The sequence below is a fragment of the Lysinibacillus sp. RC79 genome, from assembly GCF_041262405.1.
Classification (GTDB): Bacteria; Bacillota; Bacilli; order Bacillales_A; family Planococcaceae; genus Lysinibacillus.
The window spans coordinates 57,672-115,342 of sequence record NZ_JBGCCD010000007.1; the positions used below are offsets into that span (position 1 = coordinate 57,672).

Annotated in this window: 54 protein-coding genes, 1 riboswitch and 2 other annotated features (2 of these 57 cut by a window edge); of the genes, 47 read left to right on the forward strand and 7 right to left on the reverse strand. The window is 37.6% G+C overall.

Annotated features, from left to right (window positions below):
* Both ABH968_RS09070 and metG read left to right on the forward strand, forming a co-directional pair.
* Positions 1 to 496: the 3' portion of an HAD hydrolase-like protein gene (locus ABH968_RS09070; protein ID WP_370043736.1), read on the forward strand. 152 nt of this gene lie to the left of the window's left edge; the window shows 496 of its 648 coding nt (coding positions 153-648); its start codon lies beyond the left edge, outside the window; it ends in the stop codon at positions 494 to 496.
* A 165-nt stretch (positions 497 to 661) separates the two neighbouring features.
* Positions 662 to 922: a binding site (T-box leader), on the forward strand.
* Between the two features lie 178 nt (positions 923 to 1,100).
* On the forward strand, positions 1,101 to 2,735 hold the full coding sequence (gene metG / locus ABH968_RS09075) for a methionine--tRNA ligase (protein WP_370043737.1): 1,635 nt from the start codon (positions 1,101 to 1,103) through the stop codon (positions 2,733 to 2,735).
* 50 nt (positions 2,736 to 2,785) lie between these two features.
* Here the strand turns inward: metG and ABH968_RS09080 are convergent, their stop codons facing one another.
* Entirely contained in the window at positions 2,786 to 4,357 is a 1,572-nt protein-coding gene (locus ABH968_RS09080; protein ID WP_370043738.1) for a 2-isopropylmalate synthase, read from the reverse strand.
* Positions 4,358 to 4,501: 144 nt separating this feature from the next.
* Positions 4,502 to 4,739: a binding site (T-box leader), on the reverse strand.
* A 269-nt stretch (positions 4,740 to 5,008) separates the two neighbouring features.
* Between ABH968_RS09080 and ABH968_RS09085 the strand changes: the two genes are divergently transcribed.
* Positions 5,009 to 5,758, forward strand: coding sequence for an HAD-IIB family hydrolase (locus ABH968_RS09085; protein ID WP_370043739.1), 750 nt, complete (start codon positions 5,009 to 5,011; stop codon positions 5,756 to 5,758).
* Positions 5,759 to 6,009: 251 nt separating this feature from the next.
* Here the strand turns inward: ABH968_RS09085 and ABH968_RS09090 are convergent, their stop codons facing one another.
* On the reverse strand, positions 6,010 to 7,704 hold the full coding sequence (locus tag ABH968_RS09090) for a methyl-accepting chemotaxis protein (protein WP_370043740.1): 1,695 nt from the start codon (positions 7,702 to 7,704) through the stop codon (positions 6,010 to 6,012).
* A 325-nt stretch (positions 7,705 to 8,029) separates the two neighbouring features.
* Between ABH968_RS09090 and ABH968_RS09095 the strand changes: the two genes are divergently transcribed.
* The 5 genes from ABH968_RS09095 to ABH968_RS09115 all read left to right on the forward strand — a co-directional run bounded on the left by ABH968_RS09095 (position 8,030) and on the right by ABH968_RS09115 (position 11,776).
* Positions 8,030 to 8,524, forward strand: coding sequence for a DUF1648 domain-containing protein (locus ABH968_RS09095; protein ID WP_370043741.1), 495 nt, complete (start codon positions 8,030 to 8,032; stop codon positions 8,522 to 8,524).
* 124 nt (positions 8,525 to 8,648) lie between these two features.
* Complete coding sequence (locus ABH968_RS09100; protein ID WP_370043742.1) at positions 8,649 to 9,305, forward strand: YdeI/OmpD-associated family protein; 657 nt, start codon at positions 8,649 to 8,651, stop codon at positions 9,303 to 9,305.
* Between the two features lie 424 nt (positions 9,306 to 9,729).
* Positions 9,730 to 10,167: a DUF1801 domain-containing protein gene (locus tag ABH968_RS09105; protein ID WP_370043743.1), complete on the forward strand. Its 438-nt coding sequence runs from the start codon at positions 9,730 to 9,732 to the stop codon at positions 10,165 to 10,167.
* Positions 10,164 to 10,541 carry a VOC family protein gene (locus tag ABH968_RS09110; RefSeq protein ID WP_370043744.1) on the forward strand — a complete coding sequence of 126 codons (378 nt, stop codon included), beginning with the start codon at positions 10,164 to 10,166 and terminating at the stop codon, positions 10,539 to 10,541. Before ABH968_RS09105 ends, ABH968_RS09110 begins: the two co-directional genes overlap by 4 nt.
* 254 nt (positions 10,542 to 10,795) lie before the next feature.
* Positions 10,796 to 11,776, forward strand: a complete 981-nt coding sequence (locus ABH968_RS09115) for a GNAT family N-acetyltransferase (RefSeq protein WP_370043745.1) — start codon at positions 10,796 to 10,798, stop codon at positions 11,774 to 11,776.
* A gap of 51 nt (positions 11,777 to 11,827) precedes the next feature.
* Here ABH968_RS09115 and ABH968_RS09120 read toward each other — a convergent pair whose 3' ends face one another.
* On the reverse strand, positions 11,828 to 12,265 hold the full coding sequence (locus tag ABH968_RS09120; protein WP_249074816.1) for an Rrf2 family transcriptional regulator: 438 nt from the start codon (positions 12,263 to 12,265) through the stop codon (positions 11,828 to 11,830).
* 190 nt (positions 12,266 to 12,455) lie between these two features.
* Here ABH968_RS09120 and hmpA point away from each other — a divergent pair, with 190 nt between their 5' ends.
* Positions 12,456 to 13,622 carry an NO-inducible flavohemoprotein gene (gene hmpA, locus ABH968_RS09125; protein ID WP_370043746.1) on the forward strand — a complete coding sequence of 389 codons (1,167 nt, stop codon included), beginning with the start codon at positions 12,456 to 12,458 and terminating at the stop codon, positions 13,620 to 13,622.
* Positions 13,623 to 13,687: 65 nt separating this feature from the next.
* Here the strand turns inward: hmpA and ABH968_RS09130 are convergent, their stop codons facing one another.
* The gene (locus tag ABH968_RS09130) at positions 13,688 to 14,521 is read right to left on the reverse strand and encodes a MetQ/NlpA family ABC transporter substrate-binding protein (protein WP_370043747.1); all 834 of its coding nucleotides are present in this window, start codon (positions 14,519 to 14,521) and stop codon (positions 13,688 to 13,690) included.
* A gap of 707 nt (positions 14,522 to 15,228) precedes the next feature.
* Here ABH968_RS09130 and ABH968_RS09135 point away from each other — a divergent pair.
* From ABH968_RS09135 to ABH968_RS09310, 36 genes are all read left to right on the forward strand, one after another.
* Positions 15,229 to 16,698: a 4-hydroxyphenylacetate 3-hydroxylase family protein gene (locus tag ABH968_RS09135; RefSeq protein WP_370043748.1), complete on the forward strand. Its 1,470-nt coding sequence runs from the start codon at positions 15,229 to 15,231 to the stop codon at positions 16,696 to 16,698.
* Positions 16,661 to 18,076, forward strand: coding sequence for a 4-hydroxyphenylacetate 3-hydroxylase N-terminal domain-containing protein (locus tag ABH968_RS09140; protein WP_370043749.1), 1,416 nt, complete (start codon positions 16,661 to 16,663; stop codon positions 18,074 to 18,076). The genes ABH968_RS09135 and ABH968_RS09140 overlap by 38 nt, the downstream gene beginning before the upstream one ends.
* Before the next feature lie 16 nt (positions 18,077 to 18,092).
* A complete protein-coding gene (locus ABH968_RS09145) occupies positions 18,093 to 19,136 on the forward strand; it encodes an LLM class flavin-dependent oxidoreductase (protein WP_370043750.1) in 1,044 nt (347 codons plus the stop codon).
* A 16-nt stretch (positions 19,137 to 19,152) separates the two neighbouring features.
* Complete coding sequence (locus ABH968_RS09150) at positions 19,153 to 20,205, forward strand: LLM class flavin-dependent oxidoreductase (protein WP_370043751.1); 1,053 nt, start codon at positions 19,153 to 19,155, stop codon at positions 20,203 to 20,205.
* A gap of 447 nt (positions 20,206 to 20,652) precedes the next feature.
* On the forward strand, positions 20,653 to 21,714 hold the full coding sequence (locus ABH968_RS09155; RefSeq protein ID WP_370043752.1) for a YeeE/YedE thiosulfate transporter family protein: 1,062 nt from the start codon (positions 20,653 to 20,655) through the stop codon (positions 21,712 to 21,714).
* A 17-nt stretch (positions 21,715 to 21,731) separates the two neighbouring features.
* On the forward strand, positions 21,732 to 21,956 hold the full coding sequence (locus ABH968_RS09160; protein ID WP_370043753.1) for a sulfurtransferase TusA family protein: 225 nt from the start codon (positions 21,732 to 21,734) through the stop codon (positions 21,954 to 21,956).
* Between the two features lie 270 nt (positions 21,957 to 22,226).
* Positions 22,227 to 22,487 (forward strand): metal-sensitive transcriptional regulator, encoded by a 261-nt coding sequence (locus tag ABH968_RS09165; RefSeq protein ID WP_249074807.1) that lies wholly within the window; start codon positions 22,227 to 22,229, stop codon positions 22,485 to 22,487.
* Positions 22,488 to 22,531: 44 nt separating this feature from the next.
* The gene (locus ABH968_RS09170; protein WP_370043754.1) at positions 22,532 to 22,873 is read left to right on the forward strand and encodes a rhodanese-like domain-containing protein; all 342 of its coding nucleotides are present in this window, start codon (positions 22,532 to 22,534) and stop codon (positions 22,871 to 22,873) included.
* A gap of 12 nt (positions 22,874 to 22,885) precedes the next feature.
* Positions 22,886 to 23,182 carry a rhodanese-like domain-containing protein gene (locus tag ABH968_RS09175; RefSeq protein WP_370043755.1) on the forward strand — a complete coding sequence of 99 codons (297 nt, stop codon included), beginning with the start codon at positions 22,886 to 22,888 and terminating at the stop codon, positions 23,180 to 23,182.
* Positions 23,183 to 23,260: 78 nt separating this feature from the next.
* Entirely contained in the window at positions 23,261 to 23,815 is a 555-nt protein-coding gene (locus ABH968_RS09180; RefSeq protein WP_370043756.1) for a sulfurtransferase TusA family protein, read from the forward strand.
* A 13-nt stretch (positions 23,816 to 23,828) separates the two neighbouring features.
* Positions 23,829 to 24,224 (forward strand): DsrE/DsrF/DrsH-like family protein, encoded by a 396-nt coding sequence (locus ABH968_RS09185; protein WP_370043757.1) that lies wholly within the window; start codon positions 23,829 to 23,831, stop codon positions 24,222 to 24,224.
* Between the two features lie 87 nt (positions 24,225 to 24,311).
* Positions 24,312 to 25,445, forward strand: coding sequence for an MBL fold metallo-hydrolase (locus ABH968_RS09190; RefSeq protein ID WP_370043758.1), 1,134 nt, complete (start codon positions 24,312 to 24,314; stop codon positions 25,443 to 25,445).
* A 260-nt stretch (positions 25,446 to 25,705) separates the two neighbouring features.
* Positions 25,706 to 25,933, forward strand: coding sequence for a sulfurtransferase TusA family protein (locus ABH968_RS09195; protein WP_370043759.1), 228 nt, complete (start codon positions 25,706 to 25,708; stop codon positions 25,931 to 25,933).
* A gap of 113 nt (positions 25,934 to 26,046) precedes the next feature.
* Positions 26,047 to 26,823, forward strand: a complete 777-nt coding sequence (locus ABH968_RS09200) for a sulfite exporter TauE/SafE family protein (RefSeq protein WP_370043760.1) — start codon at positions 26,047 to 26,049, stop codon at positions 26,821 to 26,823.
* Positions 26,824 to 26,836: 13 nt separating this feature from the next.
* Entirely contained in the window at positions 26,837 to 27,541 is a 705-nt protein-coding gene (locus ABH968_RS09205; protein ID WP_370043761.1) for a DsbA family oxidoreductase, read from the forward strand.
* A gap of 225 nt (positions 27,542 to 27,766) precedes the next feature.
* Complete coding sequence (locus tag ABH968_RS09210; RefSeq protein WP_370043762.1) at positions 27,767 to 28,717, forward strand: c-type cytochrome; 951 nt, start codon at positions 27,767 to 27,769, stop codon at positions 28,715 to 28,717.
* Between the two features lie 379 nt (positions 28,718 to 29,096).
* Positions 29,097 to 31,085 carry an ABC1 kinase family protein gene (locus tag ABH968_RS09215; RefSeq protein WP_370043763.1) on the forward strand — a complete coding sequence of 663 codons (1,989 nt, stop codon included), beginning with the start codon at positions 29,097 to 29,099 and terminating at the stop codon, positions 31,083 to 31,085.
* A gap of 488 nt (positions 31,086 to 31,573) precedes the next feature.
* On the forward strand, positions 31,574 to 32,794 hold the full coding sequence (locus tag ABH968_RS09220) for a C40 family peptidase (RefSeq protein WP_370043764.1): 1,221 nt from the start codon (positions 31,574 to 31,576) through the stop codon (positions 32,792 to 32,794).
* A 592-nt stretch (positions 32,795 to 33,386) separates the two neighbouring features.
* Positions 33,387 to 33,935, forward strand: a complete 549-nt coding sequence (locus ABH968_RS09225) for a hypothetical protein (protein WP_370043765.1) — start codon at positions 33,387 to 33,389, stop codon at positions 33,933 to 33,935.
* A gap of 226 nt (positions 33,936 to 34,161) precedes the next feature.
* A riboswitch (cobalamin riboswitch) is annotated at positions 34,162 to 34,363 on the forward strand.
* Positions 34,364 to 34,557: 194 nt separating this feature from the next.
* Positions 34,558 to 35,100 carry a hypothetical protein gene (locus ABH968_RS09230; RefSeq protein ID WP_370043766.1) on the forward strand — a complete coding sequence of 181 codons (543 nt, stop codon included), beginning with the start codon at positions 34,558 to 34,560 and terminating at the stop codon, positions 35,098 to 35,100.
* A 1-nt stretch (position 35,101) separates the two neighbouring features.
* Positions 35,102 to 36,064, forward strand: a complete 963-nt coding sequence (locus ABH968_RS09235; RefSeq protein ID WP_370043767.1) for an ABC transporter substrate-binding protein — start codon at positions 35,102 to 35,104, stop codon at positions 36,062 to 36,064.
* 378 nt (positions 36,065 to 36,442) lie between these two features.
* Positions 36,443 to 37,210 (forward strand): tyrosine-protein phosphatase, encoded by a 768-nt coding sequence (locus tag ABH968_RS09240; protein WP_370043768.1) that lies wholly within the window; start codon positions 36,443 to 36,445, stop codon positions 37,208 to 37,210.
* A 272-nt stretch (positions 37,211 to 37,482) separates the two neighbouring features.
* Positions 37,483 to 38,868, forward strand: coding sequence for an MATE family efflux transporter (locus ABH968_RS09245; protein WP_370043769.1), 1,386 nt, complete (start codon positions 37,483 to 37,485; stop codon positions 38,866 to 38,868).
* The gene (locus tag ABH968_RS09250; RefSeq protein WP_370043770.1) at positions 38,868 to 39,704 is read left to right on the forward strand and encodes a putative RNA methyltransferase; all 837 of its coding nucleotides are present in this window, start codon (positions 38,868 to 38,870) and stop codon (positions 39,702 to 39,704) included. Before ABH968_RS09245 ends, ABH968_RS09250 begins: the two co-directional genes overlap by 1 nt.
* A gap of 79 nt (positions 39,705 to 39,783) precedes the next feature.
* Positions 39,784 to 40,392, forward strand: a complete 609-nt coding sequence (locus tag ABH968_RS09255; protein ID WP_370043771.1) for a lysophospholipid acyltransferase family protein — start codon at positions 39,784 to 39,786, stop codon at positions 40,390 to 40,392.
* Positions 40,393 to 40,450: 58 nt separating this feature from the next.
* On the forward strand, positions 40,451 to 40,915 hold the full coding sequence (locus tag ABH968_RS09260) for a low molecular weight protein-tyrosine-phosphatase (RefSeq protein WP_370043772.1): 465 nt from the start codon (positions 40,451 to 40,453) through the stop codon (positions 40,913 to 40,915).
* Between the two features lie 501 nt (positions 40,916 to 41,416).
* Positions 41,417 to 42,136: a YebC/PmpR family DNA-binding transcriptional regulator gene (locus ABH968_RS09265; protein ID WP_370043773.1), complete on the forward strand. Its 720-nt coding sequence runs from the start codon at positions 41,417 to 41,419 to the stop codon at positions 42,134 to 42,136.
* 752 nt (positions 42,137 to 42,888) lie between these two features.
* Positions 42,889 to 44,184 (forward strand): arsenic transporter, encoded by a 1,296-nt coding sequence (locus ABH968_RS09270; RefSeq protein WP_370043774.1) that lies wholly within the window; start codon positions 42,889 to 42,891, stop codon positions 44,182 to 44,184.
* Positions 44,185 to 44,446: 262 nt separating this feature from the next.
* A complete protein-coding gene (locus ABH968_RS09275) occupies positions 44,447 to 46,189 on the forward strand; it encodes a methyl-accepting chemotaxis protein (RefSeq protein WP_370043775.1) in 1,743 nt (580 codons plus the stop codon).
* A gap of 86 nt (positions 46,190 to 46,275) precedes the next feature.
* A complete protein-coding gene (locus ABH968_RS09280) occupies positions 46,276 to 46,851 on the forward strand; it encodes a YdcF family protein (protein ID WP_370043776.1) in 576 nt (191 codons plus the stop codon).
* Positions 46,852 to 46,925: 74 nt separating this feature from the next.
* Entirely contained in the window at positions 46,926 to 48,623 is a 1,698-nt protein-coding gene (locus tag ABH968_RS09285) for a M3 family oligoendopeptidase (protein WP_370043777.1), read from the forward strand.
* A 237-nt stretch (positions 48,624 to 48,860) separates the two neighbouring features.
* A complete protein-coding gene (locus ABH968_RS09290; protein ID WP_370043778.1) occupies positions 48,861 to 49,940 on the forward strand; it encodes an AI-2E family transporter in 1,080 nt (359 codons plus the stop codon).
* 11 nt (positions 49,941 to 49,951) lie between these two features.
* Positions 49,952 to 50,578 carry an NUDIX hydrolase gene (locus ABH968_RS09295; RefSeq protein WP_370043779.1) on the forward strand — a complete coding sequence of 209 codons (627 nt, stop codon included), beginning with the start codon at positions 49,952 to 49,954 and terminating at the stop codon, positions 50,576 to 50,578.
* A gap of 112 nt (positions 50,579 to 50,690) precedes the next feature.
* Entirely contained in the window at positions 50,691 to 51,155 is a 465-nt protein-coding gene (locus tag ABH968_RS09300; RefSeq protein ID WP_370043780.1) for a hypothetical protein, read from the forward strand.
* 22 nt (positions 51,156 to 51,177) lie between these two features.
* On the forward strand, positions 51,178 to 51,369 hold the full coding sequence (locus tag ABH968_RS09305; protein ID WP_370043781.1) for a hypothetical protein: 192 nt from the start codon (positions 51,178 to 51,180) through the stop codon (positions 51,367 to 51,369).
* A gap of 18 nt (positions 51,370 to 51,387) precedes the next feature.
* Positions 51,388 to 51,999, forward strand: coding sequence for an alpha/beta hydrolase (locus tag ABH968_RS09310; RefSeq protein ID WP_370043782.1), 612 nt, complete (start codon positions 51,388 to 51,390; stop codon positions 51,997 to 51,999).
* A 53-nt stretch (positions 52,000 to 52,052) separates the two neighbouring features.
* On the opposite strand, the gene ABH968_RS09315 is transcribed toward ABH968_RS09310, so the two are convergent.
* From ABH968_RS09315 to ABH968_RS09325, 3 genes are all read right to left on the reverse strand, one after another.
* Complete coding sequence (locus tag ABH968_RS09315) at positions 52,053 to 54,164, reverse strand: MMPL family transporter (protein ID WP_370043783.1); 2,112 nt, start codon at positions 54,162 to 54,164, stop codon at positions 52,053 to 52,055.
* Between the two features lie 226 nt (positions 54,165 to 54,390).
* Positions 54,391 to 55,407 (reverse strand): inorganic phosphate transporter, encoded by a 1,017-nt coding sequence (locus ABH968_RS09320; protein WP_370043784.1) that lies wholly within the window; start codon positions 55,405 to 55,407, stop codon positions 54,391 to 54,393.
* Between the two features lie 20 nt (positions 55,408 to 55,427).
* On the reverse strand, positions 55,428 to 56,048 hold the full coding sequence (locus ABH968_RS09325) for a DUF47 domain-containing protein (RefSeq protein ID WP_053593946.1): 621 nt from the start codon (positions 56,046 to 56,048) through the stop codon (positions 55,428 to 55,430).
* A 452-nt stretch (positions 56,049 to 56,500) separates the two neighbouring features.
* Between ABH968_RS09325 and ABH968_RS09330 the strand changes: the two genes are divergently transcribed.
* Together ABH968_RS09330 and ABH968_RS09335 are read left to right on the forward strand one after the other, a co-directional pair.
* Complete coding sequence (locus ABH968_RS09330; RefSeq protein ID WP_370043852.1) at positions 56,501 to 57,187, forward strand: ABC transporter ATP-binding protein; 687 nt, start codon at positions 56,501 to 56,503, stop codon at positions 57,185 to 57,187.
* Position 57,188: 1 nt separating this feature from the next.
* Positions 57,189 to 57,671: the 5' end (the start) of an ABC transporter permease gene (locus ABH968_RS09335; protein WP_370043785.1), read on the forward strand. Its footprint extends 837 nt past the window's final position; only the first 483 of its 1,320 coding nucleotides appear in the window; it begins with the start codon at positions 57,189 to 57,191; its stop codon lies off the right edge, out of view.

A 57,671-nucleotide genomic window follows, 5' to 3' on the forward strand; every position in this document is an offset into this window, starting at 1 on the left:
GGTTCCATTACCTGTTGTCTGGGCAACGTTATGTCCTATGCACGCGCTAGAGACACGTGAAGAAAGCAATGCATTATTCCATGTTAAGCTTATTGAACAAATACGTAATCGCCAGGGCGCAATGTATCCAAATGCAGAGCAAACACTTGCTACTTTGGCAGAAAACTATGATTTATTCATTGCCAGTAATGGACAAACCGAGTATTTACAAGCAATAGTAGAAACCTATCAATTACAGCGTTTTATCAAAGGTACATATAGTATTCAGTCCATTTCGAGCGGTCATAAATCTGATTTAGTGAAAAAGGTAATCGAGGAAAATGCCATTGAACGCGGAGCGGTTGTAGGTGACCGTTCTTCTGATATTCAGGCGGCTCATGACAATCAGTTACTCTCTGTTGGTGTACGTTTTGACTTTGCGCAGGAAACAGAATTACAGAAAGCAGACATAGTCATCGATGATTTAAAAGAGTTACTTTATATAAAGATAGGATAAAATTTTATCGACTACATTTTCTGATTTATCGAGAAGATAGAATGATTTATCACCCAACTTTTTTGATTTATCGCCTAACTTTTTCATTTTATCGAGAACTTTCAGTCATTTATCGACATGCATTGCAATTCAACGGTAGAAAGAGTAAAATGGTGGAAATCTATAGTAAAAGCATTGATAAGGAAAAGTAAATTGGGTAAGCATTATGTAGAGAGCCTCTGTTGGTGGAAATGAGGTAAATGCCCCCTTTTGAAAATGACCTTTGAGCTTCGTACCGAAAGCAAGTTTGCGAGTAGATTACGACGAGATGGGCACTCGTTACAACAGCGGCAGTATCTCTCATTTAAGATGAGACGTACTGATGGAGGCAAATAGTGTGAGCTATTTGTAAATATAGGTGGTAACACGGGTATACTCGTCCTAATCAATTTTGATTAGGGCGTTTTTTTTATCTTCATTCAGGGCTTACCTGAATAAAGATAAAGCCTCCGGCGGATGTCATGGATTTTAAAAGGAAGAATTGTGCTAGCACAATTCAAAATCCAGACGCAATTACGCCGAGGCGTAATTGATCTACACTTTTTTTCGAGGGGAGCAACTAAAGATGACAATTGTTATTGGAGGAGCGTGGCCATATGCAAATGGTTCTTTGCATTTAGGGCATGTTGCCGCATTATTACCAGGTGATATTTTGGCTAGATATTACCGACAAAAGGGCGAGAAGGTTTTATATGTTTCGGGAAGTGATTGTAATGGCACACCGATTTCTATTCGGGCTGCACAGGAAAACACGACAACGAAAGCAATTGCTAATCATTATCACGAGGAGTTTACAAGATGCTTCAAAGATTTAGGGTTTACCTATGATTTGTATACGAGAACAGACGCTCAGCACCATCATGAATCTGTGAAGACAATTTTTTTACAGCTACTAGCGAACAATTTTTTATACAAAAAGAAAATTGAACAAGCCTATTGTGAAACGGACAAGCAGTTTTTGCCGGACCGATTTGTAGAGGGGATTTGTCCAAACTGTGGTGCGAAGGCGCGTGGTGATCAATGTGATAATTGCTCAACAATTTTAGATCCGCTCGATTTAATCGATAAACGCTGTAAAATTTGTGGGAATGAGCCAATTATCAGGGAGACAGAGCATTTTTATTTTGCTTTTAGTCAGTTTCAAGGGAGGTTGGAGACTTATTTAGCGGAGGCAAAGGCGGAAAAACGCTGGCGAGACAATGCTTTAGGTTTAACAGAACGTTACTTGGCAGAAGGGGTTCCGGACCGCGCTGTAACAAGAGATTTACCAAATGGTATAGATGTGCCCGTACCAGGTTTTGAAGGCAAAAAAATATATGTGTGGATTGAAGCAGTAGCAGGTTACTTAACAGCGAGTATTGAATGGGCAAAACAGCATCAAATAGCGATTGAAGATTTGTGGAATGAAGAAACGATTTCGTATTATGTACATGGTAAGGATAATATCCCGTTCCATACAGTTATATGGCCAGCCATTCTTATGGGGATAGGAGCAAAGGCCTTACCTACACATATTGTATCAAACGAGTATTTAACATTAGAAAAACGAAAATTATCGACGAGCCAAAACTGGGCGGTATGGGTACCTTATATTTTAAGCCGATACGATGCAGATTCTATTCGTTATTTTTTAACAATGAATGCGCCAGAAAATCGTGATACTGATTTCTCTTGGCGAGAATTTATTTATAGTCATAATGGTGAATTACTAGGCGCTTACGGTAATTTTGTCAATCGAACATTGAAGTTTTTAGAGAAATCGTTTGGTAGCCGAGTGCCTCAAGCTAAGGTAGATGACACTATCCGAAAACAAACGATTCAGCTGTTTAATGATGTTGGGGTTCATATAGAAGCAGGTCATTTTAAGCAAGCTTTAGAGGCTATTTTTGAATATATTCGTGCGGCTAATCGTTATTTTGACGAGCAGCAGCCGTGGCTACAGGTGAAAGAGAATGTAGAAGCTGGAAATCGAACACTAGCAACGTGTGTTTATATTATTGCTAATCTTGGACAGCTGTTGCATCCATTTTTACCGTTTTCAGCTGAGAAGGTAAGGGAAATGTTAGGAATCAATGAAGTGATGTGGCATGAGCAAGTGGACTTACCAGCAAGCATTAACGAAGTGACACCACTCTTTGAACGTCTTGATGTTGAATTAATTGAAGCGGAATATCAAAAGTTAGTGGAGGGTAGCCGATAAAAATGAAAGCAGTATGACTCAATATTGTCATACTGCTTTTAACTATTTAATTAGTTCATAACAGGCGTTAATTTAGCAACAACAATACTATTGATAGCATTAATATAAGCTAGCGCACTCGCTTTTAAAATATCTGTATCCGCAGCTTTTGCGATATATTTTTCACCTTCATGCTCGATTGTAATTTTTACTTTACCAAGCGCTTCTTTTCCACGAGAAACGCTATTGATATTATATTCTACAAGTTTCACATCAATGTTTGTAATTTCTGCGATCGCTGAATATAGGGCATCAATCGGACCTGAGCCAACTGCACTTGCTTTAAATATCTCCCCGCCTTTACGTACTTTCACACTTGCTGAAGGGAAGCTAGCGTTGCTGACGACTTGTAAATCATCGAAGTCAAAGAACTGATCACTATAATGAGTGGCATTAGCATTGTTTGCGTCATGTTTTTCATAATAGCTTTCCACAATAACATATAAATCGTGATCGTAAACTTCTTTCTTAGCATCAGCAAGTTTCAAAAAGCCTTCGAAAATCCCTTCAAATTCATCTGTAGAAAGATTTGAGAAGCCAAGTTTTTCAAGGGCATTTTTCACCGCGTGACGCCCGGAGCGAGCTGTCAGAACAAGCTCCATATCATCAAGACCTACATCTTCTGGATGCACAATCTCATAGGCATCACGAGATTTAAGAAGGCCGTCTTGATGAATACCAGATGAGTGGGCAAAAGCATTATCCCCAGTAATTGCTTTGTTTACTTGTACGTCTAAGCCCATAAAGCTTGAAACAAGACGAGACGTATTCATAATTTCTCTTGTATTGATACGTGTCTCAGCATTGTATACAGAGCTACGTGTTTTCAACGCCATGACGACTTCTTCTAATGCTGCATTTCCTGCGCGTTCGCCAATGCCGTTAATTGTACATTCTACTTTATCTGCGCCGTTTTTAATCGCAGCAAGCGTGTTAGCGGTTGCCATACCAAGATCGTTATGGCAATGAACACTTAGTAAAACGCTATCGTCTAAGTTTTTCATACGTTCATTTAGTTTATAAATCATTGCTCCGAATTCTTCCGGTTCTGCAAAGCCGACTGTGTCAGGTACATTAATCATTGTGGCACCAGCCTTCATGACGGCTTCGATGGTTTTCCAAAGATACTCGAAATCAGAACGAGATGCGTCTTCTGTTGAATATTGGACTTGTGGTAGAAGTGTTTTTGCATATTTTACTGCATCAACGCCAATTTGTAGAATTTGATCCTTGGATTTGCTAAATTTCTTCTCAACATGAATGTCAGAAGTACCAAGCACCATATGAATCATCGGATTTTCAGCGTATTTTACAGCGTTATAAACAGCATCAATATCTGCCTGTACAGCACGTGCTAAAGCAGTAATCATAATGTCACTTGTGTTACCAACTTTCTGTGCGACAGCTTTAACTGCATCAAAATCACCTTGTGATGAAGCAGGGAAACCAGCTTCGATAATATCGACGCCTAATTTTTTGAGTTGCTGTGCAATCTCTACTTTTTCGTATAAATTCAGTTTTGCACCTGGCACTTGCTCGCCATCACGTAAAGTTGTATCAAACACCCAAATTTTTCTTCCCATTTTCAAACACTCCTTTTGTAGTAGTTGTCATTATATTGATATTGTCTCTGCTTTGAACCGTTAGCTCTGCGGCTAGAGACGAAATACACACTTAGGCCAATAAACTTTTTGGAATCAATAAAAAAACCCGCCTCTATATAAAAATATAGAGACGAGTTTATGCTCGCGGTACCACTCTAATTGACTTTCTCATGACAGAAAAAGTCCCCTTATCGACAGCTATCACTGTCTATCCTGTTAACGGAGGAAACCGACGTCCCTTACTCAAAGTTCAGGGAGTGGCTCATGGACGAGTTCAAAATGTGTGTCTATCGGTTTGCACCAACCACCGACTCTCTACAAGTACACTTGCATTTCTACTATTTCCAATCTTGGCCTACAATAATGTGTTGTTGAAAGCAATAATACTTCGATATCTCTGAAATGTCAATAATATTCTAAAAATTATTTTTTTTCTGTCTTATAAGAAGCTCAATAATTTATTATGAAATCGATCATTTGATAATGAAAAAAACACTCTTAATTTTGGCTCATCGGACACCCCTAGGAAATCAACCCCACGATATGTTGATGATCATTATTTTCACAATCAATGTAAATATTTATGAGATAATAAATGGGCAATTAACAGTTTAGAAAGAGGGCGTGACAATGAAATTTGTATTTGATTTAGACGGTACGATTTGTTTTAAGGGTCAACCATTAAGTGAAGGAATTAAAAATGCTCTAGAAGCTTGTATAGAGAATGGGCATGAAATCATATTTGCATCAGCTCGTCCGATTCGTGATTTATTGCCTGTATTACCTGAAACAATGAGAAAATTTCCAATGGTAGGGGGAAATGGTGCATTTGTTGCACGGAACGGAGAAACTGTTGAGGTAACAGCATTTGCAGCAGAGATTGTAGAAGAGATTCAAAATATAATTTCTACCTTTCAACTACCTTATTTAGTAGACGGTGATTGGGATTATGCGTATACAGGTAGTGAGACACATCCAATTTATCAAAATTTAGATCCACTAAAGCTTGCGAAAAACGTTTCATTACATGAACTAAAGGATATCGTAAAAATTGTTTTATTTCCTGGAGAGCAACATAAAGAAATATTTGCTGAATTACAGAAGTTGCCTATCTCATTATACGAGCATAGTGCAGAAAATATTGTAGATATGAGTCCTACTGGCATTGATAAGTGGAATGGCTTAATGAAATTAGGTGTCGCTGAAGGTGAATTTATCGCGTTTGGAAATGATGCGAACGATGCCTCCATGTTTGTAAAGGCGAAGACAAGCGTTTGTGTAGGAGAGCATAAAGTACGTGAGCTTGCATCGTTACAAGTACCAAGTGACGAAACTGCAGTAATTGACATGCTAAATTCATTAAATGAAAAGTACAAATAAGAGGTAGTACCTGCTCGGATTTCTTGGTAACCCGAGCATTTGTAGGCAGTACCTGATCAGATTTTTCGGTTACCCGAGCAGTTGTAGGCTCCCAAGGCTTTAATAAATGAAATCATGGAATGACGTATACTAGATTCAAAAGACATAAAAAAGTTAATCTCCCGAATTGTATTTAATTAACAAATGTAATTCGGGAGATTTATTATGGATAAACGATAACTTTAATAAAACAAGCTTCTTGAAAAGACTTTTTACTCCACCTTAAAACGCGAAACCTGTGTTTGTAATTCCTCGGCCATGTTTGATAATGTAGCAGCGGAAGCGGCAACTTCTTCAATAGTCGCTAGTTGTTCCTCAGAAGCAGAAGCTACATTTTGCAAATTAGATGAAGACATCTTTGCAATTGTTGCAATTTCATCGAAGGATGCGTAGATTTGCTCAGCACTCGATGACATTTCCTCAGAAACTGTTGTTGCTTCTTGAATTTGGTGGGATACTTGTTCGATCAGTTCAACGATTTTTGAGAAGCCTTCCTCAGCTACTTTTACAACTTGCATACCCACCTGTACCTCTTGTGTACCAGTATCCATAACAGTTACGGCACGGTTTGTATTCTGTTGGATTTCTGAAATCAAAGTTGCAATTTGTTCAGCAGATTGTTTGGATTGCTCCGCTAACTTCTTCACTTCATCGGCAACTACTGCAAAGCCACGACCATGATCCCCTGCACGTGCTGCCTCAATTGCAGCATTCAGTGCTAGTAAATTTGTTTGCTCTGCGATATCCGTAATGAGACCAATAATATTTCCGATTTCAACAGAATGGTTTTCTAAATTTTTCACAACGCTAGCAGATTCTAAAACTGCTGAATTTATGGTGTCCATCTGTGTAATAACGCGGTGTAGCGAATCATTTCCTTTATTAGCTTCAGTATTTGTCTCTATAGCAAGTTCTGAAACGGCAGCTGTAGTCGCAGCTAATTGTTGAATGCCTTTTGTCATATTTTTCATAGCTGTTGAGCTTTCAGTAGCATTTTTTCCTTGAGCTTCGGAGCCACTTGCTACTTCTTGTATAGAGGAAGTAATTTGTTCTGTCGCTTGGATTGTTTGTTCAGCACTTGCGGTTAATTCAGCAGCAGAACCACTTACTTGCACGGTGTTATGACGTACATTTGTAATAAGGTCCTTTAAGTTTATCGCCATTTGATTAAAGGCAAGTGCTAAATCACCTACCTCATCACGATTCTTAATGTGAATTTGTTCGGCTGTTAAATCGCCCTCAGCAATCTTTTTCGCAGTCTTTGCCATACCTTTGATAGGGCGGGAAATAAGGCTTCCCATGACAACAGCAATTATCAGACTAATAACAACGGCAAACACGCCAAGGATAATCATTTGGAATTTAATAGCTTGAATTTCTTTTGATGTAGCAGCGATTTTACCTTTTATATGCTCATCTTGGTAGTTCGCAAGGTTAGCTACACGTTCATCGAATTGTTTAATAATTAGTCGGCCTTGTGTGCTATCAAGCTTTTCGTATTGCTCTGTTTCTCCAGCAGCCTTTAATGAAAACATTCGATCTGCGAACTCTTGGGCATCTTGCTCGCTTTTATTGATGGCCTCTAATAATTCAGTAGATTTTTGAGAATCGAACGATGCCATTAATTCATCATATTTCTTTTTAAATTCTTCACGGGACGTCGTATTACTTTGGAAATTTTGCTTGTCCCCAAGTAATAGATAACCTCTCATACTTACAATTTCTTGTTTAGCAATTACGCGTAGCTCTTGAATACTAATAGATTTAGTTGTTTGTTCTTCAAGTAACACACGATATGTCTTGTTTACGGAATTAAGCTGTTTAAAATTTAATCCGATTGTGCCAACTAATACTAAAATAACAATAAAAAAACCAAGTATTAACTTCTTGTAGATAGTAAATCGCATAGTTGTTGTTTCCTTTCTCAGTATCTTAGTAGAAATGTTACAAAAAAATGAAATATGTATATACCATTTATATCAGATTATATGAATTTTACAAAGTATTATGAGTATTTTTACTATATTCAATAGGAATAATAAGGAAATTAGTTGTGGGTAGAATGATAAAAAAAGCGGAGTAATTTGCTGTTTTACTGTTAGTAAAAGCGGATAGTTACCTATATATCACAAACAATTGTGACAATTTGCATAAATTTGAAACTAATTGAACTGTAGTAACGTAAAATAGAAAAAGGAATACGCAATAAGCAATAAGCAAGGATGTGGGAAGATGTATAGGCCAATTTTGAAATTGTCGAAAACGAAATATGAAAAGATTTGGAATTTTATCGGTGGCGGGTTATTTGTACTGTCCATCCTATATATTTTTGCAATGTGGGGCCAACTCCCCGAGAAGACTCCAGGTCATTTTAATGGTGTGGGAGAAGTTGATCGTTGGGGTTCGAAAATAGAATTATTCATACTGCCGTTAATTGGAATATTTCTATGGATTTTTCTAGGGCTCATTGAAAGAGCTCCCCATATTCATAATTACCCAGCACGCTTAAATGAAAGTAATGTAGAGGCATTTTATTTGAATAGCCGTAAAGTATTGAATGAAACAAAAAACCTCTGTCTAATTTTATTTGCAGCTATATCATTCCAAATGGTACGTATTGCACTTGGGGAGGCAAATAGTCTTGGCTGGTGGTTCTTACCAATCGTGCTAATTGGAACAGCCATTCCGATTATTAAAGGAATAGTGGCGACTACAAAAATAAAGTAGTTGTAAACTTTTAACGCTCGAGAAAATGTTCGAGCGTTTTTTTTATACGAAAATTTCACTAAATCAGCTATACTATCAAAACTAAGAGAAAATTGTATTGATAATTAGAAGAGGTGTCAAAGCTATGCAAAAGAAATTTAAAATTAATGATGGACTGTCCATTGCCATTCATAATCAACCACAGGATTTGGTACTAGAGGGAATATCCCAAACAGGAAATGCACCTCATGATCGAATCATTACCTTTGTGTTTAATATAGATGAAATGATAATGTATTTACAAAATGCACTAAAGTTAAACACTCTCGCGGAACAGGGCTATTTATTTTTTGTTTATCCGAAAAAGGGTAATAAGAAGTATGAACAATTTATCCATCGCGATGAAATCTTCCCAGCAATTCAAGTGGACGAGGAAAAATACATTGTTGACAGTGATTATAAATTTGCAAGTCTTATGTCGTTAGATGAGACATTTTCTATATTAAGTATAAAGAGAGATGGCAAGGGACGTGGCAAGAAGAAGACAGCGAGTAGTCAGTGCGTTAGTGACTATGAAGGTATGATTCCTCAATTGCGTGATTCACTTGCGGAAAATCCGGATGACTTAACATTTTACGATGGATTAACACCGGGTTATCAAAAGGACTGGGCTCGTTATATCTATAGTGCGAAAAAGGAAGAGACGCAAGTAGCACGCTTAGAGGAGATGCGTGAAATTATTAGATTGGGCTACAAAACAAAGGAATTATACCGAAAAGCAAAGGCAGAGGGTAAAGCATAAATAACATAGAGGCTTTATTGATTCCTTTAAATGATGCTATAATTGGCAATCCTATCATTAGCCTAGCTTGTGAAAGAAGGCAGAGGGTTAGCAACTAGGATTGATTATCTAGCGGAGCGATTAAATATTTAAGTTGATTGGAGTGTAGACTAGACGACTCCTTGGGGATCAGCGATAGAGGAACGAAGGCTAAAACCATCACTTCCTGTGATAACGCCTTCGTGACCAACATCGGTGCCGCTGCCGCTTCGCTTTCGCGCAAAAAACATCTGTTGGCCCGAGACCCTGGAGCGAAGCGGCTCATCGGACGCCCCCAGGAAAGTGCCTAGTCGGAACGGAAATCAATTCTTCGTTATGGAATGAGTCTTCTAATTAATAAAAATACACACCTAGCAATAATACTATGTTGAAAAGAGGGTAGAGTATGAAAAACACATATATTGAGCAAGTGGATGAAAAATGGCGGGAGAGTTTTGCCAAACTTGTAGAAGTGGTAGAAAGCAATTTACCAGAGGGTTTTGAAGAAAATATGTATTATGACATGATAAGCTACGCTGTCCCGTTATCTACTTATCCGAAGGGCTATCATGTTACACCAAATACTCCATTGCCCTTTATAAGTCTTGCTGCACAAAAACGTCATATTGCAGTTTATCATATGGGCATTTATGCAGATCAAGCGTTACTCTCTTGGTTCCAGGAGGAATATGCGAAACGAGTATCGACGAAGCTCAATATGGGGAAAAGCTGTATTCGTTTTACAAGCACTAAAAATATTCCGTATGAATTAATTGGAGAGCTTGTTTCGAAAATGACACCAGAACAATGGATTATAAAATATGAAGGGGAGTTAAATAAATGAAAAGTGCCACTACATTTTTAATGTTTCAGGGACAAGCCAATGAAGCTATTCAGCAATATCAACAGTGGTTTTCAGAGTTACAGGTGGAAAGCTTAACTTATATGGAAAACTCACAACAAGTTGCGATGGCTGTTCTTCATTTAAAGGGTTTGAAAATGATGGTGAATGATAGTGTAATACAGCATAACTTTACGTTTACACCGTCAACTTCTATTTTTATGGAATGTGAGTCTGAAGAAGAAATCGACAGTCTAGTTGCTCAAATTTTAGAGGGTGGTCAGGCGTTAATGCCACTTGATAATTATGGATTTTCTAAGAAATTTGCCTGGATTCAGGATCGCTTCGGTGTATCCTGGCAACTAACGTATAATTAAATTTAGGGATAAATGAATATACCTTGTCGTCAAAAGTTAGGGATGATTTTTTTAAAACGTATACTATGTGTATAAGTTGATTGGAGTGGAGACTGGGCGACTCCAAGAAAGCGCCCAGTCGGAACGGAAATCAACCTCACGTTATGGTGATGAGCCATAGACATGAAAAATAGACGGAATAAGCTCTTATGCAACTAGAGGACGATAAAAATCCGTTGCAATGAGGCTTAATCATGTTAAAAGGAGAATAGCATATGGTAGTAACTTTAGTGAGACACGATTTAAAATATGCTGAAGCGATGCATGCACTGTCTTCTATGCCACAGGTTCGAGATGCACTAGGGTTACCTGCTGGCAAAGTGGAAGATACGATAAATTTTATTAAACGTGAATGTGTAGACGAAGAAGCTGGAAAGACAGTCCCTCGTGTTGTTCTGGATGAGGAAGGACAACTTATTGGTGTGACGGCATTAATGTTTATTGATCACACTAAAAAGAGCTGTCATATTGGCTCATGGCTGGGCTATGAATTTTGGGGAAAAGGCTATAATCTTCAAGCAAAAATTGCGATTTTAGATATTGCATTCTTTGAGTTGGGGCTAAAGCGTGTTTTTGCAGGCGCTAGAAAGGTTAATATACGCTCACAAAAAGCACAGGAAAAGTTGTCTTTTATTCGATTAGGAGTTGAGAATGATTTTCCGCAAGAGCATTCATGGCTAGAAATCAAAGAAAAGCAGCCGTGTGTTTTAAATGTTTTTGAGCGCGGAGATTTTGTTCGATATCGTACATCCTTAAAGAAAGTGGAAGGTGTGCGGGAAGACTATATACCACAATTATTATTAGCTGATGAAAGTGAAGTCGCTGTTCGAGAATATTTAAATGACGGTGAATTATACGAAATTAAATGTGGTGAAGAATTAGCGGGTGTAGCGTTACTTCTTCCACAGTCTGATTCGACAGTCGAGTTAAAAAATATTGCGATTGTACCGAAGTATCAAGGTAAAGGGCTTGGGAAAGAAGCACTGCGACAAATAACAACGGTTTGTCACTCACAAGGATATCATACGATAATTGTTGGAACTGCCAATTCTAGTATTGATAATATTGCATTCTATCAAAAAGCAGGTTTTCGTATGGAAGCAATTGAAAAAGATTTTTTCAGTAATTACCCAGAGCCAATCTATGAAAATGGAATTCGTGCACTAGATATGATTTTCTTTTCAAAGGCATTGTAAAATAATATAGACATAAAAAATACCCGTCCAACTTGAGTTGTGCGGGTATTTTTATTCGCCAAGCAACAGTGCCATCAACTTTTCTTTCGAATGTAAAAAGTCATCAAGCGTATAGCGGTCTAAGACTGTTAAATAAGCTTGTAATGCTTCGTATAATACGCCTTTTAGCTGACATTCTGGTGCGATTTTGCATAGATTATTTTCTTTGTCAAAGCATTCGACAAGATGAAAATCCTCTTCTGTATGACGCACGATTTCACCAATTGTAATGGTCTTTGGATCAATTGCTAGGCGAATTCCTCCACCACGCCCTCGAATCGTTTCAATATAGCCCAATAATCCAAGTTGGTGTGTCACCTTCATTAAATGGTTTTTCGATATATTATAAGCATTTGAAATTTCTTGGATAGTTGATAATTGGCCATCTTCCTTCGCACCCAAATATATGAGTGTTCGGAGAGAGTAATCTGTGTATAAAGTTAAGCGCATAAGAACACCCTACTTTCTATAGTTCAAAATAATTATAGCATTTTTACCTTGAAGTATTATAAATTCAATACTTTTTTAAAGATGTATTTAAAATACATTAATTATGTCCATTTTGTTAAAGATGTATTTTATATATTGCTTTTAAAAGGTGAGAGCGTTATATTGTAATCACGAAAGGGTGGTAAGCGATATGTTAAAACAAGAAACAGTACAAATTATTAAAACAACAGTTCCTGTATTAGAAGTTCATGGAGTGGAAATTACTAAAACGTTTTATAAAAATATGTTTCAAGCTCATCCAGAATTATTAAATATTTTTAACCATACAAATCAAGAAAAAGGTCGTCAGCAAACGGCATTAGCAAACACAGTTTATGCTGCGGCAGTTCATATTGAAAATTTAGAAGCTATTTTACCAGCGGTGATGTTAATTGCTCATAAACACCGTAGTCTAGGTATTTTACCTGAGCACTATCCAATAGTAGGAGAATACTTATTAAAAGCGATTAAAGAAGTGCTTGGTGATGCAGCAACAGATGATATTATTAATGCTTGGGCTGAAGCATATGGCCTAATTGCAGATATTTTCATTCAAGTAGAAGAAGAGCTATATCAAAAAGCAGAAGGTAATGGCGGATGGCGCTTATTTAAACCATTGAAAGTGGCGAAAAAAGTAGTAGAAAGTGAACTTGTTACATCTATCTACTTTGAAAATGAAGATGGTTCTCCTCTACCGGCTTTTGAACCAGGTCAATATATCAGCATCCGTGTGAAAGTGCCAGGCGAAGAATATTTAATGAACCGTCAATATACACTTTCGCAAGCAAGTACAGAAGATGGCTATCGTATTTCTGTAAAACGTGAAAGCGATCATACGCCAAATGGTAAAGTATCTAACTTTATTCACGACGTATTAGAAGTCGGAGATTTAGTAGATGTAAGTGTTCCAGCAGGACTATTTGTCTTAGAAGAAACTTCTGCTCCAATTACATTTGTAAGTGGTGGTATCGGTGTAACACCATTAAACAGTATGCTGCAATCGTTAAAAGATGATGCGGCAAATGAAGTGAGCTTTATCCAATGTGCACGCAATGAAAAAGTTGTAGCATTTAGCGATGATATTAAAGAGAAAGTAAATGTGCTTCCAAATGCAACATACACAGCGTTATATTCAGATGAAGATAAGAAAATCACAAAAGAATTTTTAGCTGAAAAAGTAGCCAACAATGCAGATGTTTACGTATGTGGACCAGTTGGCTTTATGGAAGCGGTCATTAAAAATTTACATGAGATTGGCGTGAAAGACGAAAAAATTCATTATGAATTTTTTGGTCCAGCTATGCAATTAGTAAAATAAAATTCAAAATTGTGGATGACGTGCTCTTATTTAAAAGCACGTCATCTTTTAAATTTCATAAAGAATTAGTCTTTAAAATAATCTGGTCGGTGAAATCCTTCGTAGTCTTTATTGGATTCAATAAATTTTTGAAAATCTGCAGAATGATATGCTTCAATTAAATCCTTTACAAATTTTTTATCTTTATCCTCAGTGCGAACTGCTAATAGGTTTTGGTATTCGAAGGTTGGGTTCTCTAATGCTAAGTTCGATGATAGTTTTCTTCCAGATGACAAAATAAAGTTACCGTTTACAAGTGCAAAATCTACGTCAGACAGTGAACGTGGCAATTGTGCTTGCTCCATTTCAACGAATTCAATGGTGTATACGTATTTAGTGATATCTTGTTTACTCACTGTAGTGGGTGAATAACCTTCTTTTAGTTCAATCCATCCAAGATCGTCTAAGATTCGTAGAGCACGTGCAATATTAGCTGGATCATTAGGAATTGCTATTGTATATTCTTTATTTTTTTCTAAACTGTCGATAGAATCAAAACGGTCCGAATAGACCCCCATTGGTGCAGTAGGAACTTTAAGTATTTCTGTCAAATCTAAATGCTTCTCTTTTTTAAAGTTTTCCAAATAGGCCGTGTGCTGAAAAATATTAGCATTAATCGAGCCATCTCCCAAAGCGATATTAGGCTGGATAATATTACTGAATTCAATTGTTTCAATTGTATATCCTTTTTCTTTTAGTATCGGTGCAATGCCATACTGAAATTGGTCGCTGTATGGACCGGGTGTAAAACCTATTTTAATTGTTTTATTTGATGTATCTTGTGCAGTTCCGTTTGAATTACAAGCTGCTAACACTAATATCAATAGCATGGTACTTAAAAGGAAAAGAAATTGTTTCATTATTTTGCCCTCCATTATCTAAAAAAGTAATATTGACACTGACTACTAAATATAAGCAATAAAAAAACGCGTAAACGACAATTGTTTACACGCCTCCGGTGATTCCGGTCAGTAATTATTTTAATACCAATTGGATTAGTAGGATTATAACAAACGCTTTTTTATAAATCAATAAGTTTTTAACTTCTTTCAGCAAGTGTTTTATGTAACGAAAGTGAAACGGCAGTTACAAGTGTTTTGGTAGCGAAAGCAAAGCGTCAGCTACAGAAGTCTCCTGCCTCTATAGGTGGTGAGATGAATGTGGTTTTAAGTCACTTTTCAGGGGGTGTCCAAACAGCCACTGAAATAGAGGAACTCAGGCTAAGAACTTCACATCCTGTGAAAACGCCTGAGTGACCAACATCGTGTTGACCTAAAGCCTCCGGGCGTAATTATGCCGGGGCATAATTGATTAAATGATTTTTAAAATATACTTGACTTATCGGTTTTGTTTGGTTTAATATGTAAATTAATTTATATAATGTGGCGACTGAATAAATCGGAGCTTTGGTTTTAGGACTAAAAGCTCCGATTTTGTTTTTTAGGCCATAAAAAATATTCATAGTGACCATGAAAATGGAGCTCTCATTGATATCTTAAGCGAAGATTTGCGAAGGAGATTTGGTGGGAGTTTTTTGTGTTCATGAAAAAGGAGTTGGAGATAACAAATGTCTTTTAGTGGAAGTTTGAAAGATGGGAGAAGTGTGTGGCTGGACGGAGTAAAAGTGGACGTAACAACTCATCCTGCCTTTACGGGAACATTAGAAACTATCACGTGTTTATTAGCACTTCTAGATGATGAGAACAATCAAAGCATTGCAGGTTTTAAAAGTCCGAAAAGTAATCGATTTGTTCATAGTGCATTTTATATTCCACATAGCTATGAGGATTTAATAAAGCGAAAAAAAGCATTTGCTTTATGGTCGAATAAAACCTATGGGGTGATGAGCCGTTTATCAGATTATGCTAATTCTCTAATCACCGGATACTATTTGGATCGTCATCAGTTTGCGCAATATGATGCTGGATTCGTTGAAAAAATAACGAAATATTATGAGGTAGCTAGAGATGAACGGCGAATTGTTACTACTGCAATTTTGGATCCTCAAATTGATCGTTCGAAACCAGCAGAAGAGCAAGATGAAGATGCATTATTGCGTATTATACGGGAGACCGAGGAGGGGGTAGTTGTACGTGGAGCTAAAATGATTGCAACTGGTGCTCCTTATGCACATGATGTCATTGTCACTTCTCCGCAAAAATTATCATCAAATCAAATAGCACAAGCAAATATGTTTATTGTGCCATTAAACTTACCTGGACTACAAATTGTTTGTCGAGAATCATTTGCTTCAAATAAAGAGCATCATAAATTAAGTTCAAGATTTGATGAAATGGACGCTGTTTTATTATTTGACGATGTTTTAATTCCTTGGGATAGGGTGCTTATTAAGGGTTCACCTGAGGGCGTGTTGAAAGCTCATCGTCATCAGCAACTCGATGCACTAGCGCAGCATCAAACGGTGGTTCGTTTACTATCAAAATTAGAATTTATTGCTGGAGTTACAACGGCAATAGCTCAATCAATTGGTGCAGATTACTTTCTACATGTTCAGGAAAAAATAGGGGAGCTTTATACACAAATTGATAGTATTGAAGCTTTATTAATTTCATCAGAAAAAGAAGGGCATTTAAATGAGCAGAATGTTTATTTACCTAATATTACTCCTCTACAAACAGCAAGAAATTTAGGTACCCATTTCTATGGCCATGCTCTAGATATTTTAAAGCAGATTGGTGCAGGAGGATTTATTCAATTATCGTCATCTCCGATTCTAGAAAATCACGAATTATACCCATTATTTTCTAAATACTATAAAGGAGCAAAGGTGGATGCACGAACAAAAGAAAAGTTATTTAGAATCGGATGGGAACTTATTGGCAGTCAACTTGGCTCACGTCATGATTTATACGAGCGGTTCTACACAGGAGATCCAACGCGCGTTTATGCATTGCAGTATGAAACTTATGATAAGTCCTATTTGAAAAATAAGTTAAATCATTTCTTGAATAATTTAATTGAAAGGGAGGTAAACGAAGATGAATACGCCGATTCCGTATTTGCAGAGGTTGAATAATGGGCGAACAGTCTGGTTAGATGGGGAGATTGTTGATAATTTTGAAAAACATAAGGCCTTTAAAGGGACTGTTCAAACAATACAGCATTTATTAAATTTACAAACAGTGGAGCCGACAAAATCGATTTTAACGTATGAAACGGAAAAAGGTACAAATGCCCATTTATCTTTTTTAGTTCCAACATCAATCAATGATTTGAAAAGGAAAAGTTTAGCTTATAAATGCTGGGTAGATGAAACATTTGGAGTAATGAGCCGTTTATCCGAATATTCTCGTTCGCAGTTAGTAGGTTGGTATGCAAGTAGACAACAATTAGATGTTTTGTCACCGGGCATTGCAACAAAGCTTGAAAAACTATACGAAGTGGCACGTGATTTAGATTTATTATCAACGGTAGCTGCACATGATCCACAAAAAAACCGTTCAAAATCTGTTGAAGAGATAGAGCACGGAAAATTACGTGTAGTTACTAAAAATGAAGAAGGAGTTTTTGTGAGCGGTGCCAAAACAATTGCTACAGCAGCACCATATGTAGATGAACTTCTCATAACCTCTTATCATAAGCGAGGGTTAGACGAAGCACCGATGGCAAATATATTTTATGTTCCAACCTCAGCTCAAGGGCTGCATATGGTATGTCGTGAATCGTTTGCTTCTACTGATACAAACAACCACCCTTTAAGCTCTCGTTTTGATGAAATGGATGCTGTCTTAATTTTTGATAATGTTCTAATCCCTTGGGAGAGGGTGTTGGTAGCAGAAGATCCTGAATTAGCTTGGAAGCTACGAATTGAAACGGCATCATCCTTGTTAAGTCAGCATCAAACGGTTGTACGCCTGATTAGTAAATTAGAATCTGTAGTAGCAATTGGCAACGAACTAGCGGAAACAGCTGGAGCGACGGAGTTTTTACATGTAAAAGAGAAGTTAAGTGAGTTAATCATACAGTTAGAAACTATAAAGAGCTTATTAAATGCGGCTGAATATGAAGCTATCGAACACAATGGGATTTATCTACCTAAACAACGATTTTTAACGACTGCCCGAAATTTAGGTACGCGTTATTATCCACGTGCTTTGGAAATATTACAGCAAATTGGAGCAAGCGGATTATTGCAAGTGCCGTCTACTATTCAAGAAATCAATGGGCCAATAGGTGACAAGTTACAGGCGTATTATGGAGGTACACATACAAGTGCATTTGCAAGAACCAAATTTATTAAACTAGCTTGGGATTTAATAGGTAGTCAGCTTGGAGCGCGTCACGAATTATATGAACGTTTTTATTCAGGTGATCCTGTTCGTACCTTTGCAGCGCAATATCAAAACTATAGTGAAAAGGATCGATTGTTAAAGCTTGTTGAAGAATTTAATTAGGTAAGGAGAGAGAACTATGAAACCACATTTTTATTGGTTTGCTCCTACAAATGGAGACGGAAGGTATTTAGGGTTAAAGCAGCCTGAAAGAGAGCCGACCTTTGAGTATTTAGTAGATGTAGCTCAAACGGCAGAAAAAGCAGGATTTGAAGGGATTTTGATTCCAACAGGTATTCCTTATTTAGATTCATGGCTCGTAGGGTCTGCTATCATTCATCAGACAAAGTATATAAAACCGTTAATAGCGTTTAGACCTGGCTTTGTATCACCGACAGTTGCATCTAAAATGGCATCAACTTTAGATCAATTTTCGAAAGGAAGATTGTTGGTCAATGTTGTAACGGGCGGTTCAGAAAAAGAGCTAGCACAAGACGGTGACTATTTATCACATCAACAACGCTATGAACGTACAGATGAATTTTTAACTGTAGTGAAAAAAACATGGCAAGGAGAATCGTTTCATCATGATGGCGAGTTTTTTAAGGTAACTGAAGGAAAGTTGATTCCTACTCTTTATCAAGAAAAAGGTATTCCTATTTATTTTGGAGGTTCTTCCGATGTAGCTAAGGAAATAACTGCTAAAGCTGCAGATGTTTATTTGCAATGGGGGGAGCCCATTGCGAGCATTCAGGAGCAAATTCAAGATGTTGAAAGTAGAGCGGAAAAGTATAATCGTCAATTAGAGTACGGTATTCGAATTCATATAGTTGTACGGGATACAGAACAAGAGGCTTGGGATGCTGCTTATAACATTATTAGTAAAATTGAAAACCCTGTACAATCGAATCTTAATCGATATTATGAAACGGTAGATTCGGTGGCTCAAAAAAGAATGAACGTCCTTACTGCTGAAAACGAGCGATTTGATCAATACAGTTGGGCTGGTATCGGTAAAATTCGGAAAGGTGCAGGAACCGCTATTGTTGGTACACCAGAGCAAGTAAAAGCAGGATTGCAAGCGTATATTGATATCGGTGTAACGCACTTTATTTTATCAGGCTTCCCTCATAAAGAGGAAGCGGAAATTTTCGGTAAAAAGGTATTGCCATTATTTGAATAAATGGAGTGATCATTGAATGGAATTTGTTATTTGGGGCTCAAATTTAGCGGGTGGGTTTTTACGATCTAGGATAGAGCAAAATACAGAAGGAGGCTTTGAGTACAATAAAACATTGATAAAATTAGCTGAAAAGTTAGATATAAATGCTGTTTTATTTCCGATTCGATATATAGGGAATATTGGTGGTAATGGTAGTGCTGAAGAAGGACAGCTGGATGCCCTAACGATTGCAGCAGCGTTATTTGCTGAAACGAAAAATATTCACTTTATAGCAGCTGTTTTGCCTGGGTTCATCCATCCAGCAACTTTAGCCAAAATAGGTTCAACGATAGACGTCATTTCAAATGGGAGATTTCATATTAATTTAGTGAGTGGCTGGTTTAAAAAAGAACAAGAAACCTTTGGTATTGAGTGGATCAACCACGAAGATCGCTATCGACGTTCAACAGAGTATTTAGAGGTATTGAAAGGTCTTTGGTCACAAGATAACTTTAGCTACGAGGGCGATTTCTATACAATTAAAAATGCGACGCTTACACCAAAATCAATTCAAAAGCCATATCCTCCAATTTATCAAGGTGGTAATTCAGAGGACGCTCAAGTTATGGCAGGCGCACACAGTGATGTTTATTTTATGAACGGAGCGCCGATTGTAGAGTTGCAAAAACAGATTGAAAATGTAACTGAGATTGCGAAAAGAAAGAGTCGGACGATAAAATTTGCTGTTAATGCATTTGTGATTGCCCGTAAAACTTCTGAAGAAGCGTTCCAAGAATTCCAATCTATTATTGACCATGCTGATGAAGAAGCAATCCTGCAGTTCCAGAATCGCAAAGAAACGTTAGGGATGTGGAAAAATGCCACTCAGTTAAGTGATTTTGTAGCTAATAATGAAGGTTTTCGTACAGGGTTAATCGGTAGTTATGATGAAGTAATTGCTAAATTACAAGAATTAAGTAGCATTGGTATAGAAAAAGTGCTAATTACTTTTAAAGAACCGTTAAAGGAATTACCTGAATTTCATAAACATATTAGTACAAAACTAAATCACAGTATTTTTAACCCTTAAAACATTGTAATTCTATAGGTTAAATACAAAATGGAGGGATGCACTTCCTGAAATCGGCTTAGGAATTAGGCAAACTTTTATTTTTGCATAGCGTACAATTCCTTGGTAATCATACTGCGAAAAAAATTGATAAACGATCATTATAAGAAACCTTTACAAAAAAATTATTAGCAGAAAGAAGTTGAAAATTTACATGAGATGGGCGTGAAAGACGAAAAAATTCATTATGAATTCTTTGGTCCGGCCATGCAATTAACAAAATAAATAAATAGATGAACCCTTGTTATAAGAAGCAGTTTTCTGCACTTGTAGCAGGGGTTTTTGTGTGCATAGGTTTGAAAAAATTATTAGATTTTTCATAGTTATTAAAAAAGTAATTGAATTCTTAGTAAAACTAGTGGTAATATACCCAATAAGAATACTAAGGTATTGGAAGGGGAATGATAGATGGGTCAAATGATTATTACGGGACTTATTTGTGGAGCTTTACTTGGATTTGTTATGCAACGTGGTCGTTTTTGCTTGACTGGCGGATTCCGCGATATGTATTTGACAAAAGATAACCGTATGTTTTACGCATTACTTATTGCGATAGCAATTCAAAGTGTTGGTGTATATACATTAATTAGTTTAAAGGTATTTGAATTCAGTGCTGGTTCTTTACCAATCGTAGCTGTTATTGTTGGTTCATTTATTTTTGGAGTGGGCATTATTTTCGCTGGTGGTTGTGCAACAGGGACTTGGTATCGCGCAGGGGAAGGTTTAATTGGCAGTTGGATTACATTAGCTGGTTATATGCTTGTAGCAGCAATGGTGAAATCAGGCGTACTGTTGCCATTGGATAAGGCTATTAAAGAAACGAGCATTGAAAGTAATTCTATTGCCGAGACGATTGGCGTAAACAACTGGTTGATTATAACGATTTTTGTAGTAGTTGTAGCATATATCGTTTACCGTGAGCTGAAGAAGCCACGATTGAAAATCCCGGGGTTAAAGCCGAAAAAAACGGGATTAGCACATATTTTATTTGAAAAACGTTGGCATCCATTTATAACTGCAACAATTATTGGCGTGATTGCAACTTTAGCATGGCCATTAAGTGTTGCTACTGGTCGCATAGGTGGGTTAGGCGTTACAACACCTTCTGCTAATATTTTGCAATTTTTGGTGACTGGACAAATTAGCTTCATCAACTGGGGTGTTTTCCTAGTACTAGGGATTTTCTTAGGATCATTATTCGCAGCAAAAATGAGTGGTGAATTTAGATTCCGTATTCCAGATACAAAAACAGCGATTAACAGCTTTTGCGGTGGACTTTTGATGGGATTCGGCGCAGGTTTAGCAGGAGGTTGCTCAATTGGTAATGGATTGGTGATGACAGCGATGATGACTTGGCAAGGTTGGATTTCATTAGGGTTTATGATTTTAGGTACATGGACAGCATCTTACTTTGTATTCGTTCGACCAAGTAAAAAAGCTAAGCAAGCTGCGCAAGTAATAACAGCGTAAAAAAGGAGCGTTTTCATATGAAAAGAACATTAGAAGTAATGGGGATGGTTTGTCCATTTCCTTTAGTAGAAGCAAAAGAAGCTATAAAAGACTTAAATTCAGGCGATGAATTAGAAGTGCAATTTGATTGTACACAAGGTACAGAATCCATTCCTCGTTGGGCTGCTGAAGAAGGGCACGAGGTAACGGAGTATGAACAAGTTGGCGAAGCTGCTTGGACAATTACTGTTAAAAAGAAATAAGCCTTCATAGCAATGTGCTATAAAGTCTATTTAAGCGAGAAATTCGATGATGAAATCATCGAATTTCTCGCTTTTTTTATAAAAGAAAGAAAAGAAGATAAGGATGATGACCTGATATTGACGGGATAAAACGTTGATACAAGAGAAAAAAACATTGTAACGATGTATAAGAAAAAATTAGAACTTTCATGTTGACATTATACCTAATGGGGTATATTATGAATCTCGTAAGTGAGTTCAATCAATCGTTTTGGAAGGGAGCGTGATAGTATGGCTTACGGTACAAAAACAGCTAATCGTGTGAAGCGAATAGAAGGTCAATTGCGTGGCGTTTTACGCATGATGGAAGAAGAAAAGAACTGTAAAGATGTGATTACACAGCTATCTGCGGTGCGTTCTGCGGTTGATCGGACTATCGGAGTAATCGTTAGTGAAAATTTACTGGAATGTGTAACGACTGCTGAAGGGGATGCTGAAAAAGTGAATACGGCCATCCAAGAAGCAATGGATTTAGTTGTGAAAAGTAGATAATTATTTATATACCCTTAACAGTATGGATAGGAGGACGAATTATTTTGGAAATGTGGATTATTATTGCTTTTGTAGTTGTACTTTTAATTTGGCGCATGAAACCGACAAAAGGAGTGCGAACTATCTCGACAGCACAATTAAAAAACATGTTGAATGATAAAGACAAAGTATTCGTGGATGTTCGAACATCAGCTGAATATAAAGGTCGTAACATTCCGCAATTCAAAAATATTCCACTTGGTTCAAGCTTCGATAAATTACCGAAAGATAAAGAGATAGTGGTCATTTGTCAAAGTGGAATGCGTAGTAGTCAAGCATGTAAGCAATTAAAAAAACAAGGATTCGAGCGTGTTACAAATGTCCGTGGTGGCATGAGCGCGTATTAGGAGGAAAATAGCATGAAGGAAATTTCAGCAAAAGAAGTACAACAAGCTTTAGAGCAAGGTCAGGCAATAAATTTAATCGACGTACGCGAAGTAGATGAAGTGGAGGCAGGACACATACCTGGCATTATTCATATCCCACTTGGCTTACTTGAATTTCGTATGCATGAGCTAAATAAAAATGAACCATATGTTATGGTCTGTCGATCAGGTGGTCGAAGTGGTAGTGCTACTCAGTTTTTAGAAAGCAAAGGCTTCGATGTATCCAATATGGTTGGTGGCATGCTTGCTTGGGATGGTGAAGTAAAGTAAGAAGAGGCGGGGAACCTGTAGCGCTTGCTATATTTTTTTAGTAAAAATAATACCCATATAGGTATGTAGGAGGGAATTATGAGTATTAAGGCAGATTTTCAGCTAGATGCCAAGGGGCTTTCTTGTCCTATGCCGATTGTTAAAACGAAAAAGGCGATGGCTGATTTAGTAGATGGTCAAATTTTAGAAGTATCAGCAACAGATAAGGGTTCGAAGGCAGATATTGCTGCATGGGCTGAATCTGTGGGTCATCAATATATTGGGACAGTGGAAGAAGAGAGTGTGCTTAAACATTACATTCGTAAATGCTCAGATGACACAATGGATGAGAGAACATTTGAACAGACAATTGAGTTAGAAGAGGTTATGGGAAAAGAAGGTCTTATTCTCGATGTTCGTGAGGAGGCGGAGTTTGCTTTTGGTCACATCGAGGGAGCGAAGTCTATTCCGATGGGGGAACTAGAAGCTCGCCTTTCTGAGCTTGATAAATTGCAAGAGATATATGTCGTTTGTCGAACTGGGAAGCGTAGTGATTTAGCTGCTCAAAAGCTTGCGGCACATGGTTTTACAAAGGTATTTAACGTTCTTCCGGGTATGACATCCTGGACGAAAGATATAACTAAAAACATTTAGGAGGAATTAATTTATGTCTAATAAAGTAGCGATAATTGCAAGTAACGGTGGTCTTTTCGATGCGTATAAGGTGTTCAATATTGCAACGGCAGCGGCGGCTACAGAGAAAGAAGTAGCCATCTTCTTTACATTCGAAGGGTTAAATTTAATTCATAAACAAGGAATGCGTGCTTTACCTATGCCTGCGGGAGCGGAGCATTATGCAGAAGGGTTTGCTAAAGCTAATGTACCAGCAATTCCGCAATTAGTGGAGATGGCACAAGAATTAGGTGTGAAATTTATCGCGTGTCAAATGACTATGGATGTAATGAGTTTAACGACAGATGATTTTATTGAAGGTATCGAGGTTGGGGGAGCTGTGACGTTCTTAGAGTTTGCAAAAGATGCAGCACCGTCATTAACATTCTAGTTAATATAATTGATTTAAACAGCTATACCGGCGGAGAGGACAGTCCTTTCCGCTAAAAAAACCAATAAATTAATACCTTAGGGGGTAATGGAAGTGTCGGTTCTAAAATGGAGCGCAGCACAGGTAGCGAAAAAAGTAATTAATAATGAAGAATTATTTATTTTAGATGTTCGAAATGCGGATGCGTTCGAAGATTGGAAAATTGATGGCCATAAATTTGAATACTTTAATATTCCGTATTTTGAGCTATTAGATGGCGTCGAGGATATTATACCGAAGATTCCAGCGGATAAGGATGTGTTAGTTGTTTGTGCGAAAGAAGGATCATCGCTGATGGTAGCTGAGATGTTATCAGAAACGGGACGTACGGTGGCTTATTTAGAAGGTGGAATGAAAACGTGGAGTGAATATTTAGAACCGATTAAAGTTGGAGATTTAACAGGAGGTGGTGAGCTATATCAATTTGTCCGTTTAGGGAAGGGCTGCCTTTCTTATATGGTCATCTCTGAGGGTGAAGCAACGATTATCGATGCTGTGCGTTTTACTGACGCATTCACAAGCTTTGCAGAGGATAAAAACGTAAAAATTAAACATGTATTCGATACTCATTTGCATGCTGATCATATTTCTGGTGGACGACATATAGCGGCTACTACTGGTGCGACGTATTATTTACCACCAAAAGATGCAGAAGAGGTTGAGTTTGACTATACACCTTTACTTGATGGAACAACTGTACAAATTGGCGCCTCTAAAATTGACGTAGGAGCGATTTATTCGCCTGGTCATACAATTGGTTCAACGTCATTTGTTGTGGACAACAAGTATTTATTAACTGGAGATATTTTATTTATTGATTCAATTGGACGCCCTGATTTAGCGGGTCTTGCAGAAGATTGGGTTGGTGATTTGCGCGAAACACTTTACAATCGATACAGAGAATTATCGGATGATTTAATTGTTTTACCGGCTCATTTTATGATTATTGATGAACTAAATGAAGATGGAACTGTAGCAAAACATCTTGGGCAATTATTTGCCGAAAATCACGGCTTAAATATTAAAGATGAAGCAGAATTCCGAAGTGTCGTAACAGAGCATTTGCCTCCACAACCAAATGCGTATCAAGAAATTCGTCGAGTAAATATGGGTAAGATTACCCCAACGCAGGATGAACAAACAGAGATGGAAATTGGTCCGAATCGTTGTGCAGTTCGATAGTCCGTTTAACTTCTTTCAGCGGGAGCCCCCCACCTCTATAGGTGGTGAGATGAATGCGGTTTTAAAGTCACTTTTCAGCCGATTCCGGACTCAATTATGCCGAGGCATAATTGATAAGATAGAAATGCAATGCGTACGCATGCATGGTTATAGCATGTAAATACCGCGAAGCGAAGGCGCTCATCCTTCGTAAAGTCGTGAAAAAACAAACAGAACCGGCAAAATCGCTTACAACCTTTGCCGTTCTAAAGGAGAAAAATATGAAATCAAACTTACAACTAGATGCAAAGGGTTTATCTTGTCCAATGCCTATAGTGAAAACAAAAAAAGCTATTGATACATTAACTTCAGGGGAAATTTTAGAGGTTCAAGTAACCGATAAGGGAGCTTTAGCGGACATCCCTGCTTGGGCAAAAGCTGGCGGTCATACAATTTTAGACAAATCTGAAGACGCTGGTGTCATTACATTCTTTATTCAGAAAGCTTAAAACTGGTGAGGGTTGTCTCTTCTATTTGAAGTTTAGAGCAACCCTCCTTTCATTTAATATTGGTGGAAATGATAATGTCCTTAAGGTGAAGTAGCCAGAAAGAAGGGAAAAAGATGGATTTAGCATGGATCATTACAATATTTTTGATTGGTTTTGTCGGTTCGTTTGTATCAGGTATGCTAGGAATTGGCGGGGCAATTATAAAATATCCAATGTTATTATATATCCCACCTTTACTTGGTTTTGCTGCATTTTCGGCACATGAGGTATCGGGTATTAGTGCAGTAGAAGTGTTTTTTGCCTCTGCTGCTGGGGTATGGATGTATCGAAAAGGCGGTTATTTAAATAAATCACTGATTATATATATGGGTGGTGCCGTATTAGCAGGAAGCTTCATCGGTAGTTATGGCTCCAAATTTTTATCTGAAGTGGGAGTTAACATCGTTTATGGTGTATTGGCATTGATTGCTGCAGTGATGATGTTTATTCCTAAAAAGCAAATTGACGACAAACCATTAGACGAAGTAACGTTTAATAAACCGATAGCAGCTGTTTTAGCGTTTATTGTTGGTATTGGATCGGGGATTGTTGGGGCAGCTGGTGGTTTCTTGTTAGTACCTATAATGCTAGTAGTATTAAGTATACCAACACGTATGACAATCGCTACAAGCCTTGCTATTACCTTAATATCCTCAATAGGCGGGACAATTGGAAAATTGATGACGGGACAAGTTAATTACTATCCTGCGTTCATTATGATTATAGCTAGCCTAGTAGCTGCTCCACTAGGTGCAAGAGCAGGGAAAAAATTAAATACAAAAATTTTACAAGCTATGTTAGCGATGCTAATATTGGCAACTGCTATTAAAATTTGGATGGATATATTGTAGGAGGCGGTAGTAAATGAAAATTGAGGTTTTTTCGGATTTCACATGTCCGTTCTGCTATATTGGCAAACGAGAATTGGAACGTGCCATTGATTTAGCAGGTTATTCTGGGCAGGTAGAAATTGACTACAAAGCATATCAAATTGGTCCAGAAACGCCTAAGAAAGATGCACCAACTTTATATGAGGGTATGGTTGCAAAGTTTGACTCCACGATAGAAGAAGTAAAGAAAATAACTAAGGATATAGCCATGCGGGCTGAAGAGGTTGGCTTGCATTACAATTTTGAAGAAATGAAAACAGCCCATACTGAAAAAGCTCATCGATTGGCAAAATGGACAAAGCAGTTCGGTAAAGAGTCTGTCTATACGGAAGAGCTTATGAGGGGTTATTTTACGGAAGGAAAAGACTTAAACGATGATAGGTTTTTGTTAAAAGTCATTGGAAATTTAGACTTAGATGTTGAAATAGCAAAGGGTGTTCTGGCATCAAACGATTTCAGTGAAGCTTTAGACAGAGATCGATATGATGCCCAACAATTAGGTGTGCAAAGTGTTCCGTTCTTTGTTTTTGAAAATCGTTACGGTATTAAAGGTGCAGAGCCGAATGAGGTTTTTGTACGAACTTTGCATCAAGCGGCAGAGATAGCGGGTATTCAGCCGGTATTAAAGATGATAGGTGATGGTGAAGCTATTTGTGCTGATGGTGAATGTAAATTATAAGGGAACGCTATAATGCCGGGTGCAATGCTGTGCTCGGCATTTTTATATTAGGAAATAGTACATACTACAAGAGGTATTAAGTCTCGTTTAATGTGTTATAGAACAAAAGAATTCATAATTTTATCCGCTAAATGATTCTATTTACGCGAGGTGTGAGAAAATTCACATCGAAAAATATGCTATTTTGCTAAAATATAGGTGATTATACAAAGGGGGGTATTGTAGATGAAACCTATAGTAGCAGGAGTAGCGGGGACAGTACTGTTAGCAGGTACACTTTTTGTGGGGGCAGTCATTAGCGACAAAATTTTAGGGGATGCTAAAGGAGAAAGCAATGAAGCCGCTGTACAAACAAAAATACCAACATCAGCAGCTGCTCAGTCAGTTGTCTATGCGCCGCCAAGCATTGAAGAAGTACCAGATGGGCCTATGAAGGAAGCGATATTATATGGCTATGAGCTTGTAGATAATACACATGTTGCTGCAGAAGAATATGTTGGGAATCAATTGTCTTGCACAAGCTGTCATGCAGGAGCAGGTTACGATGAGCAAGTTTCGTCATTAGTAGGTGTTATGGCGAATTATCCTCAATATATTGCACGCTCAGGTGATATTGTAACGATTGAGGAGCGTATTAATGGTTGTATGGTTCGCAGTATGAACGGAAAGAAATTTGACATGAATAGTAAAGAGTTAGAAGCGATGGTCTCGTACTTTGCCTATATTTCAGAAGGTGTACCTATCGGGGCGGAGCGTGAATGGGTAGGTACAAGTACTATGAAGAACATCCCTATACCGGATGTTAAGAACGGTGAGGAAGTATATGCCCAGTCTTGTATCGCTTGTCACGCAGTTGATGGCTCAGGCACGGGTGCTAATACAGGTCCGGCGTTATGGGGTGAAAACTCATTCAATGATGGAGCGGGAATGGCGAGACTGTCGAAAATGGCCGGCTACATTAAACATAATATGCCAGTCGGTACAGCTGGTACTTTGACAGATCAAGATACCGCTGATTTAGCAGCCTTTATTTTATCGCAGGATCGACCTGAATGGGCAAATCATAATAAAGATTGGCCAAAAGGCGGACGTCCCAATGATATTATGAATAAAGAAAAACGGGAACAAGTTAAAAATGGCACAATAAATTGGGAGCAAGTACTTTCCACTAACTAAAATGAAGAGAGGCCATCCCTTGTAAATTCAAGGGGCAATAATATATCTCGATTTACCTTTAGATAATTTTTGTCTAAAGGTATTTTTTTATCTAAAGATGGAAATCTACATCTGAGGCTGTATATATGCACGGTATCCTTCGATTTCTATATTTAATAATTATTACAGATTTTATGCTCATCACAAAAAATTATGGATGACATTATATAAGTTGATTGGAGTGGAGACTGGGCGACTCCTTGGGGATCAGCAATAGAGGAACGAAGGCTAAAACCATCACGTCCTGTGATAACGCCTTCTGTTTCTATACATTAAAAGAAGTAAAGGACGTAATTTGTTATACTAGCAGTATTAGGAAGTAGCATCGGAGGTGACGCTGTTGATTTTTTTGAAATTTTTAATCCAAATCATTGTTGTATCAGGGCTTATTTATTTTGTAAGTGGTCGACTAATTGGTTCAAACATTAATTTTATACGTAGGGTTCTTTCTGTAGTTATTAGTGTGACGCTAACGTCCTTTGTTTACTGGTATACCTATTTACGTCATACAGACTTTTTAAACGAACCAATGATGCAAACAGTGACAGAGGTCAGTACACTTGTTTGGATTGGCTGCATGCTACTAATTTCGATGCTGCTCTATCTCGTTTTTGAACTTTTCGATCCAAGTGGTATTACAGCTAGAGATCGTCGGAATGGCAAAAAAAATTTATTATTGCGCCTTCGTAGCTACTGGCGACAGCAAAAGCGTTTGCGTCAGGTGTTAAAAATAGCAGTGACAAATGGCGTTGTTCAAACGATTAAATACACAAGACAACGAGAAAATGAAAAGGAGCTTGCCATTGCTTTAAGGGTCACTTTGGAGCAATGTGGTGGGATATTTATTAAATTTGGTCAGGTACTTTCTACTCGTAAGGAACTGTTTTCGCCTATCTTTATTGACGAGTTAGAGAAGTTACAACATAGTGTGAAGCCATTATCGTCAGAGCAGGTAACACAAATTTTAGAAGATTCACTTCCGAAGCCTGTGAACGAAATATTTGAAAGCTTTCAAATGGAGCCTATTGCGGCAGCATCTATTGGACAAGTACATAAGGCACGATTGAAAAATTTTGATGAAGTTGTGGTGAAGCTACTACGTCCAGAAGTGAAGGGAATCATGCGAGACGATCTCGATATTTTGGAGGAATTTGCTAATTGGCTTTCAAACAAGTCTACATGGGCTGAGTCACTTGGTTTTCGAGAGCTTGCTAAAGGGTTTGGCGATGGGTTACGCGAGGAAATTCATTTAGATATTGAGGCTCGAAATACATTGCAGGTGACGAAGGCTCTTACCAAAAGCGATTATAAGGTGAGGATTCCTAAAATCTATACAGAATATTGTAATGAAAATATTATTGTCATGGAATATGTACGGGGGAAAAGCGTTGCAAATGCTGAGGCTGAATTTAATCAATTAAAAAATAATCGTAGGCAGTTTGCACGGACTGTTTTATACTCCTTCATTGAACAGATTCTCTTTTCGGGTATATTTCATGCAGACCCACATCCAGGGAATATTCATATTGATGAGATGGATGGCACACCGATCCTTCTTGATTTTGGGGCTGTTGGCCGTTTGGGAGCTACACAACAAGAGGGCTTAAAGCTAATTTTAATGGGGATTCATCTAAATGATTCAAGTACTTTATTTGACGGCTTAACATTATTGGTTGAAAATGCTGATCATGCAGATCGTGCAAAGATAGAGCAAGCAATTGATCAAATTCTCTTGAAAATCTCTTACGTGGATCGAATTCCAACAGAGGAATTAATACATGCGTTATTTACGGTTGTTCGTGATTTCGGTCTTGCTTTCTATCCAGCAGTAGGTTTAGCGCTGCGTTCATTAGTAACATTGGAGGGGACATTACGGGTAATTGACCCAAGTTTTGATATTTTTACGGAAGCGAAAGATTTTTCATCTGCATATATGCGCGCAACATTCCTGAAGCCATTTAAAGAACCGATGGCAACAAAGGAACGTTTACAAGAAGAATTAGCAATGCTTATTCCGACATTGCGCAAAATGCCAAGACGAGTTGACCAGCTCATTCAACGGGTGGAGAGCGGAAAAATTATCTTACATCACGATGTTTTTTCGGATGAGGATAATGCTCGTTTTATTACAAATTTGTTTTCCCGTTTCGTCTTACTTCTCGTAGGTATTACCTTTGGCATTATTTCTGTAGCACTTTTAGCAATCTCACAATTTATTCGTGACACGTACGCTGTTTACTTAAATACAGCCGCATATTTAGGATTATTTTTATGTGCCATTCTTTTAGTACGGCTTTCTATCCAAGCGCTACGTTCTATGAGGCAATAGGAAGCGCCAACTCGGAGTGAAAATCAATCTTTGTTTATTGAAACACATTATTTATATCTATTCTTTTGTCAACAAACTGAGGTAGGGGAATTGCTCCCTTACCCTTTTTTTATTTTAACTTCTTACAGCGGGTGTCCAAACATCCACTGTAAGAAGTTAAAGCCGATTCCGGACGCAATTATGTCGAGGCATAATTGATAAATGTTCTCGAGAAATATTACAAAAACATTACAAAACAAATAGTGGGTCTAATGGTAAAACAGTTGAAAACGTTGTTATGTAGAACAAAACGTTATTTTGTAGAATATATATGAATTTGCGTGAATGTTACAAGAATGTTTCGAGTTTTACTAAACGATTAAAAAGACGTGAAATAGTATAAAAGTTATGCTAATAATGCTAAACTTTAAAAGGCTAATAAAATATAAGAATAAATAAAAGAAATCGTTCCAGTGATTACATTAAAATACTAAGAGCGAAATTGACTAGTGAAGGGAAAGAATAACGTGGGTAAGCGAAATAAATGGCGTAAGTCGATGGTGCTAGCATTAGCACTAGCTGGCGGCTTATTATTTAATACAGTTCAACCAACTATAGTGCACGCAGAAGAAACATCTCAACAAATGATTGATAAGAAAGCTAAAATAGATACAGAGGTTAAAAAGCTTCAAGACGAATTAACTAAACTACAAAAAGAGATCGATGAAAAAGTAAAAGTATTTAACAATGTACAAGCAGATATTAAAGAAGTTGACGCAAATATTGTAGATACTAAAAAACGTATTGAGCAACGTTCAGCGATTTTAAGTGATCGTATGGCTGCATACCAAGCTCAAGATAATACTGTGGGTATTTATTTAAGTGCTGTTCTTGAATCAAAAAGCTTTGCAGATTTAATGGACCGTGTCGTAGCGGTTAAAACATTAATGGATGCTGACCAAGAATTAGTAGATCAACAAGAAGCAGATAAGGCTAACTTAGAGAAACAAAAAACAACATTAGATGAAAAACAAAAAGAGCTTCAAAAGCAATTCCAAGAGCTTCAACAAAAGGAAAGCGAAATGGAAGTAAAAAAAGCTGAAAATGAAGCGAAATCTCTTGCATTAAAGGCACAAATTGCAACGAAACAAGAAGAAGAACGTTTAGAAGCAGAACGTAAAGCAGCAGAGGAAGAAGCAGCTCGTTTACGTGCACTTCAAGCAGCTACTCCAGTTGTACAAGCAACAAACAACAATAGTAACAGTAACAACAATAGCAACAGCAACGCTAACAATAGTAGCAAAGCTAACAACAGTAGCAAAGCTAACAACGAAAAATCACAACAAATCGTTATTGGTTCAGGATCAGGCACTGCATCTTCAGGTGATGCTATTTCAACTGCAAAGCAATTCCTAGGCCGTAGCTATGTTTGGGGCGGAAGTAACCCATCAACAGGATTTGACTGTTCAGGTCTTGTACAATGGTCTTACAAACAATCAGGCGTATCTTTACCACGTACAGCATCACAACAATATTTAGCAACACAACGTATTTCAGCAAGTGAAGCACGTGTAGGTGACCTAGTATTCTTCAGCTATGGTTCAGGCATAGCGCATGTAGGTATTTACTTAGGGAACAACACGATGATCGATGCTCAAAATAAAGGTGTTGTCATTGAATCACTTGATTGGTGGAATCAATATTTAGTAGGCTTCGGTCGTATTCAATAAGCCTTACTATCTATATAGACGATTTAAATAGCGAAAAGGTCATCTTTGTAAAAAAATCACAAAGATGGCCTTTTTTATTATTTGACGGTATTTAAGGTCCTGCGAGTAAACCCATCACGCAACCGGTATGGTGATCCATTAATTTAGGGTCGACTACTCGACGAATAATGAGTAAAATAACATCTAGGATGAATAAATTTACATAAGTAGATATATTTACTACTATAGCCCTAGTTACTGAAATGATAATAGGGCCGAGAGAAGGAATATCACTAGTTATCCATATAATGATTGCCATCGTTATTGTGTATTTTGGTTGGGTTTTAAAAGAAGGCAAATAAGTGTGACATCTCCAATAATAAAGCTAACGTGTAAAATGTATCTTTATATAACTGAAAGAAATGTTCCCCCCTTGCATGTTGAGCCTCATTTCTGATAATTTTGAAATATACAATACGGGAGCTTGCTTTGAAATTAAAATCATTTGCGACTTTAATTTCGTAGTAGTAAAGTAACGAATAATAGAAATCAAGACAACACTTACAAGTACACCATTTTTTACGTTCTGAAACAATAAAGGTAGGGATGAATCATGGAAAAAGAGATTTTGCAACTTTTTAGTAATTTAACAGAGCGTGACCGTGATATACAATACAAATCATACGAAGGATTAATGAAAATTATGCAGGAACCAGTTGATTGGACATATTCAGTTTGGGAACAACTTGTTCAGGCTCTTACATACAAAAACGAACATGTGCGTGCAAGTGCTGCACAATTTTTATGCGCATTGGCAGCAAAAAGTGATCCTGAAGAAAGAGTATTAGAGGACTTCTTAAAGATTTGGGCCGTAACGTATGATGAAAAAACAGTGACTGCGAGGCATACTTTACAGGCAATTTGGAGAATAGGTTTAGCAGGGCAGGTACAAAGAGATTTAGTCGTTTCATATTTGGCGAAAAGATTTCAAATATGCTTAGACGAAAAGAACCCGACATTAATACGCTATGATATTATTGTATCCTTTAAAAAGTTATTCGATGCAACGAATGACCCAAAACTACTAGAGATTGCACAGCGTTTAATTGAGGAAGAGAGAGATGTTAAATTCAAAAAGAAATATAAGAATGCCATCCGTTAAAAGTTATGAAATGTCTATTTTTTGCGCAATACCTTCGTTAAGAAATAGTTTTATAAAGTATGAAAAAATAAAACGACAGCACGATCAGGATGAATACCCATGGGGGCAGTGAAAATATCCGCGTGCAAAAGGTAATACATGCATGATTTTTATCCATCGTATTTGTTTATTCAAATTCCACGGCTATTTTTTCCTATCAATCTATGTTAAACTGCTTTACAAGTGAATAATTCTTGCAGAATAAGGGTGCTGAACTATAGCATAATCGGGAATTCGGTGAAAAACCGAAGCTGTTTCCGCAACTGTAAGTACAGGAATCATAAAGATATACCACTGTCGAATTATTTGATGGGAAGGTTTTTTATGACTCACAACGTGATTGAATGAACTGTACAAGCCAGGAGACCGACCTTTGTTTGAACGTATAGATAACTCTTCGGAAGCTAGGAGAATATGCGGCAAATACATAGGCTATGTCGTATCAATGCGACAATTTTTATGTTATTTTCGTTGTTTCCTTAGGAATGGAAACAACGTTTTTTTATGTACACTTATAATTCACCTGATGAAATCCTAAGGAGGGTGTTAAAGAATTTTCACGAAGGAAAGCGGGGACTTAGATTTGAAAAAAGATGCACGTTATTCTTGTTATCCATTTATGCGTGAAAAGGCATCAACGGTAGATTTTGAAATTCGAACGGATAGCCTTACAACACATATTGGCGTCGCTTTGGCGTCGGTAAAAAAGGAAACGGTAGAGGTAGTAGCAGATGATTTACTAGCCATTTTACCAATGGCTTACCATGTAAATGGCTCAGTCCGAGGTAAATTAGCGGTAACCGAAGATGATTTGACTTGGCTCAGTGATCGCTATGATTTCTATGTTAGTCATGTTAAGGAGGAAATACAAAACTTTGTATTACCTCAAGGGACAGAGGCTGCTACTGCATTACATTTATGCCGTAGTGAGGCGAAAAAATCATATCGCGTTTTGCACATAGTATCTGAAGAACGGGAAATACCTGCTATTCTCTTTGATTATTTAGGATTACTAGCCAATGTATTTTTTGTAATGGCTGTCTTTATGAATCAGCGGGTTGGTATTGCTGAAATACCGTTTATTAGTAAGTCATACCCGATGAAAACGAAAAAGGAGAATCAATGAAATGAAGAAAATGTTTAAGCTACAATGGCTTTCTGTGTTAATGCTAGCACTCGTATTAGTTGGCTGTGGCACGAAAGAGGATACTAATAAAGAGACTATTTCTAAGGAAGATCAACAAGTTGAGAAAACTAGCTATAAAGTTAAGGATGACCGCGGCGTAGAAGTAGAGTTTAATGCCGTACCTAAAACTGTTGTTTCATTGCAACCAAGTAATACAGAAGTTCTATTTGCTCTAGGTGTGGGTGATAAAATCGTTGGTGCAACTGAGTATGATACGTATCCAGAAGAAGCGCAAAAAATTGAGCGTGTTTCTGATTCTGTAAAATTCAATAGTGAGCGTATTTTAGCGTTAAAGCCAGATGTCGTTATTGCCTATACAACTGGAGGCGATGATGAAAATTTAAATGCCTTAAAAGGTCTCGAAGACGTAGGTATTAAAGTGTTTGCCATTCAATCAGCTAAATCATTTGATGATGTTTATGGGGATATCCAACAAATCGCAACGGTTATGGGAATCAAAGATAAAGGCGACAAGTTAAATGAAGATATTAAAGCTAAAATTGCGGCAGTTCAAGCGAAAGTCAAAGATGTGAAAGAGCCAAAAAATATCTATTTCGAAATTAGTCCAAAGCCAGACATATATACACCTGGTTCTGGTACATTCCAACAGGAAATTTTAAATGCTGCAAATGTTAAGAACGTTTTTGCTGACCTCAAAAGCTGGGCAAAGGTATCTGAGGAAGATATTATTGCGAAAAATCCAGATGTCATTTTAACAACAGTAAACTATGTGGAAAACCCAACGGCAGAAATCCTTTCTCGTGATGGATGGAATTCAATCACTGCCATTCAAAATAAAGCGGTTTATTTTATAGATACTGATATTTCAAACCGTCCGGGCCCACGTATTGGCGAAGCTGTTGAGTTAATAGCAAAAGCAGTATACCCTGAGTTATTTAAATAGTCTATTTTGAAAAATAGTATTTTGGAGCTGTCCTTTATCAAGGGCAGCTTTTTTTGATGGGTGATAGTGAAATGCTCTGGTAAAAACCCGCCCCACTTTGATGGAGGACTAATCGGGAAAGTGATCGGGTAAGGTGGATAACTGCTCCGCTTTGAAGGAAAAGTGATCGGGTAAAGAGAAACCCCGCTCCGCTTGGATGAAGAAATGATCAGGTAATACGGCCCCCCGGCTCCGCTTCGATAAAGATAACGTTCAAATAAATCCCCTTATCGCTCTCTAAGTAGTGTATAACATTCCATAGTGCGAAAATTGGTATTATATCGAATTGTTCGATAAAATAGAGATAAGAATGCTTGCTAACAGAGAGAGGTGCAGTGAGTGAAACAGTTTGATATGAAGATTACTTCGTTTGAGGCAGTTTATAATTTCCGTGATATGGGTGGTTATAAGTCGAGAGATGGGCGTGCTATTAAGAATGGTTTGATTTATCGTTCAGCAGCACTTGGTAAAATGACGAAAGCAGATAAGGAGCTATTTGAAACGCTAGGTGTGAAAACAATTTTTGATTATCGAGACAACCATGAGGCTCAAAATAATCCTAATCCGGTATTCCCGTATGCCAAGTATATTCAAATACCAGCAAAGGGAAATCATGCTTTTGAGATGCCTACAAACACTGGTGGAAAAGATTTTTATAAGGTTGTAAGCCCAGAGATGTTCAGAGAATTTTATGCACAAATGCCTTTTAATAATGCCTCGTTCAAGGAGTTAATAGCAACGATTCAACATCCTGAAAATTTAGGGCTTGTTCATCATTGTGCGGTCGGGAAGGATCGAACAGGTATTGGCAGTGCACTTATTTTACTTGCTTTAGATGTACCTGAGGAAACGATCATGGAGGACTATTTAGATACAAATGTACATCTACGTCCCTTAGTAGAGCGAATGGCTCAGACAATTCAGCAAGATTATAGCGAGCGAGAATTACAGCAATTTTATGCCTTAATGTCTGCCCGTGAGGACTATTTACAAGCAGCATTTGATGCAATGGATAACCGATATGGCTCTAAGGCCACTTTTTTAGAGCAAGAGTTTGGCTTAACAACAGAAAAACGTATGCAATTGCAGGACCATTGCTTACTATGATAAGAAACCCTTTCACATAAAATTGTGAGAGGGATTTTTTGCTTATTATACTAGCTTTACATATTCTTTTAAGGTTTCATTATAAAAACTCTTTACACCCTATAAATCTATGATAAGATACTATATATTTTTATCCCGCGTTAACGGGCCGTAATATATTTGTACCGAAAGTGAAGCGTCAGGTACAAAACTCCCGCCTCAAAATTGGTAAGTGGAAGATTAACTGCCCGTAAAATCTATCTTTATGAAGCGTATAGGAGAAGTGAAAAGTATTGGCAGATACATTAAAAGAAAGTGATATACAAGAGACAGATAAGTTAAGTTTGTTCCATTTAACGTGGCCGATATTCTTAGAAGTATTTTTATTTATGTTAATGGGACTAGCCGATACATTTATGCTCAGTGCTTTATCAGACAATGCTGTATCAGGAGTTGGTGCAGCCAATCAATATATTCATATTGCAATTTTAATACTTGAAGTAGTTGGTAATGGTGCTTCCATTGTTGTATCTCAATATTTAGGTTCAAGGCGCATTTTTGAAGCTGCGAAGATTTCCGCTTTAGCAGTAACGATGAATTTGGTCGTTGGACTAATGATGAGCGTCGTATTTTTCTTTTTTTCAAGTCATTTAATGTCCATGATGAACTTGCAGGGGGAAGTGCTTAAATACGCTCAAAGCTATTTAGTAATCATAGGAAGCTTTATTTTTTTACAAGCAATTATAAATGCGTTAGCAGCGATTATCCGTGTACATGGATGGACAAAGCAAACGATGTATGTATCATTAGGTATGAATGTGCTACACGTTGTATTAAACTACGGTTTAATCTTCGGTAATTTAGGATTACCGGAGTTAGGTGTAAAAGGAGCTGCTATTTCCTCAGTTATAAGTCGTGGATTAGCAATTCTCGTGTTTTTCTGGCTGTTTTATCAAGTCATGGATGTTAGAGTGAAGCTAGAATATTATTTCGAGTATTCCAAGGAATATGTTCGAAAAATATTAAATATAGGCTTACCGTCAGCATTTGAGCAGGTGCTTTATCAGTTTTGTCAGATTGTCTTCCTTTATTATGCAACGTATTTAGGCTCAGAGACACTTGCTGCAAGACAGTATGCCATGAATATTTCGATGTTTACGTATTTATTTGCGATTGCAATCGGGACAGGCACGGCTATAATTATTGGGCGAAATGTCGGTGCTGGTAAAAAAGATCAAGCCTATCATCAGCTTTGGTCAAGTGTACGTGCAGCTTTTGCCTTTACGATAACTATGGTTGCTGTTGTGACGATATTCCGTAAGCAACTTATGCACGTTTTTACTGATAATCCAGAGGTCATAGCCATCGGAGCATCTGTCCTAGCATTAAGTATTCTGCTTGAAACAGGGCGTACGATGAATATTGTAGTTATTAACTCATTGCGTGCCTCTGGGGATGCAAGATTCCCGGTGAAAATCGGTTTCTTATCAATGGTATGTATGAGCCTCCCGCTCGGCTACTTGTTTGTATTCGTTTTAGATTGGGGTTTAGTAGGTATTTGGCTAGCGATTTCGGCAGATGAATGGATGCGAGCCATTATCGTATACTTTAGATGGAGAAGTCGTAAGTGGGAGCGTTTCGCGCTTGTTTCACCTACAGAACAGAAGGAGGCAAATTAATGGGAGCACTTTCTAAAAGAGCTGCAGGGGCAGCCTTAATGGAGAAAAATATAACGCTTTTTGCTTGTCCAATTTGTCAGGAGTCAATGGATGTTTTTGAGCAGGGTAGATTAGTATGTTCCTCAAATCATTCTTTTGATATTGCCAAGCAGGGTTATGTCAATATGCTGACACATGGTGCTGTTTCTAAGTACAGTAAAGATCTCTTTGAATCTAGAAAAGCGGTTATTGATAGTGGTATCTATGATTTAGTAGAAGATAAAATCGGAGAGGTAATTGCTAACGCAGAAACCGTGCTGGATACAGGCTGTGGTGAGGGTTCACATTTAGCCCGTATTATGGAAGGGCAAAAAGGTAACTGTATTGGCATTGGTATTGATATAGCGAAAGAAGGCATACTTGCTGCATCCCGACATTATCCAGAGCAAATTTGGTGTGTTGGTGATTTAGCGAAAAGTCCATTTGCAAGATCAAGCTTCGATGCCATATTAAATATTTTATCGCCCGCCAATTACGAAGAATTTAAACGTCTATTAACTCACAATGGTTGTGTTGTTAAGGTTGTCCCTCAAAGTGGGTACCTACATGAGCTTCGAGCACAATTATATGCGGACTCTACTAAAGAGTCGTATTCGAATGAACAAATAGTTGCTCGCTTTAAAGAAAGCTTTGATGATGTTAGTGTGGAGCGTATCACTTATACGGTACCATTAGCTACAGAGCTTGTACCAGCACTACTTGAAATGACACCGATGGGCTGGCATAAAAAAGAGGAAGCCAATATCGAGTTAAATGAAATTACGATTGATGTTGATGTATTAGTGGGAAGAGTCTAGTTATTTCACCTGCAATTGCAGTATACTGGTCTTTTCGATTACAATGGAAATAACTATTGAATAAGGTAGGAATGAAACAGTGTATAAATTTATAGCAAATCTTGTCAAAGTGATATTAAAATTAACGGGTTCAAAGGCGCGTGTATATGAGGAGCAAAACTTACCGAAGGAAGGTGGGTTTATTATTGCATGTACACATACGGGTTATGTTGATATTTTAAACCTTGGGGTTTCAATGTCTCCTCGAGAAATTCACTTTATGGCTAAAAAGCAATTGTTTGATATTAAAGGCATTGGTTGGCTTATAGAGCGTTTAAATGCCTTTCCGGTTGACCGTGACAATCCAGGACCAAGTGTTATTAAAATCCCTTCACAGTTATTGAAAGAGGGTAAAATCGTAGGGATTTTCCCATCTGGTACACGAAATGCAGAAGGATCGGATTTAAAGCAAGGTGCGATTACAATAGCACAGCTGTCAAAAGCGCAAATTGTACCAGCCGCTTATGTTGGTGCGCGTAATGCTGGTGATGTCTTGAAGCGTGGAAAGGGTTATCTAATTTATGGAGAGCCATTTTATGTGACAGGCAAGGGTAAAGAAGGACGCGAGGAGTTTACACAACGTCTTGAGCATGAACTGACGGCTTTAACAGAGGAATTAGAAAAGCGAATTGTGGCAGAAAAGAAATGACTTAGAAGGCACTCAGGATCGATTGATTTTGAGTGCTTTGTTGTAGGAGGATATAGAAATGATTCGAGTGCTTTTTGTTTGTTTAGGTAATATTTGTCGCTCGCCAATGGCTGAAGCGGTCATGCGTGATTTGGTAGGGAAAGAGCATTTGAATCATAAAGTCGAGGTAGATTCAGCTGCAACAAGCTCTTGGCATATTGGCGAACCACCTCACAGAGGAACACAAGGTAAGCTAAAAGAATATGGCATCTCAACAAAGGGTATGCAAGGCCGACAATTACAAAAGGCTGACTTTGAAAATTTTGATTACATTATTGGCATGGATGAAAGCAATATACACAATATCCGAACGATGCTTGGCAATCCTGATTCTCCAAAGATTTTCCGCTTTTTAGATTTAACTGACCATCGAAAAGACGTGCCTGATCCATACTATACAGGAGATTTTCAAGAAACCTATGATTTAGTTTTAGAAGGCTGTCATGCACTAATAGAAAAAATCAAAGTGGAAAATCAATTGTAAAGTGCCTCTAAGTGAAACATTTTTCTGGACCACACCAAAAGTTGAGGATGACATTTAAAACGTATGCTATGTATATAAGTTGATTGGAGTGGAGGCTGGGCGACTCCTTGGGGATCAGCAATAGAGGAACGAAGGCTAAAAGCATCACATCCTGTGATAACGCCTTTATGACCAACCTCGTGTTGGCCCGAGACCCTGCAGCGAAGCGAAGCGGCTCATCGGACGCCCCCAGGAAGCTCTGCTCTGCGCGAAAGCGAAGCGGCAGCAACAAAGCGCCCAGCTGGAACGGAAATCAACCACACGTTATGGTGATGATCTGATTTTTTTACAATTTATTCTTTAGAAAACGACCTTAAACATTGGCATATCTAGCTTTGTAAGCATCATTTGTGTTATTATTTTCAGAGTAAAGATACGAGAAGTATTTAATTACCATTTACAGATGTGCAGCTGCGCATCTATGATTTTTATAAACTTATAATTTGAAAGAGAGTGGAAACAATGGGTCGTAAGTGGAACAATATTAAAGAAAAGAAAGCGTCTAAAGACCAAAGCACAAGTCGTGTGAATGCAAAATTCGGACGTGAAATTTATGTGGCAGCTAAATCAGGCGAACCAGATCCTGAGTCAAACCGTGCCCTTAAAGTTGTTCTTGAACGAGCAAAAACATATAGTGTTCCTAAACATATTATTGAAAAAGCAATTGAAAAAGCGAAGGGTGGCGGCGATGAAAACTTCGACGAATTACGTTATGAAGGTTTCGGACCAGCTGGTACTATGTTAATCGTTGATGCTTTAACAAATAATGTTAATCGTACTGCTTCTGATGTACGTGCTGCATTTGGTAAAAATAATGGGAATATGGGTGTCAGTGGATCTGTTGCCTACATGTTTGATTCAACAGCAGTTATCGGTTTAGAAGGTAAATCAGCAGATGAAGTTCTTGAAATTTTAATGGAAGCAGATATTGATGCTCGTGATATTCTGGAAGAAGATGAGACTGTCATTATTTATGCAGAGCCGGACCAATTCTTTGCTACACAAGAAGCACTAAAAGCAGCTGGCGTTCAAGAATTTACAGTAGCAGAGCTTTCAATGCTTCCTCAAACAGAAGTAGCATTAACGGGTGACGACGTTGCGAAATTTGAAAAACTAATTGATGCATTAGAAGATTTAGAGGATGTCCAAAACGTTTACCATAATGCTGATTTAGGCGAATAATATAAACATATAAAACCAGTAGCAATTTAAAGCTACTGGTTTTGTCTGTAGAAAAAACGATACTCCTGATGGCATAAAGTTATATGGTAATAGGCTTTTCTTGGATATAAAAATAATAATCAAACATATCCTATTATTATTTAGGCTGAATCTCTTTGATATTTTAATCCATACTATTTTGGTTCATCTTGTCTACTCATAATAATGATGAGGAGCCGTTGATTTTTCACGGAGAGTGGCAACTCCAGCGGGATGAGCCTGCGCTGAAAGCCCCGCAGGAACGTAGTGACGAGGAGATTGAAGCCAAGCCCGCGGAAAGCGCCAACTCGGAGTGAAAATCAACCTTTGTCTATTGATACACTTTAATTTATTCTTTTATCGACAAACTAAAACCAATAGCAAATAAAGCTACTGGTTTTTAACTTCTTTCAGCGGGTGTCCAAACATCCGCTGAAATAGAGGAACTCAGTCTAAGAACGCCACGTCCTGTGGCAACGACTGAGTGACCAACATCACGTTGGCCCAAAGCCTCCGGCGGATGTCACGGAATCGGAAAGGAGTCCTTAGAGGATGTTAGCTTAAAATCATCGCATCCATGCGATAACGGCTAACTGACCTGCATCGGTAAAAACGCCACGTCCTGTGGCATTACCGAAATGACCGACATCGTGTCGGCCCTCGTGCAGGCCTAAGCGCAAAGCCGATTCCGGACGCAATTATGCCGAGGCATAATTGATTTAGGGAGGAAAACGGTGCAAGCTCTTTTAGCGATTGCTATATTTATAGTAACTTTATTTTTTGTAATAGTGCAGCCTCGTAAAATATCGATCGGCTGGTCTGCTTGTATTGGTGCTGCAATTGCGTTGACGCTCGGAGTTGTTACTTGGCAAGATGTTGTTGAGGTAACAGGGATCGTTTGGAATGCAACGTTATCGTTCATAGGAATTATTTTTATTTCACTTATTTTAGACGAAATAGGCTTCTTTGAATGGTCTGCCTTACATATGGCACGTGTGGCAAAGGGAAGTGGTATCCGCTTATTCATTTATCTTTCCTGTCTAGGCGCTATTGTTTCAGCATTATTTGCAAATGATGGTGCAGCTTTAATACTAACACCAATTGTTCTAGCGATGATCCGTAAGTTAAATTTAACCGATAAAATGGTCTTTCCGTTTATTATTGCAAGTGGATTTATAGCAGACACAACATCATTACCGTTAGTCATTAGTAATTTAACGAATATTGTGTCGGCAGATTATTTCGGTATTGGATTTATGGAATATTTCTTACATATGATAATACCGAACTTAGTTTCTTTACTGGCAAGCATTGTTGCACTTTATATTGTTTTTCGCCGTTCGATTCCAAAAGAATATTCACTTGAGGCAGTAGGTAATCCAAAGCTTGCAATTCGGGATTCGAAATTATTTTTGTTATCATGGTATGTTATAGCAATTTTATTAATTGGTTTCTTTATGAGTGAGTTTTTCAAAATTCCTGTGTCATTTATTTTATGTGGTGTAGCAGCTATCTTTTTCCTACTTGCACGACGTAGCAATATTGTAGATACAAAGAGAGTTGTGAAAGGGGCACCATGGAATATTGTGTTCTTTTCTATCGGTATGTATGTGGTTGTATATGGTTTGAAAAATGTAGGAATGACAGGATTGCTAGCGAGTCTATTAGAGCACGCAATACAACAAGGGCTGATGGTAGCGACGATAACGATGGGGTTTGTAGCTGCGATTTTGTCAGCTATTATGAATAACCTACCAACTGTAATGATTGATGCATTAGCTATTGCTGAAACTAGTGCAACTGGCATTATTAAAGAAGGTCTTATTTATGCAAATGTCATCGGCACTAATTTAGGTCCTAAAATGACACCGATTGGCTCACTCGCAACATTGTTATGGCTCCATATATTGAAGCAAAAAGGAATTAAAATTGGCTGGGTTCAGTATTTAAAAATAGGTATTGTTCTAACAATCCCAACTCTTCTCGCTACTTTAATAGCTTTAGTGGCTTGGATTATGATCATATCATAGTCGAGCGATAAAAATAAAAAAACTATTTTTCTATAAGGCATATCCCTGTAGAAAGATAGTTTTTTCTGTGATTTCAGTTCATTGGTCGCCCCCAGGAAAGCGCCCCAGCCTACCCATCCACGTTATGGTGATCAAGTATATCTGGGTAAAAAGGTGAATAATTCATACTTAAATTACGTTTTACCCATTGTGAAAAAATTCAAATCATAACATAATATAGATTAATAGTCATGGCGAACGAAGAAAAAAGGGGGGCTAAAGCATGAAGTTTTCACGTTCGATACAGGGGAAACTAATTATTATTTCATTAGCATTATTAATTATTCCTAGTTTAGTGATAGGTTTGGTTAGTTATAACAAAGCGAATAAAGGTATGGAGAATATTGGCGAACAAGTTATCAAAAATAGTGTTGAATCTACTTTGCAATTAATGAAGCTTGCAAATGAGAGTGTTAAAAGGGGCGACGTTCCTTTGGAAGTTGCACAGGAACGGGTGCGGGAGGCACTTCTAGGACCAAAGGATAGTGAAGGGAAGAGGCCAATTAAATATCCTGGAGACTTAGGGAAGTATGGTTATATATATGTTTTAGATGATAAAGGGACACTAACAACCCATCCGACTCGAGAAGGGGATAGCCTATGGAACGATCAAGATAGTAGCGGCAATTACTTTATTCGAGAAGTAATCGAAAAAGCACTTGCTGGTGGAGGATTTACACAATATGAGTTTGCGCTACCTGGTCAAGATGTATTAGCTCCAAAAATAATTTATTCTGTAAAGGATCCTAATTGGGGATGGATCATTGCATCGGGTACATATATGCAAGATTTTAATAAAGAAGCTAATTCATTATTACTCGTTATTGGTATTACATTATTAGGTGCCATTATTATAGGTACTGTGATTGTCATAATGGTTTCGAGACATTTAGCTTTACCAGTGCAAAAATTATCTAAACGCGTACGTGAGGTTGCGAAGGGGAATTTAACTGTAGAAATTGAAAATCTACAACGCTCAGATGAGATTGGTCAGTTAAATGAAGGCTTTAATGAAATGGTTGATCAACTGAAAACATTAATCACAGATGTAGAGGAAGCTATTGCAGAAATTCAATCGACATCGTCAAATCTAACATCTGTAGCAGAGGAAACAAACGCTTATGGAGATGAAATAGTAAAAGCGATAAATGAGGTCTCGGACGGAGCAGTAAAGCAAGCTTCAGATGCTGAGGATACGAATAAAACTGCCATTGTTTTTGCCCAGCAGATTGAAGGATTGCATGACAAAAATGAAGTAATGCTTGATGCATCTCAACATATGAAACGATCAAATCAAGAGGGGCTTATAAATTTAAACGGCTTAAAAGAGAAATCACACGAGTCTTCAGAATTGATTAATAATGTTTATACTGTATTTAATAGCTTAATTGTGAAAGTAAGAGAAATTGAAGGCATTGTTGGTACCATTACCGAGATTTCTGATCAGACGAATCTGCTTGCATTAAATGCATCCATAGAGGCAGCTAGAGCTGGTGAGCATGGCAAGGGCTTTGCAGTTGTTGCTGAGGAGGTACGTAAGCTAGCGGATCAAACATCTGTAGCAACTGAGCTAGTGCGTACAACCTTAAAGGGGATTGAAAGTGAAACGAATTTAGTGAACGATGAAATGAAGAAAACAAATGTTATTGTTCGTCAACAAAATGATTCGGTTGCCATAACAGAGTCATCCTTCAAGGAAATTGAATTGTCCGTAGAGAAAATTATTTCTGTCATTGGGGAAATGACTGCAGGAGTAGAATATTTGAATAGCTCAAAGGATTACATTATGCAATCTATCGAAAGTATTGCGATGATTAGTGAGAAAAATGCAGCTGCATCAGAGGAAGTAACGGCATCCGTTGATGAACAGCAGCGTGCTATTCAACTGGTTAGTGAATCTTCCAATGATTTAACAGATGAAATAACGGCATTACAGGAATCTATTAAGCGCTTTATATTAAGATAATCAATCAAGGATGTTTGTACAGTAATTCTAGTACAAGCATCCTTTTTTTTGTCTAAACGTTAATAAAAGGTAAGGGGGGATCAATCGTGAAAAAATGGGTAATAAGATTAGGGGTTATACTACTTGGTATTTGTAGTGTTGTTTATATTTGGCTCGGCGAGGAGATGAAACAAGGTGTCCAGCCAGCTGCAAACGGAACAGCTACATACATGATTGTCCTGGGAGCAAAGGTAAAACCGGGTGGAATTCCATCACTTTCTTTGAAAAATAGATTAGAAGAGGCTGTAAAGTATTTAAACAAATATCCTCATGTAAAAGTAATTGTTTCAGGTGGGCAAGGGGCGGATGAAGATCGGACAGAGGCTTCTGTCATGCTTAAATACTTACAGGACAATGGCATTGATACTAATAGAATATTAGTGGAAGACCAATCTACTTCAACTTATGAGAACTTATTATTTTCTAAAGAACTTTTGCCTAAAGAAACTAAGAAAATCACGATTCTTTCTAATGATTTTCATTTAAAGCGTGCAAAATATTTAGCTGAGTCTTTAGGTTTTGAAGTAGATGTCGTGGCGGCGAAAACGCCAAAATCAGTGGAAGTAAAGTTAAATCTACGTGAAAGGGCAGCACTATTAAAAACATATATAATTGGTTATTAAATTGTTTCTTAATAAGATAGATTTGGCATATAATAGAAATATAACGGGGTATATGACAGAAAGAGGGGATTACTATGAAAATGTTTAAAGACTATGAGTACAGCCGTCCGAATATCGAGGAAATGAAAGAGCAACAATTATCCTTAATTGATCAATTTAAAAATGCTCAAACAATGGACGGGCAAAGTGACATAATTGAGAAATTAAACGGACTGAGTAATGACTACGCTACGATGGCAAACTTAGTGTACATTCGTGCTTCGATTGATACGAATGATGAATTTTATCATGCAGAACGCGATTATTTTGACGAGGTTGGACCTGAGTTGGAAGAGGTATCAACAGAATATTATAAAGCGCTAATCGTTTCACCATTCCGTGAGCAGTTAGAAGAAAAATGGGGTCAGCAATTATTTGATTTAGCAACCTATCAAATTAAAGGCTTTTCACCAGCAGTCATTGATTTAATGCAAAAGGAGAACAAGCTCGTTTCAGAATACAATAAACTTGTTGCCTCTGCACAAATTGACTTTAATGGTGAAACAGTAACGCTTGCTCAGCTTGGACCATATGCAGAGTCTACTGATCGTGTAGTGCGTAAGGCGGCAACGAATGCACGCTTTGGCTTTTTTGCTGATCATGAAGATGAATTTGATCGACTATATGATGAGCTTGTCAAGGTGCGCCATGAAATCGCTGTTAAATTAGGCTATAAAAACTATGTCGAACTAGGCTATATTCGAATGAATCGCATTGATTATAATGCGGATATGGTAAAGAAATTCCGTGACCAAGTTCGTGATTTAATCGTACCTATTGCCACAAAATTATATGAACGTCAGGCAAAGCGTATTGGTATTTCTGATTTTAAGTTCTATGATGAAGCATTCAACTTTGTTTCAGGAAATGCTACACCAAAAGGCGATCCGGAATGGATTGTTGCGAACGGTAAAAAAATGTATGAAGAGCTATCGCCTGAGACTGGTGAATTCTTTAACTTTATGATTGACCATGAATTAATGGACTTAGTGGCGAAGAAAGGTAAAGAGAGTGGTGGTTATTGTACATTTATTGAAAACTATCACTCACCATTTATCTTCTCGAACTTTAATGGTACTTCTGGCGATATCGATGTGTTAACACATGAAGCTGGACATGCTTTCCAAGTCTATTCAAGTCGTAACATTGGAATCCCGGAATATTTATGGCCAACATATGAATCTTGTGAAATTCACTCGATGAGTATGGAATTTTTCACATGGCCATGGATGGAGCTATTCTTTAAGGAAGACACAGAGAAATATAAGTTCACACACTTAAGTAGTGGCTTACTATTCCTTCCTTACGGTGTTGCAGTTGATGAGTTCCAGCATGTGATCTATGAAAATCCTAGTATGACACCAGCTGAACGTAAAGCTGCGTGGAAAAAAATTGAGGAGACATATTTACCACATCGTGACTATGATCATAATAGCTATCTAGAAGCAGGCAGTATATGGCAACGTCAAGCGCATATTTATTCAAGTCCATTCTATTACATTGATTACACGTTAGCGCAAATTTGTGCATTCCAATTCTGGAAACGTTCACGTGAAGAATTTGATGCTGCCTGGAAGGACTATACTCATTTATGTGGTTTAGGCGGCTCTATGTCCTTTACGAAGCTTGTAAAAGAAGCAGGCTTAATTTCACCATTTGAGGATGGCTGTGTTGAATCGGTCATTGATGATATTGAAGATTACTTAAATTCAGTAGACGATACAAAATTATAGACTACTACGTTATGCAACATTAGTGAAAATTCGCGACACTCCTGTGGGGAAACAATCCGTCCGAGCTTCCTTAGATGCTTTAGCATTTGAGGGACTTGCGGGATTGCCCGTTGGAGGGTTGTGAATTTTTTTAGTTTCAAAAACTCTTTTGTTTTGACAATAAATAATAGAATACTTGCGAAATGGTTAATATATAAGTAGTATTTTCAGTAACTGTGATAAAAGGAAGTGAAGAAAGTGACGAGGAAAGTTTGGTTTCAAGTAGGCGTAGGGGTTTTACTTGCTCTACTAGTCATTAAATATTTTATAGAGATTCATTGGATTTTTTCTCCGCTTGTTATTATTTTAAAGGCTGTTTTTGTACCTTTGTTGCTTGGCGGTGTTTTGTATTATGTTACGGAGCCGATTCAGAGGTTTTTAGAGAAGCGTAAATTTCCGAGATGGGCAAGTATATTAACGATAATCATTGGACTTATAGCGCTTGTTGGTGGCTTTGGTTGGATTGTTGGTAATCCAATTGCAGTGCAGGTTAATAATTTAGTGAAAAATGTACCACAGATTAGTGCTAGTATACAAGATGCAGCCGATTATGTGTTGCGAAACAAAGATAACTTCCCGCCACAGTTAAAAGATTTTATCGACAATATGGCAAATTCTGTGCAGCATTTTGCCGTTGTAGCAAGTAAGGGGCTAGTTTCGTTTTTACAATCAGTTGTATCAGTTTCTTTATTAGCTATTTTAATTCCATTCTTCTTTATTTTTATGTTGAAGGATCATGAAAAATTTGCGCCGTCAGTTTATAAATATTTCAGTGGTGAACGTCGAGAATGGGTGAAAAAGACGTTAAGTGAAATTGACGATGTTTTACGTAGCTATATTCAAGGACAGCTACAGATTAGTTTTTTACTAGCATCCATTATGTATGTAGGGTATTTAATTATAGGTCTAGAATATTCGTTGCTACTTGTTATATTCGCGTTCTTTATGAATATGATTCCGTTTATTGGACCATGGATCGCCTTTACACCAGCACTGATTGTGGCTATTGTTCAGGATCCAGTGTTAGTCATATGGGTGTCTGTTGTCACACTCGTGGCGCAGCAAATTGATAGTAACTTTATAACTCCTAACGTAATGGGGAAAACACTCGATATACATCCGTTAACAGTTATTACAGTTATTTTAGCAGCAGGTAATATTGCAGGCTTCATCGGAATTATCATTGCAGTACCATTTTATGCAGTTTTAAAAGTGATCGCATCCAATATTTATGATGAACGTAACGTGATTAAGAAAAAGGCTACGAAGTCAGTATAGGAGTCGAAAAAATGGAACAAGAAATTGTGAAAGTTTTTAATGAACAGCATGAAGAGATTGGGACAGCAACGAGAGCAGAAGTACATGAAAAAGGACTATGGCATGAAACATTCCACTGTTGGCTTGTCAATGAGAACTATATCTATTTCCAAATCCGTAGTTCACAAAAAAAGGACTACCCTGGCTTGCTTGATATTACAGCGGCGGGGCATCTATTGGCCGTAGAGACAGTAGAATCAGGAATTCGTGAAGTGAAGGAAGAACTAGGGCTCGATGTCGACGTACACGAAGTTGTTAAAATGGGCATGACATCTTGTAGTATCGTTTCGGAAAACATGATAGACAATGAATTTTGTCATGTTTATATATATCCATTCAAACATGATTGGGAATCATTTGAACTGCAGTATGAGGAAGTATCAGGGGTCGTTCGAGCAAAACTTGATGAGGCAGAGGCATTCTTTTTAGGAGAAACAGCTACTCTAAATATTGAAGGCTATGAATATTTCCCTGATGGTCAACGAGCGAAAATTGTGCGCCCAGTAAGTACAGCACAATTTGTCCCTTACCGCGAACTATACGTTGCACATGTTATTAAGTTTGTAAAAGATAAAATGTTTAATGAGACATATGAGTAACTGAAAAAATGTAGGGCAAGCTTTCCATAAGGCTTGTCCTATTTCACTTCAAAATAACAGGAAAAATAAGTTATACTGAAAGATAGATTGAATAGAAAAGGAGCATTTTTATATGCTAACATTTGAACAAAAACAAACCATCATTGAATCATTCCCTGGACTTACAAAAAAGGAAATTTCATTAAAACGCTTGAATTACCATTTTATGGATAGTCTTTATGAAAAGACAATTGTTGTGGAAAAGCTACACCCAAATGGCAACGGCTTTGTCTTTGTTGGTGACTTATTGCGCTATGAGGAAGAAGCAAACGATAAAGGCCTAGTAAATATTCGTGACTACGATGAACAACAGCTTCGTGAAATTATTGAAGATGCCATTCAATATTTATCGGAAGAAGAAGAAGAGCAAGGGCCGATCGAAGAGATGTGGCAAAATCGTGAAGGTATTCAATTAAAGCTAGCTTGTGAGCAACGTTCTTGGAATGTTTATCATGGTGAAAATTTAGAGGAAGCCTTTGGCACACATGATGCTGCGAAAGAATATTTGCTAGAAGAGGGCTTTCGTAAAAAGAAATAAGTAATACGGGGGATCATAACAAATGAATGGGAAAAAAATAGTGGGAATAGTTATTGCTGTTGTTATAGCTGTTTGTTTAATTTCTGTATTTACGATTACAAAATTTTATAAAGACCATGAGGAACAGCCAAATCGTGAAAATCGAGAAATTAATAAGTCAAAGAGCTTGAATTTAATTTTGCCGCAAGCTACAATTATCTCGAATTCAAGATAATTGAGAGGTGGGCTGTAAATGCAACACGTTTTTCATAAAGGAACAGATGAAACAAAACCAACTTTTTTACTGTTACATGGTACAGGCGGAAATGAACAAAGCTTAATTGGCCTTGCAAAGGAAATTGATGAAACAGCAAGCATTTTAAGCGTCCGTGGAAATGTCCTTGAAAATGGTATGCCACGCTTTTTCCGTCGTTTAGCGGAAGGTGTTTTTGATATAGAGGATTTAATTTTCCGTATGAAGGAATTAAATGACTTTTTATTAGAAGCAGCACAGCAGTATGGCTTTGATCGTAATCGAGTGGTTGCTATCGGCTACTCTAATGGCGCGAATATTGCTGCTAGCCTATTATTCCATTATGAGGATGCTCTAGCAGGTGCAATACTGCATCATCCAATGGTGCCTAGACGTGATATTGAATTACCTAGACTTTCTTCGATCCCTGTCTTTATCGGTGCTGGAACGAATGATCCCATGTGTACCGCTCAGGAATCTGAAGACTTAGAGGCGCTTTTAACGTCAGCAGGGGCAGATGTGACAACTGTGTGGTTTAATTATGGTCATCAGCTTACAATGCCTGAGGTAGAGGCAGCAAAAGAATGGTACGACCGTATTTATTCAAAATAAGAAAAAATCCGCAACCTTTGTGAGAGAGAGTTCACGGGAGGTTGCGGATTCTTTTATTTTTGTTTCTTTGCGAAAGGTAGCCACCAATTCCAATCCCCAAAGAGCTTCATAAGACTTGGAACGAGCATGAGACGAATAATCGTTGCATCGATGGCGACTGCAATAGCTATACCAACCCCAATTTGCTTCACAGGCATCACATCTGTAAAAGCGAATGCTCCTGTTATAACAATCATAATAAGCGCTGCAGACGTAATGATACGGCTTGTAGAGGTTAGACCATCAATCGTGGCACGTGTATTATCCGCCCCTTTTTGATATTCCTCTTGAATACGTGATATTAAAAAGACTTCATAGTCCATACTTAAGCCGAATACAAGACAAAATACAATTACTGGGATTATAAGGACAATCGTACCGGCTTCAATACCCAAATGCCCGTATTGGAAAATATAGACGAGAATACCGAAGGCTGATGAAAGTCCAATGATATTCATTATAATCGCTTTCAGTGGGATTAAAATAGAGCGGAAAGCGAGCATTAAAATAAAGAATGTTGATACGATAATAATGGCTACAGCCAAGAAAATTTTACTAGAGATTTCATCAAAAATTTCTTGATTGAATTTCGCATGACCTCCGAGAGCGAAGTCGACACCTAAATCTTTATCTTTCCATGTCCGAACGAATTTTTGAGCAGTAGTTGATGATCCGGCTGCATCCAATGTAATTGGGATAAAGAGTTGTTTATCTTTAGAAAATGTATTTAGAATTGGTGTTAATTGTTCTGCCACTTGTGGAATTTTCAAAGAAGCTGTCAGTTCCTCAGGTGACTTAATGTTAGCCGTCGTATAAATGGTTGATACATGATTTACTAGTGGGTCATCAAGTAACTTTTCTTGAATATTGTAAATAAGCTCTCTTGCCTCACTATCTTCCCAACCTTCCTTACGCTCTGCTAGTAAATATAAAGTTGAGGTATCACCAAGTCCAAACGTTTTGTCTAATTGATCATAGGCTGCACGTGCATCATATTTTGTCGGTAATGAATCCACCTGAGGAATTGTAAGTTTAATATCCTTCAATGGAATCATACCAATACCTAGTAATAATAATGCCACAATAACGATGGTCACTGGATGTTTCATGACAAAGCCGGCAAAGCCACGCCAACGATTTGCTCCACCAGGCTTTACACGTAATAAGCGCCATTTATTTAGGCGATCTCCTAATAGCATCATCGTAGCAGGTAGCAATGTTAAGCCAGAAAGTACTGCAAGGAATACAACAATTGCGCCTCCTAAAGCGATATTTTGAAAAATTTCAACGTCGATGACAATCATGGCACCTAAGCCGATCATGACACAAACAGCAGAAAAGATAATAGAGCGACCAGCTGTCTCTATCGCCGTTTGAATAGCCTGTACAATGGATGTATGGGCACGTTCTTCGCGATACCGGTTAATAAACAACAAGGCAAAATCAATGCTTAATGCAAGTCCAAGCATTGGTACTATATTTAACACAAAAATTGATAAATTGATATTACCGCTAAACAAAGTCAAAATTCCAAACGCAGTGACAACAGTAACAACCCCGATAATGATAGGTAAGATTGAAGCAACGACAGTACCGAAAGCTAGTAATAGCACTATGATAGCGATTGGTAATCCTATTGCTTCCGCTGATGCTAAATCCTTTTGACTTGCTGTATTGATATCTTCTGAAATAACGGGCCCGCCTGTAATGCTCACACCGTCATTCTCTATTAATGAACGAATGTCTTTCACAACATCAGGTAGATGATCAACATTATTTTTAATATGAACCATGGCATAAGCTATACCATTCTTTTGTAAAGAGGGATCATCAAGTGGTGACTGGATGGAATGAATCTCCTTCATTTTTTTCAACTTTTTTAAAGTATCCTGAATTTTTTTATCGTCAGCTGGATTGAAGACGACCAAAATTGTATCAGAAGGCAAATCAAATGTTTTTGCAAGCTCATTTGTTACGTAGGTATGATCCCCTTTAACAAAAAAACCGTCTCCATGAAGCTTACTTGGAAGTTGTATGGCAAACATAGCCATAGTAATAAAAATCACGAACCATAAGGCTACGATAGCTTTAGCGTGGGTTGTTATAAAAGCTGAAAAAGTTTTCATAGTAAGTACTATCCTCCTTTTTAAAATAGTGTAAAGGATGTGTCGCATTTTGTCGTGTGACAATGTAAAGACTCCTGTCCAACAAGGAACAGGAGTCTTAGTATGCGATCAAAATCAATTATGCCTTGGCATAATTGCGTCCAGAATCGGCTTTGTGCTTGCATAAAGCACTCCTTTCCGATTCTGTGACATCCGCCGGAGGCTTTAACTTCTTTCAGGAAAGAAGTTAAAAGAATAACGATAATAAAAGGTAAATAATAGCTGCCATTACTGCAGAAATTGGCATTGTAATAACCCAAGTAGTTACGATTTTACGCGCCATTCCCCAGTTTACACCACGTACCCGTTGTGCAGAGCCGACGCCCATGATAGAGGAAGAAATAACGTGTGTTGTGGATACTGGTAGGTGAATTAATGTAGCACCGAAGATAATGGATGCAGAAGCTAAATCTGCTGCAACTCCGTTCACAGGACGGATTTTCATGATTTTACCGCCGACTGTTTTAATAATTTTATAGCCGCCGATAGAGGTACCAAGCCCCATTGCAGTTGCTGCTGCAGCTCGTATCCAAAAAGGAATTTCATCTCCTGTATGCAAACCACCAGCGATTAACGCCATGGTCATAATCCCCATTGCCTTTTGCGCATCGTTTGTACCGTGTGTAAAAGATTGAATTGCGGCAGTGAAAATTTGCATCGTGCGGAAACCTTTATTCGTACGATATAAATTTAAGTTTTTAAACCATAATTTAAACAGTGTCATCATAATAAAGCCAGCGCAAATCGCAAGGATTGGTGATAACACTAGGGCCATGATGATTTTAGTAAAACCGCCATAGTTTAGAACTCCGAAGCCGGCAGATGCAACTGCTGCACCAGCAATGGACCCAATCAGAGTGTGTGAAGAACTCGATGGAATACCGAAATACCATGTTAGTAAGTTCCAAATAATAGCCGAAATTAATGCTGCTAAAATAACGACTGAACCTGTCGTATCTCCTTGAAATGCATTTAAAGAGAATGGATCTACAATATCTTTTGTCAAAGCCTTTGCAACACCGACGAAGGTAATAGCTCCGATAAAGTTCATCGTCGCTGCCATCATGATAGCTACACGTGGTGGCAATGCTCTAGTGGAAACTGAAGTTGCGATAGCATTTGCTGTATCATGGAAGCCATTGATAAAGTCAAATGTTAGGGCAAAGATAACGACCAGTACGGTTAGTATAATGATTGTGTTCATTGTAAGTGCCCATCTCCTAATTACGCGTTACGCATGATAATTGTTTCCATTGTATTTGCAACGTTTTGACAATGATCAGCGATATCTTCAAGTTGTTCATATATATCTTTAAATTTAATAATTCGAATTGGATCTTTTTCATTTAGAAATAATTGCTTAATAGATGAACGTTGCACTTCATCACATTCACGCTCGTAGTCTTTAATAAGAATTGAGTGTGGGCGCATGCCAATAAGATTCTTTTTCTTTAACTCTTCTGTTGCTTTAACAATTTCATCAGCACTTTTTGAAATATAGCCTAAGAAAATACGCATTGACTCGTCAACTTCTGTTAGAGAGAACATTTCAAAATGAGCGATACAATGCTCCGTACCATCTAATACGTCGTCCATACGAATGGCAAATTCTAGAATGTCTTCGCGTTCGATAGGTGTCATAAATGATTTGTTTAGCATCACGATTAGTTCATGAATGAGCTTATCACCAGCTGTTTCGTAATTTTTCATAGTAATGCTAATCTCTTTTAGGTCAGCTACACTGTTAATACGAAAATCATTTGCGTAATGTACGGCCTCTCTCATATTCTCAGCAATTTTATGCAAAGCTATAAAGAAAGGGTCTTGTTTTTTTGAGTTAAGCATGTAAATCGAATCCTCCTGGATAAAATAAATTGGCCTCTAAACTTTACTATCATAACAAAATCTTTAATTTATCTACATAAAATTCTTCTATTCTACAGAAAACTTTACAATCCTGTAATATACAATTTGTTCACAAAATAATAAAGAAATCTCTGTATTTGTTTTTATTAATACAGAAAAAAGCCTTAAAGATAGGTTTTATAAAAAGTTTTCCCTCTGTTTAATACAAAAAGATACTATTTGGACATAAAATTTCGAATAAAATTTCGAATGAATTGTAAAGAGAATGTAAAGAAATTGTTTTGCTAATAGTTTTCCATTTTCTTAAGAATATCTTCATTTTTATCCTTCAACTTTATTAAGAATTCTTGACTACAATGGAGAAAGAAGGGCTCATAACCTCACGTTATGGTGATGAATCTAAAGAATGAAAAAGGGGCGTATATTTGAAAATGATTCAAGTTGAGAATTTACAACATACATTTTTAATTGGAAAGAAAGGCAAGGAAAAACAGGTTCCGGTATTAAAAAGTGTTAATTTTGAGGTGAAAAAAGGAGAAGTAGTGGCGATTGTTGGGAAAAGTGGCTCCGGTAAATCAACCTTATTACAAATAGTAGCCGGATTTATGAAATCTGAACAAGGATCTATTAAGGTGAACGGAACGGAAACAGCTAATCTCACGGAAGCAGAAAGTGCAGCTTTTCGTTTGCAACAGTTCGGATTTATCTTTCAAAACTTTCAACTGATGCCAGGATTAACGGCGTTTGAAAACATTGAACTACCGTTAAAGTTGCAGGGTATCAAGAAAGCTGAGCGTACAGAAAAGGTGAAAAAATTAATGGACAAGGTCGGTTTAACAGAGGTGGCAGACCATTATCCAAATGAATTATCAGGTGGTCAGCAACAGCGTGTTAGTATTGCAAGAGCCTTAATTACAAATCCTCCTATTTTGTTGGCGGATGAGCCGACAGGAAGTCTTGATTCGGAAACTGAGCAAGATATATTGCTGCTTATTCAAAGTCTAAACCGTGAGCTGGGTTTAACATTTGTCATTATTACTCACGACGAGGAAGTAGCAACAATAGCTCATCGACGTTTCCGCATGTACGATGGGGAACTTGTAAAGGAGGAAGCATAACATGTTATTTAAAGATCAATTAGATTTTGTTAAACAGCATATAAAGAAAAATAAATTACGCGTGTTTATGACAGTACTGGCGGCAACGATGGGCTGTGCATTTTTGATTGTCCTCGCATCAGTTGGGTTTGGGCTTCAGGATTCCTTACGTAATGAAATACTATCGAATGAAAAAGTTACAAAAATTCAAGTATTCGGTAATGGTCAATTTACAGAGGAACAAATTAATGAAATAAAAGGTATAGAACATGTGGAAACAGTACTCGAAACGATTACTGTCAGTGCATCTGCACATTCACTTTTTGAGGGTCGTGATACACAATCTGATTTATTCGTTGCTAATATGCATGATTTTGAGCAAGTGAATGGCAAGCTTGAGAAAGGGAAGTATCCAACAAAGCCAAACGAAATCGTTGTAGGTTATCATTTTGCTCAAACATTAGTCAATGATGCTGAGCGCAAAATTATTGAAGAAAAGAGTAAA

What these genes read in the sequence shown, in the direction of transcription:
- metG (WP_370043737.1), top strand. Translation starts at nt 1,101, where the DNA reads ATGACAATTGTTATTGGAGGAGCGTGGCCATATGCAAATGGTTCTTTG.
- ABH968_RS09080 (WP_370043738.1), bottom strand. Translation starts at nt 4,357, where the DNA reads ATGGGAAGAAAAATTTGGGTGTTTGATACAACTTTACGTGATGGCGAG.
- ABH968_RS09085 (WP_370043739.1), top strand. Translation starts at nt 5,009, where the DNA reads ATGAAATTTGTATTTGATTTAGACGGTACGATTTGTTTTAAGGGTCAA.
- ABH968_RS09090 (WP_370043740.1), bottom strand. Translation starts at nt 7,704, where the DNA reads ATGCGATTTACTATCTACAAGAAGTTAATACTTGGTTTTTTTATTGTT.
- ABH968_RS09095 (WP_370043741.1), top strand. Translation starts at nt 8,030, where the DNA reads ATGTATAGGCCAATTTTGAAATTGTCGAAAACGAAATATGAAAAGATT.
- ABH968_RS09100 (WP_370043742.1), top strand. Translation starts at nt 8,649, where the DNA reads ATGCAAAAGAAATTTAAAATTAATGATGGACTGTCCATTGCCATTCAT.
- ABH968_RS09105 (WP_370043743.1), top strand. Translation starts at nt 9,730, where the DNA reads ATGAAAAACACATATATTGAGCAAGTGGATGAAAAATGGCGGGAGAGT.
- ABH968_RS09110 (WP_370043744.1), top strand. Translation starts at nt 10,164, where the DNA reads ATGAAAAGTGCCACTACATTTTTAATGTTTCAGGGACAAGCCAATGAA.
- ABH968_RS09115 (WP_370043745.1), top strand. Translation starts at nt 10,796, where the DNA reads ATGGTAGTAACTTTAGTGAGACACGATTTAAAATATGCTGAAGCGATG.
- ABH968_RS09120 (WP_249074816.1), bottom strand. Translation starts at nt 12,265, where the DNA reads ATGCGCTTAACTTTATACACAGATTACTCTCTCCGAACACTCATATAT.
- hmpA (WP_370043746.1), top strand. Translation starts at nt 12,456, where the DNA reads ATGTTAAAACAAGAAACAGTACAAATTATTAAAACAACAGTTCCTGTA.
- ABH968_RS09130 (WP_370043747.1), bottom strand. Translation starts at nt 14,521, where the DNA reads ATGAAACAATTTCTTTTCCTTTTAAGTACCATGCTATTGATATTAGTG.
- ABH968_RS09135 (WP_370043748.1), top strand. Translation starts at nt 15,229, where the DNA reads ATGTCTTTTAGTGGAAGTTTGAAAGATGGGAGAAGTGTGTGGCTGGAC.
- ABH968_RS09140 (WP_370043749.1), top strand. Translation starts at nt 16,661, where the DNA reads ATGAATACGCCGATTCCGTATTTGCAGAGGTTGAATAATGGGCGAACA.
- ABH968_RS09145 (WP_370043750.1), top strand. Translation starts at nt 18,093, where the DNA reads ATGAAACCACATTTTTATTGGTTTGCTCCTACAAATGGAGACGGAAGG.
- ABH968_RS09150 (WP_370043751.1), top strand. Translation starts at nt 19,153, where the DNA reads ATGGAATTTGTTATTTGGGGCTCAAATTTAGCGGGTGGGTTTTTACGA.
- ABH968_RS09155 (WP_370043752.1), top strand. Translation starts at nt 20,653, where the DNA reads ATGGGTCAAATGATTATTACGGGACTTATTTGTGGAGCTTTACTTGGA.
- ABH968_RS09160 (WP_370043753.1), top strand. Translation starts at nt 21,732, where the DNA reads ATGAAAAGAACATTAGAAGTAATGGGGATGGTTTGTCCATTTCCTTTA.
- ABH968_RS09165 (WP_249074807.1), top strand. Translation starts at nt 22,227, where the DNA reads ATGGCTTACGGTACAAAAACAGCTAATCGTGTGAAGCGAATAGAAGGT.
- ABH968_RS09175 (WP_370043755.1), top strand. Translation starts at nt 22,886, where the DNA reads ATGAAGGAAATTTCAGCAAAAGAAGTACAACAAGCTTTAGAGCAAGGT.
- ABH968_RS09180 (WP_370043756.1), top strand. Translation starts at nt 23,261, where the DNA reads ATGAGTATTAAGGCAGATTTTCAGCTAGATGCCAAGGGGCTTTCTTGT.
- ABH968_RS09185 (WP_370043757.1), top strand. Translation starts at nt 23,829, where the DNA reads ATGTCTAATAAAGTAGCGATAATTGCAAGTAACGGTGGTCTTTTCGAT.
- ABH968_RS09190 (WP_370043758.1), top strand. Translation starts at nt 24,312, where the DNA reads ATGGAAGTGTCGGTTCTAAAATGGAGCGCAGCACAGGTAGCGAAAAAA.
- ABH968_RS09195 (WP_370043759.1), top strand. Translation starts at nt 25,706, where the DNA reads ATGAAATCAAACTTACAACTAGATGCAAAGGGTTTATCTTGTCCAATG.
- ABH968_RS09200 (WP_370043760.1), top strand. Translation starts at nt 26,047, where the DNA reads ATGGATTTAGCATGGATCATTACAATATTTTTGATTGGTTTTGTCGGT.
- ABH968_RS09205 (WP_370043761.1), top strand. Translation starts at nt 26,837, where the DNA reads ATGAAAATTGAGGTTTTTTCGGATTTCACATGTCCGTTCTGCTATATT.
- ABH968_RS09210 (WP_370043762.1), top strand. Translation starts at nt 27,767, where the DNA reads ATGAAACCTATAGTAGCAGGAGTAGCGGGGACAGTACTGTTAGCAGGT.
- ABH968_RS09225 (WP_370043765.1), top strand. Translation starts at nt 33,387, where the DNA reads ATGGAAAAAGAGATTTTGCAACTTTTTAGTAATTTAACAGAGCGTGAC.
- ABH968_RS09235 (WP_370043767.1), top strand. Translation starts at nt 35,102, where the DNA reads ATGAAGAAAATGTTTAAGCTACAATGGCTTTCTGTGTTAATGCTAGCA.
- ABH968_RS09250 (WP_370043770.1), top strand. Translation starts at nt 38,868, where the DNA reads ATGGGAGCACTTTCTAAAAGAGCTGCAGGGGCAGCCTTAATGGAGAAA.
- ABH968_RS09260 (WP_370043772.1), top strand. Translation starts at nt 40,451, where the DNA reads ATGATTCGAGTGCTTTTTGTTTGTTTAGGTAATATTTGTCGCTCGCCA.
- ABH968_RS09265 (WP_370043773.1), top strand. Translation starts at nt 41,417, where the DNA reads ATGGGTCGTAAGTGGAACAATATTAAAGAAAAGAAAGCGTCTAAAGAC.
- ABH968_RS09275 (WP_370043775.1), top strand. Translation starts at nt 44,447, where the DNA reads ATGAAGTTTTCACGTTCGATACAGGGGAAACTAATTATTATTTCATTA.
- ABH968_RS09285 (WP_370043777.1), top strand. Translation starts at nt 46,926, where the DNA reads ATGAAAATGTTTAAAGACTATGAGTACAGCCGTCCGAATATCGAGGAA.
- ABH968_RS09295 (WP_370043779.1), top strand. Translation starts at nt 49,952, where the DNA reads ATGGAACAAGAAATTGTGAAAGTTTTTAATGAACAGCATGAAGAGATT.
- ABH968_RS09300 (WP_370043780.1), top strand. Translation starts at nt 50,691, where the DNA reads ATGCTAACATTTGAACAAAAACAAACCATCATTGAATCATTCCCTGGA.
- ABH968_RS09305 (WP_370043781.1), top strand. Translation starts at nt 51,178, where the DNA reads ATGAATGGGAAAAAAATAGTGGGAATAGTTATTGCTGTTGTTATAGCT.
- ABH968_RS09310 (WP_370043782.1), top strand. Translation starts at nt 51,388, where the DNA reads ATGCAACACGTTTTTCATAAAGGAACAGATGAAACAAAACCAACTTTT.
- ABH968_RS09315 (WP_370043783.1), bottom strand. Translation starts at nt 54,164, where the DNA reads ATGAAAACTTTTTCAGCTTTTATAACAACCCACGCTAAAGCTATCGTA.
- ABH968_RS09320 (WP_370043784.1), bottom strand. Translation starts at nt 55,407, where the DNA reads ATGAACACAATCATTATACTAACCGTACTGGTCGTTATCTTTGCCCTA.
- ABH968_RS09325 (WP_053593946.1), bottom strand. Translation starts at nt 56,048, where the DNA reads ATGCTTAACTCAAAAAAACAAGACCCTTTCTTTATAGCTTTGCATAAA.
- ABH968_RS09330 (WP_370043852.1), top strand. Translation starts at nt 56,501, where the DNA reads ATGATTCAAGTTGAGAATTTACAACATACATTTTTAATTGGAAAGAAA.